Raw genomic sequence first — 57,671 nt, forward strand, 5'->3', positions numbered from 1 at the left:
CGCTTCGCTATGGCTATTTGTATAAACTTCATCCCCAAAAGCCTGAAACAACCAAATATTGTTGAGGCATATCATGGTTAATTTGCACAGTGCGTAAGTCCTATGATTTTTGCTATTTAAGCAAATTGTTAATCAAATCTTTTGTTAAGATTGATACCAGTATAATAAATCTATTCATTATACATTATCTTGTGTCATAGCTTTAACGCCAATTATAAGGTAAAACATTAATTTAATTTAACTTAAAATTAATAGGTTTTTAAATTGGTTGGTAAAATTGATACTTACTAGGCGAACAGATAATCTCAGGTTTAGCGGTCAACTGCAAGAACATTTTAAACATTTAAGCAGACAGTTAAGACTGTTAACTAGAACATCCCAGTAGAATCATAAAATAATTTTAACTTTTGAGAAATAAATAATTAATTATTTTAATTTATTAATCTTAATTAGGAGTTACGCCAGGAACAACTAAATATGAGGTATGGGTTTCGGGAGTTTTAACGTGATTTTTTGATTATTTTTGATTGAGCGATAGCGAAACGCTGCTGCAAGCAGTTCGCTATTGATCGGAAGTTAATCGCCAAAAGCCTGAAACAACGGATTTTCGTTCATGCACTTTGCACATCATGGTGAATTTGTACAGTGCTTAAGTCCTATTAATTTATTTTTTCTACAGGGATTTACAGTTAGTAATTTTATGGACAAATATCCTCAAGCTACTTTTCCCGGTGTTACCCGGAATGGGTAAACTGCAATACCCGCTATCCCTAAGCTAAAAGCCGCAGGGACTACTTTTCTAGTAATATTCAGACTAGCATTAACATCCGCATGAATCAGCTTACCATCTTGAGATTTGTACCAAGCTCGTTGTATTCGCTTGCCACTAAAATTGTATGTTTCTCCTTTTTTGTACACAGGAATGGGGTCTAAGTCCAAAAACGAAGCCGCAGAAGTATAAGATTCTTCATTAATCAACACGGTAATTCCTACCAACTCAGCCTTGTATTTCAATTGCTCTATAAACCGAGCATGAGGGATACTAACGAAGTTCTGATTTGTGGTTTTACCTAAATTGAGTTCTTGCTTCCATTGCTCATTTTTGCCAATAACTAGCGTCCCTATTCCGGCTTTAACTAAATAATTAATAATCCATCTACTAGCATTGTGTAAGTAATTATCTATTTGATTATTCCGTTTACAAGTTAGTGCATTTATCCGGTGAGATGTGTGAGCATTTTCCCCTAGTTGAGATTGAAGTTTAGCTTTAACTTTATTGTAATGACGATTGATTGATTTTAAAGGTTTTCCGTTGATAAGTACAGGTTTAAATCCTGGTAGATTAGCAGTTAAGGCTGCTAAATTATCTAATCCAATATCAATACCTGCCACCTGGTTAGGATTTAATTGCTGTGGTTTAGCCTCCCTTTCATAGACTACTTCAATGACATATTGCCCACATCTGGGGACAATTCTTACTTGTTTAATATTGCTTGCTGATGTGGGAAATTGTATATCTGTTTGCGATAATTTAATGATTCCTTTTCTCAGACCAGGCGTAGAAATTGCACGTAATTCATAAATCAGAATATTCCGTCCTTTATTTTTATCCTTGTATTTTGGTAATTTTGGTCTACCTAAAAACTTGGATGGGTCTTGATTATAAACTGCCGTGGCATTGAGAAAAGATTTCCAATTGCGGTGCAAAACTATCAAAACTTGATTGCTGACTTTACTGGGTAGTGCTTTGTATGATTCATGCTGCTTTACTTGATGGTATATTTTTGTATTATCTAGGTAATTGCCTTCCCAGATAAATGATTGCCTGACTAAGTAGTTAGCGTAATTGTAGAGATTTTTGGAACGCCAACACAACTCATCTATCTGTTGATAGAATTGATGAGTTTTTTTGATGATGTGACGTTCAACTAATTTCATGTATATTCCCTAACCGTGAGTATATTTTACCATTTATGAGTATATTTGGCTAGAAAATCAATGAATATTTACAACACTCTCATTCATAATGTTATACTATCAATTAGAATTGGAGTAATTGCCGAAAATAGCCAAATTTAATCATGTTTTAATATTTAGTTAAGACGTAGTTTGTTTAGTTAGTTATGCCAGAGATTCAAGAGAGTAGCGTCAAGACGTGAGATTTGTATAATACTGTAAATTTATGTAAATAAATAGCCAGATCAGTCCTATCAGTATTTTAATAAAAAAATCATGGCAAGTTATATTCTCTGTACTCCTCCTGTACTATTACTAATTCGAGATAAAAACTCTGCTCAAATGTTAACTATTTACCATTTTTAACCTAAATAACTGGAGATAAAAATTCCATGGAAAACAAAGTAATTGAACAATGGGTTTTAACCTTTGATGGACAACATGATTACATAGATTTTGGCAAAAATGATCCTGATCCAGTTTTGTCTGAGGGTATTTCAGGTTTTACAGTTTCAGGATGGATTAATCCCCATCATCTTACCAAAGAAGCTACTACTTATGGAACAAGAAATGTCTTTTTTGCCCGTTCTTCAGACAGATACAGTGATAATTTTGAAGTTGGTGTTAGTCCTACAGGAAATTTAGATATTTACATTGATGAAAAATTTAGCAAATTCATCAAAACTCTGGGTAATGGAGAATTAACCACTGGAGAATGGCACTTTTTCGCTGTTGTTTTCAATCAAGGTGATATTACCGTATATCTTGATCATAATCAATACATAGAATATTTTACAGGTTCTACTTTAAATAAAGCCACAAGTCCAATCACTCTGGGAGGAACTTTACACAATAATATATATTTTTCAGGACAATTAGCCCATATTAGTGTCTGGAATTATGCATTTAATCAGGAACAAATTCAGAACCTTCGTTCTGGGCTAATAGTTGGGGATGAAGAAGGATTAGTTGCTTATTGGAAATTAGATGAAGGGGAAGGAACAATTGTCAACAATCAAACTGCAAATACTTATCAAGGAAATTTGTATGGTAATCCTAGTTGGAATTTAACACAAATTACATTTCTGGGAGAATTATCTGCGGAGGAAGAAACCACAACCAACCAACCAGAAGTAATTTTGAATATCCAAACAGCACCTACGTTATCTCAAGAACAATTAGCAGAAGATATCAATCAAACAGACCGGAAAAAATATAAAATACTTGCCATTGATGGTGGTGGTATTCGTGGCATGATTCCTGCACTTTTATTAGCAGAAATTGAAAAGCGCACACAAAAACCTATATTTAGTTTGTTTGATTTAATTGCTGGTACTTCCACTGGGGGAATTTTAGCACTGGGATTAACTAAACCCCGATTAAATACAGAAACTGCTGATAAATTAACCCAAGCTGAATATACTGCTGCGGATCTCTCAGAACTATTTATTGAGTATGGAGTGGAAATATTTTATGAGCCATTATTTCAAAAAATACTTGGACCTTTAGAAGATATATTTTTACAGCCCAAATATGCTTCTACCAGCAGAGTAGAAATGCTCAAACAATATTTTGGTGATAGTCTGATAGAAAATAATCTCAAAGAAGTCTTTGTCACCAGTTATGATATTGAGCAACGCATCCCAATTTTGTTTACTAACAAACGGGAAAAACAACAGATAGAATCTCAAAGATCTCGCAATTTATGTGCAGGATTTTCGCTTTTAGATGCAGCATTAGCCACCAGTGCTACTCCTACTTATTTTCCTCCCCATCGCATTACCACTGATCACAATAATAATGGTTTTTATACTTTAGTAGATGGGGGAGTTTTTGCGAATAATCCAGCCCAGTTAGCTATTTCTGAAGCAAAAATTAGTAGTAAACGAGAGGCAAATAGGGTTCTGGATACAAAAGATATCTTAATAGTTTCGTTGGGTACAGGTTCACTAACAAGTGTTTATCCTTATAATGAAGTCAAAAATTGGGGACTTTTGCAATGGGGAAGACCACTTTTAAATATTATGTTTGATGGTAGTAGTGAAGTTGTGGCTGGAGAATTAGAAGGGTTGTTTGCATCTAAGAATCCAGAAACTACAAGTTCTTATTATCGGTTTCAAACATTTTTAGATACAGAACTAGAAGAAATAGATAAGACAACTTTACGCAATATTCGTGAGCTAAAAATAGCCGCCCAGCAGATGATTAATCAAAATAGTAAAACAATAGATGAATTGTGTAGTTTGTTGTTAGAGGATGTCTGAGAAGTATCAGGTTTTATCCAGATTCACCCGAAAAATTAATCAAAGTCCTCCTTTTTAAGGGAATAAAGGGGGATCTACAAGTGTTTTATGCAACACGAAAAAGTTTTCAGACATCCTCTGAGAGTAAACTAACTGCTGGTGCAATGGGTGACTAACAAACAATAGATAGTTGCTTGGTAAAATAAGCCTTATAAAGTTGGCAACGGGGTAATACGCGATCGCCATCAAAGGTAATTAATCCTAAACTTTCCAGTTTATAAGCATGGATAGGATCAATCACCAGACTTTCTTTAGCGGTAACAACTTCAGTATATGTCCTAATTAAACCAGGATTAGCTAACAGCTTTACCCAATGGTTCTGCAAGTGATAGCGATAAATTCCACCATTGGCGATCGCCTCTTTGATCAAATCTGGTAAACTCATAGCCCCAGAGTGAAGATAATACAAAGTAAGTTGTGTCAGTGCTGGATGACCACCAATAAGAGATATCAATTGTGCCGACTCCTTACCAGCAGTCCACCTTAACCCATATCGCCTAGCTAATTCTTCTACGTGTTGCTGAGTAAATTCATGTAAACGGACAGGTAGTCCAATATTAAACAGAGAGTAATTAATATCTAAACAAAAATACTGTTCTGTTGAATAAGTAACTACTAACCTCAAATTTTTCCATAAATTATTTTGTCGTGATTCTTCATACCAACTACGCAACAAAGCAAAAAATTCCTGAGCAACTTGAGGATATTCAAAAAATCTTTCAACTTCACTTAATACTAAAACTAGAGGACTATTGATCTGCTGGAGAATATAATGTTGGAAGTAAAGACTACAGATTAACTTATAACCCACATCTTCATCCCAATGCTCATTAAGATTGGGAGCTATACCCAGTTTGATAGCAATTTGGCTACAAAAAGAACGTAAAAACTTATTTAAGTCAGTTAAACAATCAGCATCTATCTGGGAAAAACTTAAATTTACAGTGTGATATCCTTGTACATCTGCAAAAGCCAAAATACGTAGTATCAAAGAAGTTTTACCCATCTGTCCAGGAGCGAGAACTTTAATTAAACAACCTGGTTGAGTCACCTCTCGATAAATTAATTCTTCTATCGGTGGACGCTCAATATATAGGGGAGAATCTAAGGGTATTGGTCCATCAGGATATGACCATAAAGACGGAATTTCTGTTCGTAAACAGATACTCTCTGATAAACAATCTAATATTTTCGTTTCATTATCTTCCTTGAGGAAGATGTAATCTTCTTCATTAAGTTCTAAATTAAAAGTGTTAAAGCATAATTTTAAAGTTTTTTGATCCACACCTTTATTAGTTGACCATAAGCGACTGAGGGTTTTAGTAGAAAGCTTGGTTTGGTATGATAAATCCTCTAAAGAGAGGCGTTGACCTTGGTTTTCTGTAATTTCCCAAGATGATATAGCATCTTGTAAGCGTTGTATTCCTTGAGGAGATAAAAGGACACCGCGTCTCCTTGTTGCTTTATTTTCTTTTAAAACCATAATCCAAAAAGTTGATTAAGTTGGTTAAATTTTATAAGTTTAAATTTTTGAACAATTTATAGTAGGACTTACGCAAGATAAGACTAAAAACCGGATTCTTCCTTCCGTAGGGGTAATTCATGAATTACCCTTACGTTCATTCTGTTTTGCGTAAGTCCTGTATAGTAAAAAATTACTCCATAGATATTTGTAATATGAAATTACCATATTTCGGAAATGCTCTGGCAATTATTCCCCTGGAAACAGGGAATAGGTAACAGTTCGATCTATCTATCATCCCCAAATTTTCTGATTTCTCAGCCTCTACCCCAAGTAAATATGTTTTAGCGCAAATCATAATCGTCCTATATAAGTTAACGTATTTACTAAAATTAAAGCACATAGCAAAATGTCAGTTATGTAAGTCCTGTCTCAATTAAATCCTAATATTTCTATTTGATGATGAAAAGCGAGAAAATTATGAAAAATGCAAAACTCTCTATTCAGTAAATTCCACATCAATCATAACTAAACTATGGTAAAATACACTAATAGTCACTAGCTTTAATCTCCGTATACCTTAACTTATGTCTAATAGTCTTGATTTAGCAACCATTATCTTACCTGAAGATATCAAATTAAAACTAGAAGCTTTAGATGATGTAAAATTGTTTACATTAAATTCAGATACTTACATAGATTTTGATGATGATGTACAGATAGATTTAAATAAAATTTTTGACATTCATAGTCAAGTCGAATACATAAATGTGATCTTCGAGAGAATTATTGCACAAGTATTTGGTGGACATGAAATTATTATAATTAACCCAAAATGTAAAATATATAAAAAAGATCAAAAAATAGAAATTTACTTACAGGGATTACTAAATAAACAAAAGATTGAATTAGTTTTTAGTAATAAACCCACCTTAAAATATCAATTAAATCATGGATTCAGTTTTAGTAATCTGACAAATGCAGTTCCGATCATCAGTAATTTAAACTTAGACGAAGCAGAGTTAATCATATCTAATAATAATCATAATTACCTTCATAAAGAATTAGGTAATATTAACTTAAACAAAGGATTGAATTTTATTGGAAATATTAATTTACAAACCATTTCCAAAAATCTAAGTAAATTTATATACGAATATTTACAAATTAGGGATTTAGCAGGATTAATTAGCATCAATTCCACAGGAGAAATATGTTTAATAAGTAATATTAAAGGACAAAGAAACTTATTTTATCAACCACCATTGCAAGCAGATTTTAATAACTTACTACTCGAATTAAATATTGATTCTGATTTACAACCAAGATTTGGATTAACTGGAAATTTAACTCTTCAAGGTTATGATCCCAGTCAAGAAAATGAACCTAAACTATTTCTTGCCGGTAATCTCTCCCTCGAACCTGAATCTTTAACAGCGTATTTTTGTCAACAGGGTGAAAAAACCTGGCATAATCCCTATGGATTGAATGGAACAGAACTACGTAATCTCAGATTCCAAGGTGGGGGAACATACTTACCACCTTACTTTGATAATTTCGGATTCATTGGTGACTTAAGATGGGAAGAAATAGACATAGAAGTAGCATTTCTGATAGATACTAATGATCCTCAAAGATTAGCCTTAGTTTTAACTGTCAATCAACCCGTTAGTTTAATAGATTTGTGGCAAGGTCCAGTTACCTCTTTTATTGAAAAACAAGCAGGATTTTCCACAGATTTAGTTAACAAAGCATTGTCATTATTAGAAACCTTAGATAATTTGCAGATTGAATCAGTTGATGCAGATGCAGACGGAGAATGCAACCCATTGATTAAATATGTTCCCTTTCCGACAATCATTGCAGGACAACCCATATCAGAAGGATTAGAAATTAATGGAAAAATTAACGCTTGGGGTCATGAAGCGATTTTACTCCTGCAAGGTAACATAAGTTTAAATAATATTAGTGGTTCGTTAAAAGTTTTTGAAATAGATTTAGGATTTGCCAAAATCACAGGAGCAGATGATGATAGTTTAGATTTAGCCTTAAAAGTCACACCTACAGAACAGTATCTTCAGGGAGATGGTTATGTAGAGTTACTTGGTAACGAAATTGCCAATGTAGAATTTAAAATTACTGCTACAAATGCGATCTTTAAAAACTTTGATTTAAATTTAGCTAATCTGATAAGTCTTGATGTTGATGATTTAATTATAGATATCAAAACTGGCTGTGGTAGTGGTTGCGGAAAAATTTCCCTCTTAGGTAATACCCTAGCAGGTATTACATTTGATATTAATCAAACTAGTATTAATATAAACAATCTGGAAATCAATTTACTTGGTTTTTTAAGTCTCAATATTCCCCTGTTAACAGTAAATTTAAATCAACAAATTGCCACAGGTGAAGCAGATATTACCGCCTTTAATCAAGCGTTAGGTAAGGGTAAATTATTATTTAACGTTCAAGATGTTTTCATCAAAGATGTATTTTTGAATTTAGTGAATATTTTGAAATTGAATGTTCCTAAATTGAAAGTTGACTTAACCAAGAGAAAAGTTTCTGGTTTAGGGAATATAACTATTTTAGGTAAAAAATTCACTGAGTTAGGTATCATCCTGAATGAAAGAGGATTGAAAGCAAAAAATGATTTTGATTTCGGCATTTTAGCCTTCAATGGTGCTACAGTTACCCTTGGTAAAGACAATCAGGGAAATATCAATAATTCAGCTAGTATTGTAGGTAATCTCAATTTTTTGGGTTATAATATTGCCAACATTAACGCCAAAGTAAATAGTGAAAAATTAACTGCATCGGGTAGCTTTAATTTTGGGGATATTCTCATCCTCAAAGGCATGAATAATCAGAAAAAAGCCACATTAATACTTAAAAAATCTAAGAATGGTCGTTATAATTCAGTGAGTATCATGGGCAGATTTTATTTGTTAAACCAAGAACTAACATCAGTGAAAATCAGTCAAAACAATGGTAATATCAAGATTTTAGGAATGTCTGTTAATGTCAAGAATTAATTAAAGGGGTTTGGAGCGTTTATAACCCTGCTATCACGCAAAGGATCAAAAATCAAATGGGAGTTTCATATAAAATTATTTTATATTAATAGCATTAATTTTTGTAATTGATGATAAATAATCTTAACTGTCTTAACTGTCCTTGCATTCTTAGGACAAGTCTGGGAAAAAAGAGAGGTGAAGTGGTGTAAACAATTGTACACATATCTTCTCAAACATGATATTGCCAATGTTGTTATTGGGGATGAGTTAAGCGTTAAAAATTTCAGCAGTGATGAATTCTCATCAACTAAAAAATCAGGAAAAATGAGGTCATTAAGCAATCAGTCTTATCGCATTGTTGCTATTCCAGGTGAAGGAATTGGTCCAGAGGTTGTAGAAGCTTCCTTAAAAGTTTTGCAGCAAGTAGCTCAACTAGAAAAATTTACCGTACAGGTAAATTATGGTTGGCTGGGTAAAACCGCTTTAGAAAAATTTGGTAGTTACTTTCCCCAAACTACGATAGAACTATGTAATGGATCTAATGGAATTGTCTTTGGTGCAGTTAGCCAAGGTGGACTGCTAGAATTACGAAAACATTATGACTTTTTTTGCAATCTACGTCCCATTCGGATTGTTGATAGTTTGGTGCATAAATCTAGCTTACGTCCAGAGAAAATTAAAGGACTGGATATACTCGTAATTCGAGAATTAGTCAGTGGAATTTATTTTGGCTCTGCTGCACGTGGTTCAGATGAAAAAGGAACTTATGGCTACCATACCATGCTCTATTACGATCATGAAATACGACGCATTGCTCGTCAAGCCTTGCAAAAAGCCCAACAACGTCGAGGAAAACTAACAGTAGCTCATAAAGAAAATGCCTTACCTAATTTGCCTTGGACTCGTTTAGTGCAAGAAGAAGCAACCGCATTTCCTGATGTTGTAGTCGAACCAATGTTAGTGGATAATTTAGCCATGCAAATGGTGATGAATCCCCAGAGATTTGATGTAATTTTGGCCAGCAATTTGTTTGGAGATATTCTTAGCGATATTGGCGGAGCATTAGTTGGTTCTCTAGGTTTATTAGGATCAGCCAGTCTCAATGCCGATGGATTTGGACTATACGAAGCAATTCACGGTACTGCACCAGATATAGCAGGGAAAGGAATTGCTAATCCTTTGGGAACTATTGGAGCTTGTGTTTTAATGCTAGAGCAGTGGGGGGAAAAAAGAGCCGCCCAAAGAATTATGGCAGCACAAGATCGAGTTTTAGCTCAAGGATATCGGACGGCTGATTTATCTCCGCAAGGAGAAGAAATATTAGTCAATACCGAACAATTAATACAACTTTTGCTAGAAGAAATTTATAATTTATATAATTTACAAAATTTAGAAATTGAGGTGTTGCATGAGTCCTATCAATAAAGAAGTGAATAACAAAGTTTTATATTTAGGGGATGATATTAATACAGATGATATTATGCCTGCTAATCGAGCTACAACTTATGATGCTGATATTTTAAAACAATATGCTTTAGAACATTTGATAGGAGTAGGAGAGTTATTAAAATATAATGTAATTGTCGCTGGGCAAAATTTTGGCTGTGGTTCTAGTCGAGAAATTGCCCCTGTTGCTTTGAAAGCTGCGGGAATTGAAAAAATACAGGCCAAATCATTTGCAGAAATTTTTTATCGCAATAGTATCAATATTGGCTTAAATTTAGAAATTTTAGAGGAAACACAGGAAAATCCTGTAGTTGATGCGATCGCCCAAGCAGGTGGACTCATACCATTTAATCAAATGCGTCGTCAGGGAAAAATTACCATTCCTCAAAGTGTCACTTCCCAACGACCCATGACGTTAGTAGAAAAACTCCTTGCTAAAGCTTCGGGTAATGCTTATGTCCGTCCTGGAGAAGTGGTTTTTGCTCAAGTTGACTTAGCTTTATCCCATGATGCGGTAGCAGGACCTGTAGCCACAACATTTTATAAAAATTACGGACAAGAAGCAAAACTCTGGGATGCTCAACGGGTAGTATTAGTAGCAGATCATTTTATCCAAGTTAATGACATTCGCAATGATCAAAAAGCCAATGTCATGTATCAGGAAATGCTAGACTTTGCCCAAGAGCAAGGATGTCATTTATTTGATATTGTTTCTCCCGGTGAAGCTGCTGGTATCTGTCACGTTTTACTCCCAGAAAAAGGATTTGTCCGCCCAGGAATGATCATTGCCGGTACAGACTCCCATACCTGTACTTACGGAGCATTAGGAGCTTTTTCTACTGGTGTGGGGACTACAGACATGGCAAATATCTATGCTATGGGGGATATGTGGATTCGCGTCCCCCCCACATTGGTATTCGATTTATCTGGAACTCTACCCCCCCATATCAGTGCTAAGGATATTATCTTGTTTATCCTGGGACAAATCGGCTGTGCTGGTGGTACAAGCAAGGTCATGGAATTTAGAGGGTCAATACTCGAACAAATGCCATTTGATGAACGCCTAACCCTTGCTAATATGGCCATTGAGTGTGGAGCAATATGTGGCTTAATTGTTCCCGATGACACAACCCGCAACTATGTTAGAAGTCGGTCTGATCAAGAATTTGAAGAATTTGTTGGCGATGCTGATGCTGAATATGAAAAAGTGTATAAATTTGACCTCAGTAATTTAGAGCCGCAAGTAGCCCGTCCTCCCAAACCAGATCAAGTAGTACCTATCAGTCAGATAGAAGAAACCCCCATTACCAAAGCTTTTATTGGTTCTTGTACAGGAGGTAAATTATACGACTTAGCCCAAGCAGCCGAAGTTTTACAGAATCACCGAGTCGCGGATGGTGTAGAGTTGTTTATTGTCCCTGCTTCCGTAGAAATTCGGGAAAAAGCAGAATCATTAGGATACATGGACATTTTTACCCAAGCAGGAGCAACGATTCTCAAATCAGGTTGTGGTGCTTGTATCAATTCGGGACTTGGAGTTTTAAACAAAGAAGAAACGGGGGTTTATGCAACCAATCGTAATTTTAAAGGACGCAGTGGTGATCCTACAGGGAAAAATTATTTAGCCTCTCCTAGAACGGTGGCCATTTCTGCGGTAAAAGGCAAAATAAGCCATAATCTCGATTAATTCTTGATTGAAGAAATCATATCAAAATGTTAGGAGATAACAGTGGATAACATTGTGAAAAAACTTGCCGGTTTAGGTCTTCCGGGCATCATTCTCTTAGTTATAGCATTCGCATCAGCAGGTAGTAATACTGTTATCGTTGCCGTGCTGACAGCAGCAGGAGGACCATTTGGTATTCTTGGAGGGATAGGTTTACTTGGTCTAACAAAGGTGGTAGGTGATCTCATCGCAGATTATGGAATTGAAGCTATTCTCAAAGCCGTTTATTCAGAACGTAGCAAAACCGAAACTTTGCGATCGCTAATCTACGAAATTGAAAATCTACCAATTTGCCCGGATCTGAAACTAAAATTGCAAGATTATCTAAAATCAGCAAGTAAAAAATATTTACCATCTCTGAGAACTGTAAATGCATCATCTGTAAAAATAGAAAACAATCATGTTATTAATTAAAATAATGGACTATATCATTAGATACCAAAATCATATTTTAGCTTTCAATTCATCAGCGAATTGTTGGCTGTGATAAAATTCCTGATTTTTAGTGTTTACCGACTAATTATTGAATTGACGATTTGTATAGATTGAGGTTGAATAGGAAAGAGAATGTTAAAAACTATCTGGATTTACTCTCAAGAGACACTTATCTTCCTTAGTCTAGATAATTCAATCTCATACCACCAAGCAAATTTTAACTAACAATTAACCAACAATTAACCAACAAATTAAGGACTGTAGGTGATCAAAATGATGGACGAAATCGTAAAAAAACTAGCTGGTCTAGGTCTTCCTGGTATAATTCTTGTAGTGATGGCAATATCATACTCTGGTAGTAATGCTGCTATTGTAGCGGCGCTCACATCAGTAGGGGGACCATTTGGTATCCTGGGAGGTATAGGTTTACTGGGTTTAGTAGGAGCAGTAGGAGACCTGATAGGAGATTTTGGTTTTGAAGCTATTCTCAAAGCAGTTTATTCAGAACGGACTAAAAACGAATCTATCAGAGCGCTCGTCAAAGAAATCAATGATTTACCCATTTCCGACGAGCTAAAAACCAAATTGATAAGTCACGTAGAATCAGAAGCTAATACAGCGACAGAAGCAGAAGTCGTGGAAGAACCAAGAACAGTAGAAATTGTGGACGAAGATGAAGAAGTAGCAGTAGAAGCATAATTTAATCCTGAAATTTGGTGACATTCTTAAATAAATGCCACTAAATAAAGGTGTGTTTTAAATTTCTACCTTGGTAAAAACAATCTCACCAAAATTAGAGATAATATAAAAATGGCCTCTGAGTTCGATTATACCTTATTAATACCTCAAAGGCCATTTCTCTAAAAATCAAATCTAAGGGAGCATACCAAATGTGTAAGTTTATTTTTTTTGATTGAACCGCAAAGGACGCAAAGTACACAAAGGTAAGAGGGTTTCAGAGGGTTGTTGGTGTAGCTGCGTTTATTTTTCCAAAGTTGGGATGCTCCCAAATCTAACAATCAAAACAGTCATGTTTTTGAGAAAATCTCAACATGATAGCCAATCATTAAGATAATAAAAATCATTAAAGCAGCAAATATTCATCGGTTCTTAACACAGCAAAAATATCAATTTATATACAAAAATCATGGAAGAAATGGTGATTAACTCAACTGATAATCTGGAGAATTTGCCCGGTTTAACCGAGCAAGAAAAACAGCAAATATTGGTGGCATGGAATAATACCACGGTAGATTATCCTCAGCATTTGTGCATACATGAATTATTTGCAGCACAAGTGGAAAAAACCCCAGATAATATTGCTGCTGTTTTTAATGGTCAAAAACTTACTTATCAAGAGTTGAATCACCAAGCTAATAAAGTAGCTCATTATTTACAATCTTTAGGTGTAGGAACAGAAGTTTTAGTAGGGATTTCTGTCGAACGTTCCCTAGAAATGATCGTTGGTTTACTGGGTATTCTCAAAGCAGGTGCAGCTTACCTACCACTAGATCCCACCTATCCCAAAGAGCGGATATCTTTCATGCTCTCAGATTCCCAAGTACAAGTATTATTAACTCAGCAAAAGTATGTGGAAAACTTTGCTGAAAGTGGTGTAAAAACAGTTTGTTTGGATCAAGATTGGGAATTAATTGATAGCCAAAATTCGGAAAATCCTACCAGCAATGTCACAGCAGAAAACCTCGCTTATGTAATTTATACATCTGGTTCTACAGGCACACCAAAAGGAGTTGCTGTACCCCATCGGGCAGTAAATCGCTTAGTATGTAATACCAATTATGTACAGTTTACAACCACTGACCGCACTGCCCAAGCTTCCAATACTTCATTTGATGCAGCCACCTTTGAAATTTGGGGAACTCTATTACATGGAGCTACCTTAGTCGGTATTCCTCAAAACGTTCTCCTTTCACCCCTAGACTTTGCCGACTACATCAGTGAACAAAGAATTAATATCTTATTTTTAACCACTGCCTTATTTAATCAATTAGCTAACATTGTTCCTCAAGCATTTAAAGACCTGCGATACTTATTATTTGGTGGTGAAGCTGTAGATCCGAAAACAGTTAGAGCAGTTTTGAAAAATGGCGCACCCCAGAATTTATTGCACGTTTATGGACCAACTGAAAGTACAACATATTCCTGTTTTTATCCAGTAGAAGATGTACCAGAAGGTGCAACAACATTACCCATTGGTCGCCCCATATCTAATACACAAATATATATACTTAACGAGCAACTACAACCTGTTCCCGTAGGTACTCCAGGGGAAATATACATTGGTGGTGATGGTTTAGCGCGAGGCTATCTCAACCGCCCAGAATTAACAGCAGAAAGATTTATTTCTCATCCGTTTCCTAATCCAAAATCTAAAATCCAAAATCCAAAATTGTATAAAACTGGGGATTTGGCCCGTTATTTACCAGACGGTAATATTGAATTTGTGGGGCGAATTGATAATCAAGTCAAAATTCGCGGTTTTCGGATTGAACTAGGAGAAGTTGAAGCGGCTTTAAGTCAACACCCAGATATACAACAAGCGGTTGTAATTGTTCGGGAAGATGTTCCTGGTGATAAACGGTTAGTTGCTTATGTTGTATCTGATCAAAAATCCCCAGTTACCGCCACAACCTTAAAAAACTTCCTCGAAGACAAGCTACCCGCTTACATGATTCCAGCCGCTTGGATGGTGCTGGACTCCTTACCCTTGACCCCCAATGGTAAAGTTGATCGTCGTAGTTTGCCAGCCCCCACTCGCACACGCCCTGATTTAGAAGAAGCCTTTGTTGCACCCCGTAACTCGATTGAAGAACAGTTAGCGACTCTCTGGACTGAGTTATTAGGACTGGATGTAGTGGGAGTCAATGATAACTTTTTCTGTTTGGGTGGTCACTCCCTGATTGTGACGCAAATGATTTCTAGGGCGCGGGAAATGTTCGGGGTAAATATATCTTTTGCTCAAGTATTTGCTAACCCCACCATAGCTGCTGTAGCTCAACTCATTGCCCAAGGTGGTGAAGAAATTCAATGGGAACGCCCCACCATTCAACACATTGCCCATGAAGGACTTGTACCAGTTTCCTTTTCCCAAGAGCGGATTTACTTTGTCCATAAATTAGCACCAGAAAACAGCGCCTATCAATTCCAGGCCACAATGGACATTAGAGGCAAACTGGATTTTGAAGCTCTAAAACGTTCTCTAGATGAGATTGTCAGACGGCATGAAATCTTCAGGACAACCTATCAAGAGGTGAATGGTAGGCTGTATCAAGTAATTCACCCACATCCAGGAGCCGCTTTTAGAGTCGTTGATCTGCGGGATATTCCTGAACCGGAGCGACAAATAGAGGCACAAAAGTTAGTAGAAGCAGAACTGCTCACACACCTAGACCTAACCCAACTACCCATAGTGCAATGGGCGGTATTTCAGTTAAGCGACCAGGATTATATATTGACCCATGTTGAGCATCACATGGCGCATGATGGCTGGTCATTTAACGTCTTTTTAAGTGAGTTGGTAGCACTGTATGAAGCTTTCTGGGCGGGTAAACCTTCCCCATTACCGGAATTAAGTTATCAGTTTGCTGATTTTGCTACTTGGCAGCGTGAATGGGCGAAAACTCCAGAAGCTCAAGCGCAGTTAGTGTATTGGCAACAACAGTTAGCAGGGATGCCGCCGTTGTTGGAATTACCTTACGATCGCCCACGTCCCAAAGAGCAAACCTATAATGGCGAACACGCGCGGAGAGAATTGCCCGTTGAGTTGTGCGAATCTCTGAGAGCTTTCAGTCATCAGCAAGGTGCAACCTTATTTATGACGATGTTGGAGGCTTTTATCATCCAGTTGCACCGCTACATTGGCCAAGATGATATTTTTATCGGTTCTGCGGTTGCCAATCGCCGGATGCACCAGATCGAAAAGATTATGGGTATGGTTGTTAACAACTTGGTTTTACGCACCGACGTTTCAGGAAATCCCACCGTGAGGGAATTACTTGATCGGGTGCGCCAAATGACAATGGAAGCTTACGCTAACGAAGATGTACCCTTTGATAAAGTGGTAGAAGCGGTGAAACCAGTTCGCAACCTGAGTCATAATCCGCTATTTCAGGTGATGTTTAGTTTCCATAACTCTGCCAAGCCTTATTTAAAATTCCCTGGCTTTGACTTCATCCTGCATGAACCAGCGAGTAACAAATCTGCCAAGTTTGACCTTGATTTCTTAGTGATCCCCCGATTTGAACAAAGTGTCCAGTACGGTGCGAAAACGGGAGCAAAAGGAATTACCCTGGATTTGGAATATAACAGCGACTTGTTTGATGCTGAAAGCATGGAAGCGATGCTAGAGCAGTATGAACAGGTATTAATTGAGATTGTCGCTAACCCAGATCAACGAATTGGACAAATCCCCCTAATTACCGCATCACAACAAAAATTATTAAGGGAATGGAATCAAACAGATAGTGAAACTACACAGAGCCTGTGTATCCATAAGTTATTTGAACTGCAAGTAGAATTAACACCGGATGCCGTAGCTGTAGAACAGGATGGTAAAAAATTAACTTACCGAGAATTGAGCGATCGCGCCAACAAAATCGCCCACTATCTGCAAAGTTTAGGAGTCAAACCAGAAACCTTGGTAGGTATCTGTGTTGATCGTTCCCTAGAAATGATTGCTGGTTTATTGGGTATTCTTAAAGCCGGTGGTGCTTACGTTCCCATTGATCCTGCTTATCCCCAAGAACGCATAGCTGAGATTATTGGAGATACCCAACTCGGTATTTTACTCACACAAAATAGATACCAGGAAAAACTGGTAGGTTATACCGGAAAAACCATTTGTTTAGATACAGATTGGGCGAAAATTGCTACCCAAAGTACAGCTAACCCAGTTAGTGACGTTCAACTCAATAACCTAGCTTATATTATTTATACCTCCGGTTCTACGGGTAAACCCAAGGGGGTAATGATTGAACATCGTTCATTATTGAACTTTGTCACCACTGCCATTGATGAGTATGGTATAAATTCTCAAGATCAGGTTCTGCAATTTGCCTCTATTTGCTTTGATACATCCATAGAAGAAATCTTCCCCTGTCTTGCTGTTGGTGCAACCTTGGTGTTACGCACTGAAGAAATGCTCAACTCCAGCGATGATTTTTGGCGGTGTTGTCAAAAATGGCAGTTAACAGTTTTGGACTTACCCACAGCATACTGGCATCAATTAGTAACAGAACTGAATCCCCAAAACTCACCCATTCCTGGAAGTTTGAGAACTGTGATTATTGGTGGGGAAGAAGTTCACCTAGAGAAAGTGCAACATTGGCATAACTGCACGGCGCATCTTTCCTCATCTCCCCAATTATTTAACAGCTACGGACCCACAGAAGCCACAGTAGTCACCACCTTAGAACGCCTCACCCCAACAAATACTACTGTGAGTATTGGTAAACCCATTAGTAATGCTCAGGTTTACGTTTTAGATCAATATCAGCAACCCGTACCCATAGGAGTTCCTGGGGAATTACACATTGGGGGAGCAGGACTAGCTAGAGGATATTGGCAACGTCCAGAACTCACAGCCGAGAAATTTATTGAGAACACAGAAGGGAATAGATTATACAAAACAGGAGATTTAGTCAAATTACGCAGAGATGGTAGTTTAGAATACCTGGGACGGGTTGACAATCAGGTAAAAATTCGCGGTTTCCGCATTGAGTTGGGAGAAATTGAGACAGTATTAAGACAACATCCACAAGTATCCCAAGCTGTTGTCATTGCCCATCAAGAAACTACTGGACAAAAGCGACTTGTAGCTTATTTCGTACCCCAAAACCCCTCTCCAAACCTCTCCCCTGCAAGGAGAGAGGCTTCAGAAATTCCCCCTTCCCTTGTAGGGAAGGGGGCTAGGGGGTTAGGTCTTTCAGATAGCGTGGACGAACTGCGTCAGTTTCTTAAACAGAAATTACCAAATTACATGATTCCGGCGGCGTTCATGGTGTTAGATAGTATACCCATGACCTCTAATCAAAAGGTAGATTATCGCGCATTACCAACACCTGATTTTTCTCGCAGTGATGAAGATAAATTTGCAGCACCACGCACACTGATAGAAGAGAAATTAGTGGCGATTTGGTCAGAAGTGCTGAGAATAGAAAATGTTGGTATTCACGATAATTATTTTGAATTGGGTGGAGATTCAATTCTGAGTATTCAGCTAGTTTCTAAAGCGAATCAGGCGGGTATTCAAATTGCTGCTAAACAGTTATTTAGGTATCAAACTATTGCTGAGTTAGCGACAGTAGCGGGTATGACTCGCCAAATCAACGCCGAACAAGGTTTAGTAACTGGTAAAGTTGGTTTAACACCGATTCAAAAATGGTTTTTTGAACAGAAATTACCAGAAATCAATTACTTTAACCAGTCAGCATTGTTAGAAGTTCCTGCTGATTTGCAACCTGAATTATTGCAGGAAGTGGTACAAAAACTTTTGGGACAACATGATGCTTTGCGATTGCAATTTGTCCAGGATGAGGAAAACTGGCAACAAATCCACACCGATCTACAAGAAACAGTACCATTAAGCATCTTTGATTTATCGCATCTGTCAGCAGCAGAACAGGAAACAGCGATAAAAACTAAAGATACAGAACTACAAGCGAGTTTGGATTTAGCCAAGGGAGAAATTGCCAAAGTTGCATTATTTCAATTAGGCAAAAATCAACCAAATTGTTTACTATTCATTATTCATCACTTGGCAGTTGATGGTGTGTCTTGGCGGATTTTATTGGAAGATTTAGCCACAGCTTACCAACAAATAAGCCGGGGTCAGGCGATAAAATTACCAGAGAAAACAACATCCTGGAAATATTGGAGCGATCGCCTAACAGAATACGCTCAAAACCAAGCTGTGAAAGAGTTAGATTACTGGGTAAATCAATCTAATATTTCGACCAAACCTTTACCAGTAGACTATCCTGCATCTGAAGAAAATAACACCCTGGACTCCACTGCATCTGTGTCACTGGCGTTAAATGAAGAACAAACCCGCGCCCTGTTACAAGATGTTCCTGCTGCTTACAATACCCAAATTAATGATGTTTTATTAACGGCTTTAGTACAGAGTTTTGCCCAATGGACAGGAGAAAATTATTTACTAATTGATTTAGAAGGACATGGACGGGAAGACTTATTTGAAGATGTAGACCTTTCACGAACTGTAGGTTGGTTTACCACATTATTCCCTGTGGGTTTAGAAATCAAAGAAAACCAACCAGGGGAAGCATTAAAGTCAGTCAAAGAACAACTGCGAAGCATTCCCAACCGGGGAATAGGTTATGGTGTCTTGCGATATTTAAACGCAGACAACAGCATCCGCGAAAAATTAGCTTCCTTTCCATCAGCGCAAGTTAGTTTTAACTACCTAGGACAATTTGATCAAGTTCTGAAAGCATCATCAGTTTTAGGTGAAGCTAAAGAATTTAAATCAGAACAAAGTTTATTAAATCGTCGTAGCCACCTATTAGGAATTAGCGGTTTTATTCGGACTGGAAAACTAGAAATGACTTGGGCATATAGTGATAAAATTCACAAACGAGACACCATAGAAAGATTAGCTTCAGGATTCATGGAAGCATTAACAACCCTCATAGATCACTGTCAATCAAAAGACGATCAAAGCTATACACCATCTGACTTTTCCGCCGCTAAACTCAATCAAAAACAGCTAGATAAATTCCTAGCAAAACTCAACAAGAAGAAGTAAATAGGTCATGGGTAATTGGTAATGGGTAATTGGTTAATCCTCCTTCTGTTACCTGTACCCAATCACCAACTCCCTTCCAGGACTAACATTACCTATCTTCTTCTCTTCTTCTTCCTTCGTGTTCTTCGTGTCCTTCGTGGTTCATTCAAAAGGGAAGAATCACCAATCACCAAACCAGAGGTAATTTCATGCAAAGTATCGAAGACCTTTATGAACTTTCACCCATGCAACAAGGGATGTTGTTTCATACCCTTTATGCACCAGAATCAGAAGTTTATTTTGAGCAGTTACTTTGTATCCTTTCTGGGGAATTGAATTTTTCTGCATTCCAAAAAGCTTGGGAACAAGTTGTAGCTAGACATTCAATATTACGCAGTGCTTTTTTCTGGGAAGAAATAGAAAAACCCTTGCAAATGGTGAGTAAGCAAGTGGATCTTCCCTGGGAAAAATTAGATTGGCGACATTTAACAACTGATGAACAACAAAAAAATTTAGAGGATTTTTTGGTGAGCGATCGCCTAAAGGGATTTGCTCTCAATCAAGCTCCTTTAATGCGTTTTACCATCATTCAATTAACTGACAATACCTATCAATTTATTTGGAGTCATCACCATATATTATTTGATGGTTGGTCAATGCAAATTATCATCAAAGAAGTTTTAGCTTTATATGAAGCAAATCAACGGGGTGAATATTTAAGATTGTCACCAGTTCGACCTTATAAAGAATATATTGAATGGTTACAAGAACAGGATATTGAAAAAGCTAAACAATTTTGGCAACAAACACTACAAGGTTTGCAAACACCTACTATTTTAACTGGTAAGAAAGGACAAGGAATATATCAAGAAAAACGTTTTCAATTATCGGAAACGGTAACTGAAAAATTGCAAAATGCGGCACGACAACATCATTTAACATTAAATAATTTAGTCCAGGGAGCATGGAGTTTATTAATTTCCCGCTACAGTGGCGAAAAAGATGTAGTTTTTGGGGCAACTGTATCCGGTCGTCAACCTGTAATAGAAAATATAGAATCAATGGTGGGATTATTAATTAACACCATTCCCACCCGTGTAAAAATTGATAATCAAAAACAAATATTATCTTGGCTGCAAGAATTACAAACTCAAGCAATAGAACAAGAACAATATAGTTATTTTCCCCTGGCAGAAATTCAACAAGTAAGTGATATTCTTCCCGGAATGCCATTATTTGAAAGTCTGTTAGTCTTTGAAAATTATCCTGTAGATTCCAGTAAACAAGACACACAAAAAACATTAGAAATTAGTCATCTCAGTTGTTTTGAAAGAACAAACTACCCATTAACAATAGTCATTAATCCTGGTTCACAATTAGGAGGTAGATTTGTTTATGATACTAGATACTTTGATGAACAAACATTAGTCCGCATGATTGGTAGTTTCCAAACATTGCTCACAAGATTTTCGGAAAACCTACAACAGAATATTTCACAAATATCTTTACTCAGTGCCGAGGAAGAACAAGAATTAATACTTTTAGAGAATCATCAAAATCAAGAAAATATTAATTATCAATGTCTTCATGTTTTATTTGAAGAACAAGTACAGAAAACACCTGATAAGATTGCAGTTGTTTATAAACAACAAAATTTAACTTATCGAGAATTAAATAACCGTGCCAACCAATTAGGAAATTATTTAAAATCATTAGGAGTTAAAGCAGAAACTAGGGTAGGAATTTGTGTTGAGCGTTCCTTAGAAATGGTAATAGGAATACTCGCCATTCTTAAAGCTGGTGGTGTTTATGTACCATTAGATCCAGCTTATCCTACAGAAAGACTAGCTTTAATGCTGGAAGATGTAACAACACCCATATTACTAACACAAACTCATTTACAAAATAATTTACAAAATAGACTACCACTCAATCAGCAAACAGTGGTGAATGTTGATACAGATGGGGAAATTATCGCCCAATATCCAGCAGACAATTTACCCTGTGAAGTTACTCCAGAAAATTTAGCTTATATCATTTATACATCAGGTTCAACAGGAACACCAAAAGGAACAGAAGTTCCCCATCGTAGCTTTATAGGTTTTATGTTTGGGGTTGATTATATTCAACTTGATGAAAACCAGATTTGGCTACAACATTCATCAATTTCTTGGGATGGACTCACCCTAGAAATGTGGACACCCTTACTTTATGGTGGACGTTGTGTACTTTATCCAGAAAAAATTCCTACAGCAGAAAAATTAACCCAAATTATTCAAGAACAAAAAGTTAATACTCTGTTTCTGACTACTGCATTATTCAACTTCATGATTGATACAATGCCACAAGGTTTATCAGGAATTAAACAACTGTTAACAGGGGGAGAGTCAGTTTCTGTATCTCATGTGCGTCGTGCTTTAGCACTATTACCAGAAACCAAAATCATCAATGGTTATGGACCTTCAGAATGTACAGTATTTACCTGTTGTTATCCCATTCCTCAACAAACTGCTGAAAATATTAATTCCCTTCCCATTGGTAAACCCATTGGAGACAGAACAGTTTATATATTAGATACTCATTTACATAGAGTTCCTATTGGTGTTCCTGGTGAACTATATATAGGTGGTGCGGGTGTTGCTAGAGGTTACTTAAATCAACCAAAATTAACGAGTGAAAGATTTATTTCTAATCCCTTTATGGAGGGAGATACCCTTTACAAAACAGGGGATTTAGTTCGGAGTTTACCTAATGGAAATATAGAATTTATCGGAAGAATTGATACACAAGTGAAACTGCGCGGTTTTAGGATTGAATTAGCAGAAATTGAAGCAGTTTTAAATCAACATCCTGACATTCAACAAGTTGTAGTAATGGCGCGGGAAGATGAACCAGGTAAGAAATTATTAGTAGCTTATTTGGTAGCACAGGATAATGTACCAACTCCCAGCAGTTTGAGAAACTTCCTCAAATCAAAACTGCCAGATTACATGATTCCTGCTGCTTTTGTATTTTTAGAGAATTTACCCCTAACTCCTAATGGTAAAATCAATCGCCGTGCTTTACCAGTTCCCGATCATACACAAAGAAATTTAGAAATTGATTTTGTTCCACCTAGCACCGATACAGAAAAAGAATTAGCAGATATTTGGACAGAAGTTCTGAAATTAAAACAAGTAGGAATTCATGATAACTTCTTTGAATTAGGAGGACATTCCTTACTAGCTACCCAAGCAATTTCTCGTTTAAGAGAAATCTTCTCTCTAGACTTTCCCTTGCGTTATTTATTTGAAAATCCCACCATTGCCGAACTTGCCCAAAAAGTTACAGAACAACAAATTGAGCAAGTGGAAAATGATGAACTAGCGAGGATTTTAGCAGAAGTAGATAAATTATCAGAAGAGGAGGTAACACAACAATTAATGTTGTGATGATTAGTTGTAGCTAATTGTAAAATTTCTTCCTTCTCTGTGTCCTCTGCGCCTCTGCGGTTTGATAAAAAATAAAAAAATAAATTAACACAAAAATGAGCGACTTACTAAAACAACTTGAAAAATTATCACCAGAAAAACGAGCATTAGTTTTACAAAAACTAAAACAGCAACAACAAACCCCACATCTAAAACCAGTATCACGGGAAAAACCCCTTCCCCTATCCTTTGCTCAACAAAGACTGTGGTTTATTGACCAACTAGAAGGAGAAAATGGTGTTTATAATGTGCCATTTTTCTGGCAGATTAGCGGTATTTTAAATATTAATGCCTTAGAAAAAGCTATTTTAGAAATTATCCAACGCCATGAAATTTTACGCACTAGCTTTTCTGTTGTTAATGAATCACCCATACAGGTAATTCACACCCAACCTGAATTAAAAATAGAAGTCTTAGACTGGCGACAATTGCCAGAAAAAGATCAATTCAGCAAAGCTAAACATTTAGCAATAGCAGAATTACAACAACCATTTAATTTATCAAAAGCTCCTTTATTGCGAGTAAAATTAATACAACTGGCTGATGCCTGCGGCGAGCGAAGCTATCAATCTCATTTGCTGTTATTGGTCATTCATCACATAGTTTGTGATGGTTGGTCAATGGATATTTTCCGCCAAGAATTATTCACTCTTTACACCGCTTTTTGTAGTGGGGAATCTTCTTATTTAGCGCCATTATCTTTACAATATGCTGATTTTGCTCACTGGCAAAGATCATATTTACAAGGAGAAACTTTAAATAAACAACTCAATTACTGGCAACAACAATTAGCAGAAATTAACCCATTATTAGAACTACCTACAGATTATCCCCGTCCATCGGTCCAAAGTTTTAAAGGACGTAGTGAATTTATACAAATTGATTTAGATTTAACACAAAAATTAAAGCGATTAAGTCAGGAGTCAGGAACTACTTTGTTTATGACTTTACTGGCAGTATTCGCGCTGTTATTGTCTCGTTATAGTAATCAAAATGATATTGTAGTTGGTTCTGCGATCGCCAATCGTAACCGCAAAGAAATAGAACCATTAATTGGCTTTTTTGTCAATACTTTAGCGTTGCGTACCAACTTACAAGGAAATCCCACTTTTAGAGAATTACTGCAACGGGTAAAACAAGTAACTTTAGATGCTTATGATCATCAAGATTTACCCTTTGAAAAATTAGTTGATGAATTAGGTTTAGAGCGATCGCTTGCTCATCATCCCCTCTTTCAAGTTGCTTTTGGTTTACAAAATGGAACACAAGCAAAAATAGAAATTCCTGGTTTAACTCTCACTCGGTTTGAGTGGGAAAACACCACAACATTCTTTGATTTATCCTTAATTTTCCGGGAAACTCCCCAAGGTTTAACCGGAGAGTGGGAATACGCAACTGATTTGTTTGCAGATACAACTATTCAAAGGATGGTGCGCCATTTTGAGGTTCTGCTCAAGCAAATTATTGATCATCCCCATCAATCAATTAATACTCTATCTTTGCTGACTCCAGATGAAATTCAGCAACTACAAACATGGAATCAAACAGAAACAGAATATCCTCAAGATAAAACTCTTGTTGACTTATTTGAACAGCAAGTTATTAAGAATCCTAATAATTTAGCTGTAGTTTTTGAATCTGAAAGTTTAACTTATGAACAGTTGAACGCAAAAGCAAACCAATTAGCTAATTACTTAATTGAAAATTACCAAATTCAATCAGATAACCCATCACCAATCACCAATCACCAATCACCAACTTTAATTGGTATTTCTGTGGAACGTTCTTTGGAAATGATTGTTGGTATTTTAGGGATTCTGAAAGCTGGTGGTGCTTATGTACCCATTGATCCCAACTATCCCCAAGAACGGATTGAGTTGATGTTAGAAGATTCGGGGATATCGGTTTTATTAACCCAAAGTTTTTTAGTAGATAAATTACCTTTAGATAGTTTAAAAAATCCTGTTGAAGTTGTTTATTTAGATGATAGCTCACGCAAAGACGCAAAGGCGCAAAGGAAAAATCAAGTTAAGTCTGATAATTTAGCTTATGTGATTTATACTTCTGGTTCTACTGGAAAACCTAAAGGTGTGATGATTGAACATCAAGCAATTGTGAATTTAGCTTTAGCTTGGGGTGAAAAATTCCAAGTTAAAAATGAAAGTCGTTTACTACAATTCGGTTCTTTTAGTTTTGATTTATCCATTGGTGAAATTGCTACTGCTTTATCAGCAGGTGCTTGTTTATATTTAGCTCATAAAGATACTTTATTACCTGGTGAAAGTTTAGTTGAATTTTTAATTGAACACAAAATTACTCACGGCTTTTTATCACCTTCGGCTTTATCTGTCTTACCAAAAGTGAGTTTTCCAGATTTACAATGTCTGACTGTTGGTGGAGAAGCTTGTCCGGCTGAATTAGTCAGTCAGTGGGGAAGAGAACAAAGTTTATATAATTGCTACGGTCCAACAGAATCTACAGTAACGGCGGCTATTTATCTGTGTCAACCAAATGGCGAAAAACCACCAATTGGTAAACCGTTATCTAATCTTCGCATTTATATTTTAGATACAAATAATCAACCATTGCCCCCTGGTATTCCTGGGGAATTATGTATTGCAGGAGTAGGTTTAGCTAGAGGTTATCTCAACCGTCCTGAAACTACCGCCGAAAAATTTATTGAAATTAATTTATTTGGGAAAACTGAACGCATTTATAAAACTGGTGATTTGGCGAAATGGGTTAATGATGGCAATTTAGAATATTTGGGGCGCATTGATGAGCAGGTAAAATTACGCGGTTTTAGAATTGAACTGGGTGAAATTGAATCACTATTATTACAGCATCCATTAGTTAAAGAAGCTGTGGTGATTTTATATGAAACTGATAATAATCCCCGGTTAATTGCCTATATTACAGAGTTAGAAAAAACAGCGAGCTTGGCGTTTAAGGGGGCGGTTGAAGTGAGAGAATACCTCAAAAATCGCTTACCAAATTATATGATTCCTAGCCAAATTATGGTTTTGGAAAACTTGCCCCTCACCGCTAATGGCAAAATAGACCGCCGGGCATTACCAGAACCAAACACAGCCACTGCTGCTGATTTGGAAATACCAGTAAATCAAACAGAAGAAATACTCGCTAGTTTATGGCAAGGTTTGTTAAAAGTTCAGTCTATTAGTCGTAGTCATAACTTCTTTGAACTGGGGGGAAATTCTCTATTAGCAACACAATTAATTACCCGAATTCGTGACAGTTTTCAGGTAGAAATACCTGTCCGCAAGATATTTGAACAAAGTATTTTATCTGAGTTGGCGCGGGAAATTGATAAAGCATCTAAGAGTGTGATTTTACCTGCGATCGCACCCCAACCAGACCATGAACCAAAAACCCTATCTTTTGCCCAATCAAGACTTTGGTTTTTAGCCCAGTTGGAAGGTCAAGGAACTTCTTCTACCTATAATATGCCGATCGCATTCCAAATTGACGGTAATCTCAATGTCAAGGCTTTGCGACAAAGTTTAACTTATTTATTAGAAAGACATACAAGTTTACGCTCTTATTTTCCTGCCTTAAAGGGAAAACCTCAAGTATTAATCAGAGATATAAACGATATAGAAGTTCTAGAAATTGCTGACTTGCAAACACTCGACCCCAAGACGCAAGCAGAGGATGTACGCAGGTTAGCCGATAGTTATGCTCAAGCACCCTTTGACTTAAATACTGGTTCCCTGTTCAAAGCTAAACTACTGCAACTGAGCGAGCAGAAAAATATCTTGATGATTAATATGCACCACATTATCAGTGATGGCTGGTCAATAATTGTATTTAAGCGGGAATGGGAGCAGGCTTATGCTGCTTATACTGCTGGTTCTGTACCAAACTTGTCACCGTTGCCGATTCAGTATAGTGATTTTGCAGCTTGGCAGCGCACTTGGTTACAAGGGGAAACTTTAGTTAATCAGGAAAATTACTGGCAACAACAACTAGCTGATGTACCTCGCTTACTAGAATTACCTACAGATTATCCCCGTCCCGCACAACAAAGTTATCAGGGTAAGGGATATAAACATCGTTTGAGCAGCGAACTAACACACAAACTGAAAGCCCTTTGTCAACAACATGGGGTAAGTTTGTTTATGACCATGTTGGCTAGTTTTAATATTTTACTATCCCGTTATAGTCGTGCAGAAGACTTATGTGTGGGTACTGTAATTGCTAACCGCACCCATCGGGATATAGAAGGATTAATTGGCTTTTTTGTCAATACCTTGGTATTGCGGAGCAAAATCCAGTCAGAGCAAGGATTTATTCACCTACTCCAACAAACTCGCCAAACTTGTTTAGAAGCTTATGCCCATCAAGATATTCCCTTTGAATATCTAGTAGAAAAACTGCAACCAGAACGCACCCTCAGCTATAATCCCTTATTCCAAGTGATGATAGTATTGCAAAACTTGGAAGGTGCAGGAAAGAATGTTAATTTAACAGATTTAGAGATTCAAGAATTTAAACAAAGCTATCCCTTTGCTAAATTTGATTTGACACTTGATTTGTGGGAAAGAAATGGTCAATTAGACTGTATGTGGGGATATGCTACCGATTTATTTACAGAAGAAACTATTAAACGCATGGCGGGACATTTTGAAGTTTTGCTGACAGCAATTACTGAAAATCCCCAACAGCCAATTTATCAGCTACCCATCATCACCCCAGCAGAAATTCAACAGCTACAAATTTGGAATCAAACAGACGCAGATTATCCTCAAAATCATACTCTGATGACTCTGTTTGCACAACAGGTAGAAAAAACCCCTGATCAAATTGCAGTGGTGTTTGCAAATCAAAGTTTGAGTTATGAACAACTGAATCAAAAAGCTAATCAACTAGCCCAAAAAATATCTAACTATTTAATTGAAAATTATCAAATTCAACCTAATACTTTAATTGGTATTTGTGTTGAACGGTCTTTAGAAATGCTGATTGGGATCTTTGCTATCCTCAAAGCAGGTGCGGCTTATGTACCCATTGATCCGAGTTACCCCCAAGAACGTATTAATTTAATCATTGAAGATAGTAATGCTGTTATATTACTCACAACTAAATCTTTGCAAAAACAACTTTCTTTAGAACACCTGAAAAATACTACTCAATTAGTATTTTTAGATGGACTGGAGCAGGGAAGTCAGGAGTCGGGAGTCGGGAGTGAGGAAGTTTTTAATCACCAATTACCAATTACCAATCACCATGATTTAGCTTATGTAATTTATACCTCAGGTTCTACAGGAAGACCGAAAGGAGTAGCGATTTGTCACGCCTCACTGACTAATTTCTTATATTCCATGAAAGAAAAGCTGGGAATAAATGCGTCCGATACTCTCCTAGCTGTGACAACTATATCTTTTGATATTGCTGCGCTGGAAATTTATTTACCTCTAATAGTAGGAGCAAAAATAATTCTAGCCAGTAGAGAAATCGCCTCTGATGGGTTCCAGTTAGCAGAACAATTAGTGAACAATGCCGTTACTTTTATGCAGGCTACTCCTGCTACCTGGCGGATGTTGTTAGCCGCAGGATGGCAAGGTTCAACTCAACTCAAAATCTGCTGTGGCGGTGAGGCATTAACTTGGGAACTGGCCGAGCAACTACTAGAAAGAAGTGGTGAACTTTGGAATCTTTATGGTCCAACGGAGACTACTATTTGGTCAGAGATTTATCAAGTAAACAATTTTGACCAAAAAGACTATGATCAAGGATCTGTATTATCTATTGGCAAGGCGATCGCCAACACACGCACCTATATTTTAGATAAACACAATCAACCCCTGCCCCCAGGCATACCAGGGGAACTCTGCATTGCAGGTGCAGGTTTAGCACAAGGTTATTTGCATCGTCCTGAAACTACCGCCGAAAAATTCATCACATTAGAATTATTTGGTAAAACTGAGCGTATTTATAAAACCGGCGATTTAGCCCGTTGGTTAGCTGATGGCAATTTACAATACTTAGGTCGGATTGACCATCAAATTAAACTGCGTGGTTTCCGAATACAATTAAGTGAAATTGAAGCGACATTAGTTAAACATCCCAAAATTCAGGCAGCAGTCGTTACTGTCAGGGAAGAAACTGACCTGGATAAACGCCTGGTAGCTTATATTGTACCAACAGCAACAGAAGAAGAGAGCAATCAAGATCATCCAGCTTTATTCGCACAATTGCGGCGCTTTCTAGCCAAAACTCTCCCTGATTATATGATTCCCAGCCATTTTGTGGTGTTGGAAAAATTACCACTCACACCCAATGGCAAAATAAACCGTAAAGCCTTACCTGCACCAGAGACAACAATTGTATCCACAGATATTGAAGTTCCTGTAACAGAGACAGAAAAATCCCTGGCACAAATATGGGCAAAACTGCTGAAATATGAAGTCATATCCCGACAAGATCACTTTTTTAACTTGGGAGGACATTCATTATTAGCAACCCAACTGTGTTATCGCATCCGCGACACTTTCAAAGTAGAATTACCACTGCATCAAGTATTTGAGACTCCCAACTTGATAGACTTGGCAAATTATCTAGATAGCTGCCTTTGGGTTAATTCCGCAACAGCAGATGTACAGCCTTTAAACTCAGACGAAGAGGAAATTGAACTATGACCATGACACAAAATCAACAAGTAGTTTCATTAATGCTTCGTTTGCAAAGTATGGGCTGCCGAATTTGGGCAGAAGATGATAAATTACGGATTCGTACTAGCAAAAATGCCCTAACTGCGGAACTCAAGCAGGAAATTCAAAACAATAAAGCAGATATTCTCGCTTTTTTGAAAGCTGCTAAAAAACAAGTAGTTGTCACAGACTCCATTCCTAAATTAAGTCCTGACTCTCCTAAGCTGCTTTCCTTTGCTCAACAACGCCTCTGGCTATTGGCACAACTCCAAGGGTCATCAACTGCTTACAATATGCCGATCGCTCTCCAATTAAACGGCAAATTGAATATTGATGCTCTGCGCTCCAGTTTAGCTTATTTATTGAATCGCCATGAGACTCTAAGGATGTATTTTCCCACAGTGGCAGGAGAACCCCAAGTAGCAATCCGCAATTTAGAAGAAATCGAAGTTTTAACAGTACAAGATTGCCGAAATTTGGATGAAAATCCCCAGTCACCAAGCATCCAGGCTTTAATTGACGCTCATGCACAAGAATCCTTTGACTTAAATACTGGCCCTTTGTTTAAAGCTAAACTGCTGCAATTACATGATCAGAAATCTGTGTTGATGATTAATATGCACCACATTATCAGTGATGGCTGGTCAATGGGTGTATTTGTGCGGGAGTTACAGCAAGCTTATACTGCTTATTCTCAAGGTAAAATCCCAAACCTTGCACCTTTACCAATTCAATACAGTGATTATGCAGCTTGGCAACGTCAACGGTTACAAGGGGAGATATTAGAAAAGCAAATTAATTACTGGAAAAATCAACTAGGTGATGTTTCTCCATTACTAGAATTACCAACAGATTATCCCCGTCCAGCACAACAAAGTTACAGAGGCGATCGCTATATTTATTCTTTTACACCAGAATTAACTGCTGCTGTTAATGCTTTTAGTCAACAGCAAGGTGTAAGTTTATATATGACTTTGTTGGCTACTTTGAGTATTTTACTATCTCGTTACAGTCGCCAAAATGATTTGTGTATTGGTTCTCCCATTGCTAACCGTACCCATAGCCAAACTGAAGGATTAATTGGCTTTTTTGTGAATACTTTGGTCATGCGTCAGCAAATTAAACCACACCAAAGTTTTATTGAGTTTTTACAACAAACTCGCCAAACTTGTTTAGATGCTTATGCTCATCAAGACGTTGCCTTTGATGTTCTGGTAGAAAAATTACATCCAGAACGCAGTATGAGTTATAATCCTTTATTTCAGGTAATGTTGGCACTAGAAAATAATCAAAATCCAGACTTTGATTTAGCTGGGTTAGACATGGAATTGTTGGGAGTCAAGAGTGCGATCGCTAAGTTTGATTTAACGCTGTTGATAACCGAGTCTGACAACCAATTAAACTGCTCTTGGGAATATGCTACAGACTTATTTGCACGGGGTACTATCCAACGCATGGCGGAACAGTTTGCAGTTCTGCTCCAGGGAATTATTGCTCATCCTCAACAACCGATTTATACTCTACCTTTGATGACAGCAGAAGAACTGTTACAACTCCAACGCTGGAATCAAACTCAAACCGAATATCCTCAAGATAAAACTTTTGTTGATTTATTTGCAGAACAAGTTATAAAAAATCCTCATAATATTGCTGTAGTTTTTGAATCTGAAAATCTAACTTATCAACAGTTAAATAAAAAAGCCGAGGAATTAGCTAATTATTTACTTGAAAATTTCCAAATTCAAACAGATACCTTAATTGGTATTTCTGTCGAACGTTCTTTAGAAATGATCATTGGTGTCTTGGGTATCATGAAAGCTGGTGGTGCTTATGTACCGATTGATCCTAATTATCCCCAAGAAAGAATCAAATTCATGTTAGAAGATTCGGGGGTAGCGGTTTTATTAACTCAAAGTTTTGTAGTAGATAAATTACCTTTAGATAGTTTAGAAAATCCTGTTGAAGTTGTTTATTTGGATGATAGCTCACGCAAAGACGCAAAGACGCAAAGGAAGGAGCAAAGGGAAGTAAGTAAAAAAATAAGTCAGAATCAAGTTAAGTCTGATAATTTAGCTTATGTTATTTATACTTCTGGTTCAACGGGAAAACCCAAGGGGGTAATGATTGAACATGGTGGACTGGTAAATTTAATTTTGGCAGTTGATGAAATTTTGCAAATTCAACCCCAAAGTCGTGTACTACATTTTGCTAATTTCAGTTTTGATGCTTCCATTTGGGAAATTGCTCCTACCCTTTCCGTCGGTGCTTGTTTATATCTCACAAGAAAAGAAAATCTGTTACCTAGTCAAGAACTGATTGACTTTTTAACTGAACACAAAATTACTCATGTTACCTTACCACCTTCTGTTTTATCTTTGTTACCCCACGCAACCTTACCTGATTTGCAAATTTTAATTACTGCTGGTGAAGTTTGCCCAAAAGAATTAGTTACCCGATGGGCAAAAGAAAGAAGTTTTTTTAATGGTTACGGACCAACAGAATCTACAATTTGTACTAGCATCGCTCTTTGTCAACCCAATGGTAAAAAACCACTCATTGGTAAACCATTATCTAATCTTCGCATCTATATTTTAGATGCACATAATCAACCATTACCTCCTGGTATTCCTGGTGAATTGTGTATTGCTGGCGTTGGTTTAGCGCGGGGTTATCTTCATCGTCCTGAATTAACCGCCGAAAAGTTTATTAAAGTGGAATTATTTGGTAAAGTTGAGCGAATTTATAAAACTGGTGATTTGGCAAGATGGAAAGATGATGGCAATTTGGAATATTTGGGGCGCATTGATGAGCAGGTAAAATTACGGGGTTTTAGGATTGAAATGGGTGAAATTGAATCACTTTTATTACAGCATCCATTAGTTAAAGAAGCTGTGGTGATTTTATATCAAACTGAGAGTAATCAAAGTTTAATTGCTTATGTAACAGGAATTGATCCTGATTTACTTCGACTTACTTCGACTTCGCTCAGTACAAGCCGCTCAGTACAAGTTGGCAGTGATTTGAAAAAATATCTCAAATCCAGTTTACCTGATTACATGATTCCGGCTCAAATTGTTGTTTTGCAGCAGTTACCTTTAACTCCCAATGGCAAAATTGACAAGAAAGCTTTACCTACTCCTAATGTGGGAATTGCAGGTTTACATACAGCACCACGTAACAAAGTTGAAGTACAATTAGCACAATTATGGTCTACTGTTCTTGAACGTCAAGAAATTGGCATTCATGATAACTTTTTTGATTTAGGTGGACATTCTTTATTAGTGATCAAATTGCTCAATCTGATGCAAGAAATGTTTGGGCAAAAATTGACATTGAGCAGTTTATTTCAAAATCCTACTATTGCTCAACTAGCAGAACAGCTTGGTAATAAAGAGGTGCAAAAATCCCATCCCGATGTGCTGTTATTTCAACCCCAAGGAAATGCCAATCCTCTGTTTGTTGTACCAGGAGCAAATGGACATGGGTTCTATTTTCAAGATTTGGCTATTAACTTAGAAAATCATCCAGTTTATAGCCTGGAAACTCCAGGCAGAAATGGCATTGGTAAAGTTCCCGATTCAGTAGAACTGCATGGCAGTCAACTAATTGATTTATTACGTCAAAAACAACCTCAAAGACCATATATACTGGCAGGATATTCATCAGGTTGTGCCGTTGCTTTTGAAATGGCTTGTCAACTGGAAAAACAAGGTGAAAAAGTAGAATTACTGGCTATTTTAGACGCTGGTTTAGTTACTCACCCTGAATATTTAATTAAGAGAAAAGACCTTGATTGGATTTGGCAATTACTCCAACGAATTGAAACTGTAAAGGGAATTTCTTTAGGTTTAGAATACGCTGATTTAGCTGCTCAAAGTGATGACCAAGCTCGTTGGGATTTAGCAGCAGAGTTTTTATATAAAAAAAATGTCCTCCCGGAATACTCCAGCCTTGATTTACTCAAAACCAATATGCAGGTAATGAAACAACTGACAATTAATTATGCAAATTATCGGACTTCTGATCAAATTTCTGCGCCCATTGTTTTGTTCCGCGCCCAAGAAGTTTATGAGATTGTTTTACAAGAAATCCGAGCAATGTCTAATTACGATTTACCCGATTGGGGATGGCAAGCTTACACTAAAAATCCGGTCAAAGTAATATCTGTACCTGGAAATCACGGAGGGATTCTTTATGAACCGAATGTGAAAACTTTAGCGTCACACTTGCGATTGATGATAGGTTGATTCAATGATTTGCAATCATCTATCTAACTTTTTTACAATCTGATTTTCTTAATTTTGAATTTTCAACTGGGATAAAAAAATGTCAAATCTTTCAATCAAAATTTCTGATGAAACCTTGCGGGATGGAGAACAACAAGTAGGTGTATTTTTCTCTTTAGCAACTAAACATAAACTTGCCCATCTCATTGCACAGACAGGAGTCAATGGATTTGCTATTATGCCGAGTGTTTGTGATCAAGAATCAGAGCTTGCACACACATTAATAGCAGATGGATTAACTCATCTAATTACTGCTTCTACGATGATGGGGAAAGAGTACATTGATCAGGCGAAGAATTATGGGGTTAAGCGGATCATTCTCTTCCATGCTGTGAGCGATCGCTTGCTGTTTTTACGCAATCCCCATGTCCGTTTGATGAGCGAATACCAAGGCAAAACCATTGATGACAATATCCCATCTCACATCATCAATAAAATTCGTCAAGATGCTCTTGATGTGATTGTGGAAAATCTGCGCTATGCCACCCAAGTTGCAGGATTAAGGGTAGAATTTGCGGCTGAGGATGCTTCTAGAGCAGATTTCGACTTTTTAGTACAGTGTATCCGTTCATGCAGTCCTTATATTGAACACTTTTTATTGTGTGATACTGTGGGTGTACTCAATCCAGAAAAGAGTTATATCTGGATTCATGATTTACTTCAATGCACTACAGGGGTAGAATTGGGGGTACATTACCACAATGATATGGGGTTAGCTTTAGAAAATACTCTCCAGTCCGTGATGGCGGGAGCAAATATAGTATCAGGAACATTTTGTGGTATAGGAGAGCGAGCCGGAAATGTTGCTCTAGAGCAAGTGTTAAATGGGTTGCGTGTCCGTTTTGGTATTGAAGTTGAGGGTATAAATTATGATGCTATTGAGGTGGTCACCAATTACATTGAGCAAATGGGGATTCGTCCTGCACGCCCCTATTCTCAAACTGCACAAAGTCACCAATCAGGTATTCATGTCAATTCTCTGTTTCGTGATCCCCTGAGCTATGCTATATTTCCCCACAACGATGTAAATATTGTCTTTGGTAAATGGAGCGGAGTCAGTAATTTTCAATATCTCTTTGAAAAACAACTGCAAAATCCTCAAACCAGACAACAGTATGAGAAAATGCGTGCTGTAATTAAATCTTTAGCGATAGAACAAGAACGCTATTTTACAGCTAAGGAAGTTTTAAAACTCTGGAAAGATGGTATCTTTGAATAGTCCATTTTGTAAATTGACCATTAACACTTACCATTAGACACATCCGAAAAAGAATGTAGAGACGTTTCACGGAACGTCTCTAGAAGGGTTTAAAATCACCCATATTTAATTGGACAGGTCTAATAATTAAAGACTCGGGATAATTCCGATTTCATCCTGATCATCAACATAGGAATGTAATGTTATTTGATTTTTGTTAGTCATCAGCCTGGCTTTGACTAACAAATAGATTATACATTTATTAGCCCTTTTGTTCTCTGTTATCTGCTCCATAAGACTCAAATAATTTTTTACAGATGCAAGCTACAACTTTTATTAATAAATCCGCCAACGATAATTCTGCTTCAGGTACTAATCAATTTTGGAAAAATTTCCAAGCGGTTGTCGGTCCATATTGGTATCCTACAGATGCAAATGGTAGAGCATTTTCAGAGGTGATTCGCACTTATGGAATGCTGGCTCTTCTAGTATTATTAATTGTTGTTATGGTAGGTGCAACAGTTTTTAACAGCTTTGTTAACCGCTATTTACTAGATGTTATTACACAAGAAAAGGATTTAGAAAAATTTAGTGAGTTATTATTGCTTTATGGTTTTGCTCTGGTTTTGGTAACAATTTTAGTAGGAATTTCTAAATTTGTTAGAAAAAAAATAGCTCTTGACTGGTATGAATGGCTGAATAGTCAAATTGTCTCAAAATATTTCAATAATCGGGCATATTATAAAATCAATTTTAAATCCGATGTTACTAATCCAGATCAACAAATATCACAAGAAATTGAGCCTTTAACTAAAGATTTTCTCAGCTTTTCAGCTACATTGCTAGAAAAAGTCCTAGAAATGACAGCTTTTTTAATACTGCTCTGGACGCTCTCTAAATTTGTAGCAATTGCTTTAGTTTGCTATACAGTAGTTGGTAATTTAATTGCTATCTACTTGGCACAAGAATTAAACAAAATTAAACAAGAAGAAGTTGAATCAAATGCAGATTATACTTACAGTTTAACTCATGTGCGTAATCATGCCGAATCAATAGCTTTTTTCCAGGGAGAGTCACAGGAATTAAACATTGTTAATCGGAGATTTAATAGGATTGTTCAAAGTGTTAAACGCAAGATTGATTGGGAAAGAAGTCAGGATATTTTTAATCGAGGATATCAGGCGGTTATTCAAATATTTCCATTTATAGTATTTGGACCAATGCAAATTAGAGGAGAAATTGATTTTGGAGAAATTTCCCAATCCGCTTTAGCTTGTAATTTGTTCGCCACAGCGATGGCTGAATTAATCAAAGAATTTGCCACTTCAGGAAAATTTTCTAGTTATATTGATCGTTTATTTGAACTATCGGAGGCGTTAAAAACGGTAACAAAAGAACCAGAAAATGTCAGTACAATTAAGACAAAAGAAGAAAAGCGACTAGCTTTTGAGAATGTTACTTTACAAACTCCCAATTATGAACAGGTAATTGTTGAAGAGTTGACGCTGACTGTTCAACCTGGAGAGGGTTTATTAATTGTTGGTCCGAGTGGTAGGGGTAAAAGTTCTTTGTTGAGGGCGATCGCTGGTTTATGGAATGCAGGAACAGGTCGTCTGGTGCGTCCACCCCTAAAAGATGTATTATTTTTACCTCAACGTCCTTACATTATTTTAGGAACTTTGCGAGAACAGTTACTTTATCCCCATACAACACGGGGAATGAGCGATCGCGAACTGGAAGCAATTTTAAAACAAGTTAATTTGCAAAATTTATTGAGTCGAATAGATGATTTTGATACAGAACTTCCTTGGGAAAATATCCTTTCTTTGGGAGAACAACAACGTTTAGCATTTGCACGTTTATTAGTCACTCGTCCTAGCTTTACTATTTTAGATGAAGCTACAAGTGCTTTAGATTTGAATAATGAAGGTAATTTATATCAACAATTACAAGAAAGCAACACAACCTATATCAGTGTAGGACATCGAGAAAGTCTATTTAGTTATCATAAATGGGTTTTAGAACTTTCACAAGATTCTAGTTGGCGACTGCTATCTGTTGAGGATTATAGACAGCAAAAAGCACAAGAACTTACTACTGATAATTATGCTGAAAATTCTGGTATCACCATAGAAGTTGTACCCAATAATGAACCAGCAAATCAATCAGAAACATTAACAGTTTCTCCTGAAAATAGAGAAATTACCATAGATTTTGTATCTGATAATGAACCTGAAAATCAACCTGAAAATCAAGCAGAAATATTAACAGATGCTTCGGAAAACTCAGAAATTATCATAGATTTTGTATCTGATGATGAACCTGAAAATCAACCTGAAAATCAAGCAGAAATATTAACAGATGCTTCGGAAAATCCAGAAATTATCATAGACTCTGTATCTGATAATGAAACTGAAAATCAACCTGAAACATTAACAGTAGATACAGGTGAAATTGTAGGAATTTCTCATCGAGAAATGCAGGAAATAACTGATTATTCACTGGGTACTGTCAGAAGCAAAGCCAGCAAAGGTCAAACTATTACTGCAAAAGATGGTTTTACCTACTGCTATAATAAGGATTCAAAAGTTTTGAAATGGGTAAGAGTTGAACGCTTGGAGAATTAAGTAAATAATCCTTAACCTTAGCTGACGGCTGAATGCTTACATTAAAAGTAAAAAACGTAATATTCAGAATAATCTTAGGTTAAGGAAATTTAGACCTTTTAGATCCCCCTAAATCCCTTAAAAATGGGGGATTTAGAGGATTATCTACGGCACGCTACGCGAACAAAACCTTTTTCTTTTTACCTCATTTATATTGCTGTATTTACATTGCTTTCTAATCATGAGATTTTCTTAAATATCTTAAATATCTTAAATATCTTAAATGTCCTTGCTTTAAAAAGCATTTACTGATATATCTTTAATGGCTAACATAAAGTTCCTCTCAGGAAAACAGGAATATATTATGACAACAGCAACATTAACAAATATTGAAGCAGTGCCATTTTTCGCTCGCTTTTTGGCAGCAGAAGAAGAACCACCAGAAAACCCACCAACACCACAACCAGAAGAACAGCCATTACCTCCTCCAATATTTACTTTCAAGTGGCCTTCTGATTGCGAAGATTGCTAAATATAGTAAATCTGAAATTGCAGAAATAGCAGCATCAAAAAATTGAAAACTGCTGTTTGTTTCTGAATAAATAGCCAGATATCAAGAATATTTAAGCGATCGCTACTGGTTGAATATCCCCGAATTCTACCCGTTGGACAGCTACTATACAGGTGTCTACAAGAAATCGGGGATTTATAGCAGGTGACAGGTGACAGGTGCTACGCCACGGTGACAGGTGACAGGTGACAGTAGAGATGAGGAGAAATATTTACCTTCTACCTCTTAAATCCTGACTACTAAGCCCTAATGGAAAGAATTTTTTAGCAAACCATAGTTAATCCAATTTAAATTAAAAAGTTTTTATGCACCTGTCTCGTGACATTGTTTTGTTAATTACCCACAGTGGTGATTTTTTCACAATAGATAGAGTGGCTGAAGCATTGTTAAAAAAAGGAGTGCAACCATTTCGCTTAGATACTGATAAGTTTCCCCTGGAAGTACAATTAACAGCACATTTTGATCACAAAAAAATCTATCACACTATAGACTATGGCGGCTATTCTATCAGTACAGAACAGGTGCAAGCGGTCTGGCTGCGGCGAATATGGAAACCAAAACTAAGTGTAGACTTAGCGCCTAAGTTTCGAGAGGCTTGTATAAGAGAATCACAAGCAACCTTGACTGGTTTCTGGGATAGTTTGCGGAAAGCGCATTGGGTAGATAAATTAGACAGTATAAATGCTGCCAATGATAAGTTGCGCCAACTGCGGGTTGCTACTGAGGTAGGTTTTGTCATTCCTCAGACTCTTGTTACTAACAAAGCTGAAGCTGCAAGAGAGTTTTTCCGTCAAGTCAAAGGTAAGATGGTGAGTAAGTTATTAACTCCTTTATCCCAGACTATGGAATCTACTTCTTTCTTTCTTTATACCAGCGTGGTTAAAGAATCAGACTTAGAAAATGCGGAGTCATTGCGTTATTGTCCGATGGTGTTTCAAGAACAAATTCCTAAACAGTGGGAATTGCGGGTGGTGTATGTCAATGGTAAAGTATTTGTTGGTGCGTTAGATGCCAGTGTTTATGAAACATCTAAAGTAGATTGGCGTAAACCTGGTGTTGATGTTGGTGTATGGCAACATTATGAACTTCCTGAACAAGTGCTGCGTCCTTTGCAAATCTTTATGGATAAATTGGGGCTGTTGTTTGGAGCGTTAGATTTTATCGTTACACCATCAGGCGAATATGTATTTTTAGAAATTAACCCCATAGGTGAATGGGGAATGCTAGAAAAAGATTTGGATTTGCCTATTGCTAAGGCGATCGCTGATACTCTACTTTTATAATTACTAACGACAGGTGACAGGTAACAGGTGACAGGTGACAGTGTTAACAGCCTTCTATTGTCTAACTTTTAGTTTTGGTGAATGTCCTCACGCCTTGTCTACGGTTATAATTCCTAATTTAATTAAAAACATATAAAAAACATATTTTTTATTTATGACAATTTTAATAGTCACATATAGCAACGACAATGAAAGTATTCCTTTAGTGATCAAAGCAATTGAAGATCAAGGAGAAAAAGCATTTCGGTTTGACACTGACAGATATCCTACAGAAGTCAAATTAGATATTTATCAAGGTGATACAGAACGGGTAATGATCACTGATGGGGAAAAGCAACTTGATTTGAGTCAAGTTTCTGCGGTTTGGTATCGCAGGATGCGCTATGGGGCAAAAATTCCTAACACAATGGACCAGCAATATAGAGAAGCATCAATTAACGAATCTCGCGCTACTGTTCGAGCTATGATTGCTAGTCTTCCAGGCTTTCATTTTGATTTGATGTTCAATGTAGAACGAACTCATCATAAACAATTACAGCTACAAATAGCACGAAAAATAGGACTGCTTACCCCACGCACTCTGACTACTAATAATCCAGAAGCAGTTAAACAATTTGCCTCTGAATGTCATAAACAAGGTATAGTAACAAAAATGCTTTCTTCCTTTGCTATTTTGGGCGAACAGGGAGAGCAGTATTTTGTGTTTACAAGTCCAGTTAAAGATGAGGATTTGCAGAATCTGGAAGGACTGCGTTTTTGTCCGATGACGTTTCAAGAAAACGTACCCAAGGCGCTAGAGTTGCGAATAACTATTGTAGGACAGCGCGTATTTACAGCAGCAGTAAATTCTCAGAGTTTTCAAGGAGCTACTTATGATTGGCGTAAACAAGGAAGAACATTAAAAGACGCTTGGCAAGCTTATGATTTACCGCCAGATGTTGAGAAAAAACTACTACAATTGATGGCTGAATTTGGTTTAAACTATGGAGCAATTGATATGATTGTCACACCTGATGGAGATTATGTTTTTCTGGAAATTAATCCAGTTGGGGAATTTTTCTGGTTAGAGATATTTGCACCAAATTTTCCAATTTCTCAAGCGATCGCCGAAATTCTCCTCACTGGTAAAAATTAAGTTATGACAGGTGACAGGTGACAGGTGATAGAAAGAAGAAGCAGGGGAGCAGAGGATAACAATTTTAACCCCTTCCTGCACCTTTTCCTACTATTCCGTGTTCCCTATTCCTTAGCCTAACAGATATGATAACTATTCAAACGGACATGATATAAATTATGCAAACTCGTAATGTTACTGATCAAACACCATTTAATCCTGCATTTAATCCTTTTGCTACTGCCATTCAACTTTGGCGGGATTTGAAATTAGTTGCTGGTCCCTATTGGTATCCAACAGAGGCAGGAACAAGAGCATTTTCTGAAGTGATTTATTCATGGGGAATGTTTATTCTGCTGCTCATATTAATTACTTCCGTTGTGGGTATTCATAGTCTCAGTAGCTTCTGGAATCGTTACGTTTTTGATATCGTCATTGAAGAGAAAAACCTAGAAAAGTATCTAGGTACATTATGGATATCTGTTCTATTTATCGTTGTCACTGTACTTTTAGTAGCATTTTCTAAATATATTAGAAAGAAAATAGCTATGGATTGGTACAAGTGGCTAAATAATCATATTTTAACTAAATATTTGAGCAATCAAGCCTATTATAAAATCAATTTTAAGTCTAAAATTACTAATCCAGATCAACGCATAGCCCAAGAAATTGAACCTATTACCATCAATGCGTTGAGATTTTCCACTACTTTTATAGAAAAATTCATGGATATGATTGCTGCTGTCATCATTCTTTGGACTATTTCTTCACAAGTGGCAATTTATCTCATCGTTTATACAATTGTCGGTAATATATTGGCGATTTTTTTAAGTCAAGAATTAGCGAAAATTAATCGAGAAGAACTAGCATTTAAAGCCGATTTTAATTATTGTCTAACTCATGTGAGAAATCATGCGGAATCAATTGCTTTTTTCCAAGGAGAAACCGAAGAATTAAATATTATTAAACGTAGATTTGAGAATGTGCTGAAAAATTCAGAACGGAGGCTAAATTGGGAAAGAGGGCAAGATATTTTTAACAGTGCTTATCAGTCAGCAATTAGTTTATTTTCTATGTTTACGCTGACACCTTTATTTATTCAAGATCAAATTAATTATGGAGAAATTAGCCAAGCTACATTTTGTAGTTTTATGTTTTCCAATGCTTTAGGTGTATTAATAGCTGAATTTGGTAACTCCGGCAGATTTTCGAGTTATGTCCAAAGGTTAGCGGAATTTTCAGATGCGTTAGCATCGGTAAGCAAAAAACCTGAGAATATGGGTACTTTTGGTACTATTAAAGTCCTAGAAGAACGCCGTTTAGGGTTTGAGGATTTTACTTTAAAAACACCCAATTATGAACAAGTGATAGTTGAAGATTTATCATTATCTGTTCCCCCAGGAGAAGGGTTATTAATAGTTGGTGCTAGTGGTAGGGGTAAAAGTTCTTTGTTAAGAGCGATCGCAGGTTTGTGGAATGCAGGAAGTGGTAGGTTGGTTAGACCTGCATTAAAGGAAATGTTATTTCTTCCCCAACGTCCTTATATAATTTTAGGAACTCTGCGTCAACAACTACTTTATCCGCATCCAGATCGGGAAATGAGCGATCGCCAACTAGAAGAAATTCTCCATCAAGTGAATTTACAAAATCTGCTCACCCGCGTCAAGAGTTTTGATACAGAAGTTGCTTGGGAGAATATTTTATCATTAGGAGAACAGCAACGTTTAGCTTTTGCTAGATTATTAATTTCTTTGCCTAGCTTTACTATTTTAGATGAAGCGACCAGTGCTTTAGATTTAAAAAACGAAGAAAATTTATATTCTCAATTACAAGCTACAAACACAACTTTTATTAGTGTGGGACATCGAGAAAGTCTGTTTGCTTATCATCAATGGGTACTAGAACTTACAGAAGATAATCATTGGCAACTCTTACCAATTGCAGATTATAAGCACAAAAAATCAATTTCTCTCACTACTTCATCAAGATAATATAGTTGATTTAATTCCAATGAAACACAAACTGGAATAATCAAACTCTTGTGGTGCGGGCATCTTGCCCGCTAAATGTCTAATTTATCTCTTTGGAAACTGCTGTAAATTTGGAAAATAACTGAAAATCAAACTTATGCTCACCCAAAAGCCAAAACAATTTATTAATTATAAAAGCATCAAAATTTATGAAAGAACCTATCAATTACCAGTTCTAAAAAATCCTGCTGTAAAAACACTACAAAAGAAAATTCGTGAACGTCAAAAATTAATTAAAGAAGGTGTTCGTTATCATTATATTGCTGGAATAATTAAACGTAAAACAGCAATTACTCAAGGGGAAATTTTAACAGAAATTCAATTATTTATCATAGACTATAATCAGATTATTGATTTTCTGGAAAATTATCAGGAAAGTTATCAGGTTTTTTTGTTAACTTTAATGGATAATTTAAAGAAATTATTTCAAGCAAAATATTTAGAAATCAGAAATCTCGAAGATGCCAGAAGTAAATTAGAATTAAAAAACCAACAAAATCCGCGAATCCTAAATGAACTCAGATGGGAGAAAAAAGAAAATTTTAAAGCTGTTATCATTTTGAGTAATGCTTATTTATTAACTTTAGAGAAAATTAAATTAATTAGTGAAGGTATTAGTAAACTGGCGGAAGACACTAAGAATCAAAGACAAATTGTACAACAAATAGTTAAAGATTTAGCAGTATATCAAGAAATTTACGAGTATCAACAAAAAGCTTATAAAATTCGTCAAGAAATAGCTAAACTTGCCCATAATGCCATTAATTTTGAAGATTCTATTCAAGATTACTTTAGTCCCTTTCAATCTTTAATAGATGAAGTGATGAAAGTAGATGAATATTTTTATGCAACTGTGGGAGATATTAAAAGTCTAGGGGAAAATATTTTAAATTATCAATCCAATTTATTTACAACCGAAGAAAATGAAACCTTTTCTCAAACTTTTCTTGATTTTATGGTAAAAAGTTATGAGAAAAATTCTCGATTAAAAGATGTTTTAATTCAATCTCAATTATTAAATTGGCAAAGCCCAAATTTTGATACCAGTGAAAATGGCTTATTCTTGGGTCAAGGTATTGATTTAATCTCAAATTATATATCTCAACAAATATCTCAACAAATCCAAACTCTAGACAAAGCAGAAGTAAATCTTGTCTCTAAATCATCTCTAGTTACGACTCAAAAGACAGAATTAATGGAAGTAGCGGAAGTAGCGAATAATCAGATTAGTTCTCAACCAGAATTTTTGATAAATCAAAATATTGAATATACAAAATTGCGGGATCTGCTGGCAGAAAATAAATGGCAAGAAGCAGATATTGAAACTGCTAAATTAATGCTTCAAGTTATGCAAAAAAATTATTGGAATGAAGTTTATCAAGAAGATATTGAGAACTTTCCTTGTCAAGACCTGCATATTATTGATCGACTGTGGGAACAATACAGTTATGGTTATTTTGGTTTTAAAATTCAACAAACAATCTGGAGTGAAATGGGTGGTCAAATAGACTATGAAACAGAAAAGAAATTAGGTGATCGCCTGGGTTGGCGCAAAGATGGAAAATGGTTAGATTATGAAGATTTAACTTTTCAATTATCTCCAATGACACCGATGGGACACCTACCAGCTAAATGGTTACACTATGAACCAAACAACCTCAAATTATCCTCATCATCATCTACAGAAAACCAGTCAATGGCAGCTTGGCGGGTAAAATCTTGGTTAATTTGGCAGATGCACTTATTCTTTTCTCGTGTCAAAATTTGTTAAATAAAAACAAGGTTCGATTATTCCTAAATCAATAATTCCTCATCAACTAGACTGGTAACTGTTAATATTATTTACCAATATATTATCAATCTTGTGGGGTGGGTATCCTGCCCGCCCATAGTGTACTTCACTCACATAAAATAAACTAGAATTTATATAAGATAAATAGGATTTTTGCAGGATTTTTTATGACTACATCTTCAACATTAAAACAATTAAAAGCAGAATTGATCACACCAGAAAACTTCCAACCCTATGGACAGGTAATATTTGCAAGTAAAGATGGTAAAAGTTTCGATTCCGAAGACGCACAATTAAACTTACAAAACGGTATTCCGCGTTTTTATATTATGCGTTTGCATAATAAAGGAACAAAGTTTCATAAAATTACCCGTCATGCCCAATGTACTCAATGTTTAGGTTCTTTAGAAGGAAAAGACTGGTTTATGGCAGTTTGTCCACCCAAAAACGACATTAATGAACCTATATTAGAAAAACTCGCCGCTTTTCGGATTCCGGGAAATTGTTTTATTAAATTAGAAGTAGGAACTTGGCACGCTGGACCATATTTTGATCATGATTTTGTAGACTTTTATAATTTAGAATTAAGTGATACGAATGTAGTAGATCATTTCACCCATGATTTTCTCAAAAGTCATCAGTTAGAATTTGAAATGGTTTCAACAATTGACAATTAACAATGGATAATTGACAATTTCCTCAGTAGAAAAAATTTTCTCTTTTCTTCTTAAATTGTCAATTATCAATTATCAATTATCAATTATCAATTACCGTCTAAGTTCCCAACATTTGTAAATTATGCAAAGTTGAATAAAGTCCACCTTGGGCTATTAATTGTTCATGACTTCCCTGTTCAATTAATTCTCCCCGCTTCAATACAAAAATTCGGTCTACATTCCTAATAGTTGACAAACGGTGAGCAATAATAATTGCCGTGCGTTTGATTAAAAGTTGATTTAATGCTTGTTGAATTAACGCTTCTGTTCCCACATCTAAATTAGCTGTAGCTTCATCTAATACCAAAATTTGCGGGTTACGAATAGCAGCACGGGCAAAGGCTAAAAGCTGTTTTTCTCCACTAGAAATATTTGTTCCTCTTTCTCTTAATTGGGTATCATATCCTTGAGGTAATTGCTGAATAAAATCAGCAACATTCGTTTTTTGTGCTGCTTGTTCAATTTCTTCAAAGGTGTAACTATCCCCTAAAGTAATATTACTTTTCACATCACCAGCAAACAAAAAAGCCTCTTGCAAAATTACCGCCATATAACGCCGCAGTTCTGCTTGTGGTATCTCCCGAATATCAATACCATCAATCAAAATACGTCCTTTTGTGGGTTCATAAAGCCGACATAACAGCCGGATAATTGAACTTTTACCCGCCCCAGTGGGTCCGACTAAAGCTATTTTTTCCCCTGGATAAATGATAAAGTCTAGATTTTTAATTACATAATCATCCTCTTTGTAAGCAAACCAGACATTTTCAAATTTAATTTCTCCTAATTCTGGTGCAGTGTTAAAATTCTGTGCTTCTAAATCCCTAATTATTTCATCTATATAACCAAATTGATTATCTAAAATTGATAACCGAGGGTTACTTTTATCTTTGATTTCTATTGGCTCATCTAAAATATTAATAACTCTTTCAATAGCAGTAAAACCAGATTGAATAGTTGTAAATTTCTCAGCAAAGTTTTGCAGAGGAAAAAATAATTTTTGCCCATATAAAACAAATGCAGATAAAATACCAAAGCTGAGATTATCACTTAAAATTAGTAAACTACCTACCCACAATACACCAGCAATAGCAATTAAACTAACCCATTCTAAAGTAGCGGAAACAGAAGAATCATACCAAATGCTAGTATCAACTTCTGCAACATATTTTTTATTCGTCTCTCTAAATAATTCTGCGTTAAATTTTTCTCGGCGAAATAACTGTACTACATTTACACCAACAATATTTTCTTGTAGTTGTGAATTGAGTTTTGATAGTTCTTCTCTAGTTTTATAGTTGGCTTGACGATATTGTTTTTGAAAGTAAATAATTAAGCAGGAAATTGGTAGCAATATAAGTAGTAATAGAATCGCTAGTTGCCATTGGATAGAAAACATAAAACCAATAATTAGCAACATAGAAAATAAATCAGCAAAAATTCCGACAGCACCAGTAGCAAAGACATCTCCTAAACTTTCAACATCGCTGGTTAGTCTAGTAATTAGTTTACCTACAGGTGTGCGATCAAAATATTTAACTGCTAATGATGTCACATGATGAAATAAGTCTTTACGAATTTCTGCTGTTATTTTCTGTCCTAATTTCTGTACTAAATAACCCTGATATCCTGTAAGCAATAACTTGATAATAATTGTAATCAAGAATAATCCTTGAATGATAGTTAAACCTTCATATAAAGAACGATTTTTGATAAATTCGTAAACACTGGGTTCTTGACGAATTAAAGATATTGCTTGTCCAATTAATAACGGTTGAACAGAGTTAGCAATACCAAGAGGTATGAGCAAAAACATTGATACTGCTAATAAACCTACGCTACGGCGACTATAAGGTAATAAACGCAAAAATAACCGCCAGTCATTTTGATTTTGGCGGGATTTTTCTGGAGATTTCTTTTTATTTGGATAGATGCTCATGTTATCAATTATCAGCTATCAGCTATTAATTATTAATTATCAGTTATCAGTGATAACTGACAACTGACATTATCTCATGGTAACAAACTCTTCCGCTGAACTCGGATGAATACCGACGGTAGCATCAAAGTTAGCTTTGGTTGCACCCATTTTAATGGCGATCGCCACTCCTTGAATAATTTCTGCCGCATTTGTTCCCACCATGTGCGCCCCTAATACCTTATCAGTATTTTGATCAACCACTAATTTCATCATGGTTTTTTCTTCTTTACCCGCTAAAGTATAGTACATGGGACGGAAACGAGAGCGATAAATTTTTACTGCATCACCATATTTTTCTCGCGCTTCGGCTTCAGTTAAACCCACTGTAGCCGCTTCTGGTGTGGTAAAAATAGCAGTAGGCACATTTTCATAACTCATGGTGCGAGACTTACCACCAAACACCGTATCAGCAAAAGCTCTACCTTCATTAATTGCCACAGGTGTTAAATTAATATTATCCGTACAATCTCCCACTGCATAAATATTTTCTTCATCTGTGCGGCTATATTTATCAACTACAATTGCCCCATTTTTCAGTTGAATTTTAGTATTTTCTAAACCCAAGTTTTGAGTATTTGGTTTTCTTCCTAACGCTGCTAAACTCACCGCATCCACAACAACAGTATCCTCAGACTCGCCATCTTTGCGAACTTTGACTTTGATTCCTTCTGCGTCTTTTTCAAAGCCAATTATTTGAGTATGATTGAGAATTTTTACCCCGTGGTTGATCATTCCTTGTTGAATTTCACTTCGCAAATCATCATCAAACCCACGCAAAATCATATCCGCACGAGTGATCTGAGTAACTTCTGTTCCCAGTCCATTCATGATACAAGCAAATTCTGAACCAATATAACCACCACCTAAAATTACCATTCTTTTTGGTTGTGTTTTCAGGTGAAAAATCTCATCAGATGTAATAGCATTTTCAATTCCAGGAATATCCGGTTTTGTTGGCTTTCCACCCACAGCAATTAATATTTTATCGGCTGTAACTGTTCTTTCACCTACTACAATTGTATGATTATCAACTAATTTTCCATATCCTTGTAAAATCTCAACTTGGGAATTATCCAGCATTCTTTGATAAATTCCATTCAGACGATCTACCTCATTATTAACTGCGGTAATCATCTTTTCCCAATCTAGAGAACTTTTAACAGCACTCCAACCATAGCCTACAGCATCAGTAAATAGTTCGGGAAAATGAGAAGCATAAACCATGAGTTTTTTAGGCACACAACCACGGTTTACACAAGTTCCACCCAGTCTATCAAACTCGGCAATTCCTACTTTCGCACCATATTCCGCTGCTCTTCTTGCAGTCGCAATACCACCAGAACCAGCACCAATTACAAATAAGTCAAATTCGTAGGTCATATCAATTTTAGATTTTAGATTTTGGATTTTAGTTATTAGTCATTAGTTATTAGTGATTAGTCATTAGTTATTAGTTATTTTTACCAATCACCAATCACCAATCACCAATATCCTATTTCACACTTTTGAGGTAATTTAACATGGTGTCTGCATCTGACACTTCAAAAGGATCGGTGGGACAATTATCGCTGTAACCAGGCTCAACAAACATTTTTTCAATTTTACGGTCATTTACTACCATTGAGTAGCGCCAAGACCGCATTCCAAAACCTAAGTTAGCTTTATCTACTAACATTCCCATTTTACGAGTAAATTCGCCATTGCCATCGGGTAACAAGAAAACATTGTTCGCACCTTGTTGTTTACCCCATTGGAACATCACAAAGGCATCATTTACAGATATACAAATTATTTCATCAACTCCCAAAGCTTTAAATTCGTTATAGAGTGCTTCGTAGCGGGGTAGGTGGGAGGTGGAACAAGTGGGAGTAAACGCACCAGGTAATGAGAATACTACTACACGCTTACCAGCAAACAGTTCTTCAGTGGTGCGATCTTGCCAACGGAAGGGGTTGGGTCCACCAATGGACTCATCACGAACACGGGTTTTAAAAACAACGCTAGGAACAGTTTCGATTACAGCCATGTTGACCTCTTGATGTTTTGATGTGTGAAATTGTGTTTGCTTTTTGTCTCTATCTCAGAATAATTCTGATTTAATAAAAATTCAATAGTTATAAATACTTAATTTTTATAAAAAGTAACATATACTATTAATTCATTAATGTGCTAAACTATAATTAGGGTTAAATCTCTATAAATACGGCAATAGTTATGCAGGAAGAAGCAAACGCAATTATTCAAACCTTAAAATCCAAGGGTTTGCGGGTGACACCTCAGCGGTTTGCGGTCTATGCAAATTTGTTATCTCGCACAGATCACCCCACAGTTGAGCAGTTATTAACTGATTTAAATAAAGATTTTCCAGTTTCATCCCAGGCCACTATCTATAGTTCTCTGCAAGCACTCAGAGAAGTGGGACTTGTCAGGGAAGTATTATTACAAGAGGGGGTATCTCGTTATGATGCTAATGTTCAACCCCATCATCACTTTTGCTGTCAGTCGTGCGGTGCTATTGAAGATATAGCTTGGGATACATTTCAATGTATCGAGCTAAAAAATCTCCGTCCTGGTTTGCAGGGAAAAACCTACGAGGTTATAGTTCAGGGAGTATGCGATCGCTGTCATGATGAGGTGACAGGTGACAGGTGACAGGTGACAGGTGACAGGTGACAGGTGACAGGTGACAGAAGGCAAGATAAGACCTTTGTTATTCTTAGATTTTCAGGACTAATCATGTCCTCATCTCAATGGCTACAACCATCATAACTATTGACTAATGACCAATGACTAATGACTAAAACTGTGATTTCCATCACAAGATTACTGCCACTGCTATCACGACCGCATATTGATGATTCTCACAAGCAACAGATTAAGTCAATCACTCCTAAGATATACATTTCAGGGGATATTAAGTTTATGAAGTTCAGGGATCACTACGTTCCCTGTTCCCCGTTAAGAGTTCCCTCGAACCAGTTGTTAAATTAGCATAACAAGTACGGTAGAGCTATAAATTTAAATAAATTTCGACATCATCAAATACTGCTCTAAATTCAATCATTGAACAGTTAGCATCAGAGCAATTGATAATTACCTCTCCCTGAAAGGAAGAGGACTGAAAAAGTGGGATTTTTGGTTTTTACCCCTAGAAATGGGGAGATTTTTAACCTTGAATCAAACAATTGTCAATTGTCAATTGTCAATTGTCAATTATCAATTATTAACTCTTAGCTGTTCCACCACTTTGTGTAAATCACCCATATTCAAACGATAGCTCAAAGGATGGACAATTAACCTCGCTGTACTTTCATACAAAGTCGCAATTTCCACTAAACCATTTTCCCGCAAAGTTCGTCCTGTAGAAACTATATCAACAATAGCTTCAGACATACCCGTAATTGGTCCTAGTTCCACCGAACCATACAAAGGAACTATTTCTACCGGCAAATCTAGACTTTGAAAATACTCCCGCGCACAATTGACATATTTAGAAGCAACTCGACCATGAGCAGGTAAATCTAAAGGAGATTTGTAAGAACTAGAAGCTTTTACCGCCACAGACATCCGACAATAACCAAATTGCAAATCAACTAATTGTCCAACCTGCGGTTTTTTCTCTCGTAGCACATCATAACCCACAATACCCAATTGCGCCTGACCATATTCCACATAAACAGGTACATCTTGCGCTCGTACTAACAGCCCTTTAGCTTGTCCACTAGCATCAGGAATTTGTAGTTGGCGGTTTCCAGCATCTAAAAAACCACTAAAGTCCAATCCCGCAGATTGCAGCAAGCGGATGCTATTTTTAAGTAATTCCCCTTTTGGTAGTGCGACAGTCAGCATTATTTTTTTTGATATCTTTGTCTTTGCGGTTCATTATATGACTACTACTAGCAGCATGAGAATTTTATTAGTTGATGATGAAGTCGAACTCACAGATCCCTTGAGTCGCATCTTAACTCGTGAAGGTTATACAGTGGATGCTACTTATGATGGCACAAGTGGCAGACAACTGGCACAAACTAAAACCTATGACTTATTAATTTTAGATTGGATGTTGCCAGGAAAAACAGGCTTAGAAATTTGTCAAGAATTACGCACTCAAGGTAAAATTACCCCCGTACTATTTCTCACCGCCAAAGATACCTTAGATGATCGGGTGCAAGGTTTAGATGCAGGTGCAGATGATTATTTAGTTAAACCCTTTGAACTGCGGGAGTTACTAGCAAGAGTCCGTGCTTTGTTACGTCGTTCTGGTTTTGATGCTTACAGTACCACAGTCGGACGCTTAGTAGTAGCTGATTTAGAACTGGATGTAGAAAATCAGATAGCCTATCGTCAAGGGAGAATAATTGATCTATCGCAAAAAGAAAGCCATCTACTCAAATATTTTATGGAAAATGCAGGACAGTTACTTACACACAGCCAAATTATGCAACATTTGTGGACTGATGACGAACAACCAGAAAGTAATGTTATTGCTGCCTTAATTCGCCTGTTACGTCGTAAGATTGAGATAGGTGGAGAATCTGCACTAATTCACACCGTTTATGGTAAAGGGTATCGTTTCGGATCTACGGCGATCGAATAATACAAAACTTAACCATAATTTTTCTTGTAAGAATTACTAATTTGGTATATTTTTCTATATCAAAATAAATAGTTTGGATAAATTAAACTTATATGAAGTATCTGTGTATTGCCAAACACATTGCAGTTATTTAAAGTCCAAGTGGTTACTTAATCATTAATGAATAGGTTTGGCTGCAACCAACTCAACTATAAAATACTCAAGAAAGCAGATCAAAATTACAGCAGTTTCGACGTAAATGAGGTACAAATTTACACAACAAAGTCTGACACCAACAGGATTTATAAGCTGATAGCTGAAAGCTACTATACATCTGAAAAATCCTGAATTTAAAATCTTAACAACAGATTTAACTAATATGCGGATATTCAAAAAAATATTAAAATTCCCAGGAATATCACTCAAGCGAAAACAAAGTTTGCTGCTGTCATTGTTAATTATTGCTGGTTATCTGGGTAACTATTTTAAAGTCACACTCTTTTTTGGGGTGGACTTTCTTTTTGGTAGTATAGCTGTTTTACTCATCGTAGCTCTTTATGGAAATTTCTGGGGTACTATTGCCGCTATCATCAGTAGCAGTTATACCTACATACTATGGACTCATCCCTATGCAATGGTAATTTTTACTTGTGAAGCACTATTTGTAGGATTATTTTTACGTAGAAAAAACCAAAATATACTTTTACTAGATGGCCTTTACTGGATTGTTTTAGGTATGCCTCTAGTGTTTCTATTTTATGGTGGGGCATTAAAAGTTAGTTTTATAGGTACATTGTTAATTTTGGTGAAACAAGCTGTTAATGGTTTTTTTAATGCTTTGATTTGCAGTTTACTAATCAACTATTTACCACTGCAAAAATGGTTAGAAAAGAAAGATTATAAACATACAATTTCTTGGCAACAATACCTGTTTACTTTATTAGTTGCATTTGTATTCTTTCCAGTTTTATTCATTAATGTCAATAGTGCTATCCGTTCTGCTAAAAACATTGAATTAGAAGTTGCAAAAGATTTAAATTCTTTATCATTTGTTATAAGAAATAATATATATTTATGGGAAGAAAACCATTTAGAAATTTTAAAAAATATTAGTAACAATATTAGTCAAATTCCATCTCGAAACTTGGAAAATAATAATAGTAATATTTCGCAGATTATAGAAAATACTCAAACAATATTTCCTCAGCTCAGTAAAATTTATGTAGTTAATAACTTAGGTAATGTGATTACAGAATACCCCACAAATTCAGAGAGATCCCCAAATATATCCCACAGAGATGATTTTCAAAGAATGAAAATAAATTCAGCTTTAGTGACTAATGATATATCAGATTTTGCTACAGATTTTAAAAAACATGATTATCTGACATTAGGTATACCAATTATTAAATATACTAAATTTATTGGTGCAGTTTTTGGTGAGATCCAACTGGAACAACTAAGTCAATTAATAAAAAAGATCAATCTCAGTCAAGAATTTACTGTGACGCTGATAGATGAGAAAAATCGGATAATTGCCAATAGTTCAGGAGCAGAAAATATCCTCAAAAATTTTGATATTTACCAAAATAAAAAAATCACAAAGCTCAGTGATAATGTTGTTCATTTACTATCAAACTCATCTGATATTCCAGCGATTAAGAGGTGGGATACATCTGTTTATGTCCATAGAATTAATTTAGATAAAAACTTACCCCTGAAATTAGTTATTGAAACACAAACAAAACCCAAAATTAATTATATTCGTGAGATTTACATCAAAAATCTATCAATCATGTTAGTCACGGCGATAATGGCTTTGATAGCTGCTATTATCTTGAGCAGGAAATTAGTACAACCTTTATTAAGATTAACTCAAGTTACCACAGATTTACCCGAAAAAATTCTAGCACAAGAAGATGTTATCTTTCATAATAGTGCAATTGCAGAAATAGACTCCCTGAGTGGGAATTTTCAATCTATGGTTTTGGCACTGAAGCAGATGTTTGAAGAAATTAGAAGTTCCAATAATCAGCTTGAAGAACGGGTAGAAATACGCACTCAAGAACTATCGCAAATTAATAATGAACTAGCATCAGAAGTTGTGCGACGAAAAAAGGTTGAAAAAACCTTACGTGAGCGTGAAGAACGTTATGAGTTAGCAATTTCCGGCACAAACGATGGTATTTGGGATTGGAACTTAATCACCAACGAAGTTTATTTTTCACCTGCATGGATGAGAATTTTAGGATATGAGAAAGAACAATTACCTCATACTTATTCTACCTGGGCTGACAATGTGCATCCAGATGAACTACATAAAGTAATTGGTGATATTGATGATCATCTAGAAGGAAAAACCGAACTTTATCAAAATACCCATCGCATTCAACATCACAATGGTAATTATATTTGGATAGCTGCCAAAGGAAAATGTCTTCGTGATGAAATGGGTAATCCTTATCGGTTAGTAGGAACAATTACAGATATTACCGAGAAAAAAATAGCAGAAGAACAACTCAAATTAGCTAAAGAAGAAGCGGAAATTGCCAACCGCACAAAAAGCGAATTTCTCGCCACCATGAGTCACGAAATTCGCACCCCAATGAATGCAGTAATTGGCATGACAGGATTATTATTAGACACACAACTAACACCACAACAGCAAGAATTTGTAGAAATTATCCGTAATAGTGGTGATTCGATGCTAACTATAATTAACGATATTCTTGATTTTTCCAAAATAGAATCTGGGAACTTAGAAATTGAAGAGCAAGTTTTTAACCTAAGAAATTGTATTGAAGAATCACTAGATTTAGTAGCACCTAAAGCCACTGAAAAAGGCTTAGAAATTGCTTACCTGATGGATACACAAACATCTGAATTTATTACCGGAGATGTTACCCGTTTAAGGCAAGTATTAGTCAACTTACTGAGTAACGCAATTAAGTTTACTAATTCTGGTGAAGTTAGTCTTTCTGTTACTAGTCAGGTGAAAAATCCCTCAGATGCAGAAATTAATTTGCAACCAAACCGTCAGTTACAGGAAATTTTACATGAAATTAAATTTAGCATCAAAGACACAGGAATAGGTATTCCTAAAGATAAAATGTATAAACTTTTTAAACCATTTAGTCAGGTTGATGCTTCCACAACTCGTCATTATGGTGGTACAGGTTTAGGATTAGTAATTAGTAAGCGACTAACTGAACTCATGGGCGGAGAAATGTGGGTTGAAAGTACAGTTGGTAAAGGCTCTAATTTTACGTTTACTATTGTCACTACATTTGTAAATGATGCAGATTATAGAGACAATTATCAAAACCAAGAATTAATTGCTAATAAACGAGTGCTAATAGTTGACGATAATATCATCAATCGCCAAGCATTGATGTTACAATGTCAGTCTGTAGGTATGATATATGTGCTAGCAGAATCTGGTAAAGAAGCACTCAAATATCTTCAGCAACAAAAAGTTGATATTGCTATTTTAGATATGCAAATGCCAGAAATGGATGGTTGTACTCTGGCACATGAAATTCGCCAACTTCCTAATTGCCAGCAATTACCTCTAGTGATGTTAACATCAATTAGTAAGTCCCAAATTCAGGAAAATTTGCAAAAATTCAATTTAGAGTTGGATGCATCTCTGACTAAACCCATTAAAAAATCCCATCTTGTGAATATTCTCATTAATATCTTTAGTTATCAGGTTGTGAACAATAAAGAAAATGTTCAACATCTGAAACCATCGAAGTTTGATTCTCAGATGGCTGAAAAGAGACCATTAAAAATTCTGGTAGCTGAAGATAATGTAGTTAATCAGAAAGTTGCTGTAAATATTTTACAACGTTTGGGATATCGTGCTGATGTGGTAGCCAATGGTTTAGAAGTGTTAACGGCTTTGCGAAGACAGCCCTATGATGTGGTATTAATGGATTTACAAATGCCAGAAATGGATGGATTGACGGCAACTCGGCAAATTTGTCAGGAATGGCCAATATCTTCTCGTCCTTGGATCATTGCCATGACTGCTAATGCTATGCCAGGAGATCGGGAAAAATGCCTGGCAGCGGGGATGAATGACTACACTACAAAACCAATTAGAATTGATGATTTAACAAACGCTTTACGTAATTGTCAAAAACAAGGTGTGAGTAATATTGAAATTGTTGAAAATATGCCTAATAATATACTTGATGCTTCGGCTTTAAAAGAACTGAAAGACATTATTTGCAATAATGACTCAGAACAATTTATAGAAATAATACAATGTTATTTGGAGGATACGCCTCAGCGTTTGCAGTCGATTCAGGATGCTATTACTCAAGGAGATGCAAAAACACTACAATTAGAAGCTCATGCTCTCAAATCTAGTAGTGCTATTGTCGGTGCTAAGACTTTATCTGAATTTTGTAAAGATTTAGAAGATTCTGGTCGTAATAAAAACTTAGTAGAAGCCCCATCAAAATTATCCAAAGCAATGACAGAATATCAAAGAGTTGAAGCAGCTTTACAGCTAGAATGTAAGTAATAGGCAAGAGGCAAGAGGCAAGAGGCAAGAGGTAAAAAGCAGGATCGAAGACGTTTTGAAGGTACTTGACTTTTCTGTATGTACTTTGTTTCTAGTCATTCTACTTAATTTAATTGATTGAATTTATTGAATTATTCTTATGCTTTCACTGTCCCCCACTCTTCAAGCTCGACTTTCCCAATCTTTAAAAATCGGCTCATTTGAAGTTAAAAGCCGGGTGTTACAATCACCGTTATCTGGGGTGACAGATTTGGTATTTCGGCGTTTAGTGCGGCGTTATGCACCAGATTCAATGATGTATACGGAAATGGTCAACGCTACGGGGTTACATTATGTGAAACAACTACCAAAAATTATGGAGGTAGACCCCAACGAACGCCCTATTAGTATTCAGTTATTTGATTGTCGTCCCGATTTTTTAGCAGAAGCAGCAATAAAAGCAGTGGAAGAAGGTGCGGATACTGTTGATATTAATATGGGTTGTCCAGTTAATAAAATTACTAAAAATGGTGGTGGTTCTTCTTTGTTGCGACAACCAGAAGTAGCTGAAGCTATTGTGAGGGAAGTTGTCAAAGCGGTTGATGTTCCCGTAACTGTGAAAACCCGCATCGGTTGGAATGATAAAGAAATTACCATTCTTGATTTTGCTAAAAGAATGGAAGATGCAGGGGCAAAAATGATTACAGTACATGGTAGAACCCGCGCCCAAGGTTACAATGGTAACGCCCGTTGG

At 36.3% G+C, this 57,671-nt stretch carries 28 protein-coding genes and 1 pseudogene (1 of these 29 running past the window's edge); 23 read left to right on the forward strand and 6 right to left on the reverse strand.

What is annotated here, in order from left to right:
- Positions 1-714: 714 nt before the first annotated feature.
- Positions 715-1,938, reverse strand: coding sequence for an RNA-guided endonuclease TnpB family protein (locus tag IQ237_RS13715; protein ID WP_194056020.1), 1,224 nt, complete (start codon positions 1,936-1,938; stop codon positions 715-717).
- Between the two features lie 410 nt (positions 1,939-2,348).
- On the opposite strand from IQ237_RS13715, the gene IQ237_RS13720 reads away from it, so the two are divergent.
- A complete protein-coding gene (locus IQ237_RS13720; protein WP_194056022.1) occupies positions 2,349-4,220 on the forward strand; it encodes a patatin-like phospholipase family protein in 1,872 nt (623 codons plus the stop codon).
- A 151-nt stretch (positions 4,221-4,371) separates the two neighbouring features.
- Here IQ237_RS13720 and IQ237_RS13725 read toward each other — a convergent pair whose 3' ends face one another.
- Positions 4,372-5,742 carry an AAA-like domain-containing protein gene (locus IQ237_RS13725; protein ID WP_194056024.1) on the reverse strand — a complete coding sequence of 457 codons (1,371 nt, stop codon included), beginning with the start codon at positions 5,740-5,742 and terminating at the stop codon, positions 4,372-4,374.
- 566 nt (positions 5,743-6,308) lie between these two features.
- On the opposite strand from IQ237_RS13725, the gene IQ237_RS13730 reads away from it, so the two are divergent.
- From IQ237_RS13730 to IQ237_RS13810, 18 genes and pseudogenes are all read left to right on the forward strand, one after another.
- Positions 6,309-8,756 (forward strand): hypothetical protein, encoded by a 2,448-nt coding sequence (locus tag IQ237_RS13730; RefSeq protein ID WP_194056026.1) that lies wholly within the window; start codon positions 6,309-6,311, stop codon positions 8,754-8,756.
- A 306-nt stretch (positions 8,757-9,062) separates the two neighbouring features.
- Positions 9,063-10,163 carry an isocitrate/isopropylmalate dehydrogenase family protein gene (locus tag IQ237_RS13735; RefSeq protein ID WP_194056028.1) on the forward strand — a complete coding sequence of 367 codons (1,101 nt, stop codon included), beginning with the start codon at positions 9,063-9,065 and terminating at the stop codon, positions 10,161-10,163.
- A gap of 148 nt (positions 10,164-10,311) precedes the next feature.
- Positions 10,312-10,461 (forward strand): annotated as a pseudogene (locus IQ237_RS26700) (3-isopropylmalate dehydratase); the annotation flags it as partial.
- 132 nt (positions 10,462-10,593) lie between these two features.
- Entirely contained in the window at positions 10,594-11,871 is a 1,278-nt protein-coding gene (locus IQ237_RS13740; RefSeq protein WP_255512667.1) for an aconitase/3-isopropylmalate dehydratase large subunit family protein, read from the forward strand.
- A gap of 42 nt (positions 11,872-11,913) precedes the next feature.
- A complete protein-coding gene (locus IQ237_RS13745) occupies positions 11,914-12,324 on the forward strand; it encodes a hypothetical protein (protein WP_194056032.1) in 411 nt (136 codons plus the stop codon).
- Between the two features lie 297 nt (positions 12,325-12,621).
- Positions 12,622-13,044 carry a hypothetical protein gene (locus IQ237_RS13750; RefSeq protein WP_194056034.1) on the forward strand — a complete coding sequence of 141 codons (423 nt, stop codon included), beginning with the start codon at positions 12,622-12,624 and terminating at the stop codon, positions 13,042-13,044.
- Positions 13,045-13,492: 448 nt separating this feature from the next.
- On the forward strand, positions 13,493-20,131 hold the full coding sequence (locus IQ237_RS13755) for a non-ribosomal peptide synthetase (RefSeq protein ID WP_194056036.1): 6,639 nt from the start codon (positions 13,493-13,495) through the stop codon (positions 20,129-20,131).
- A gap of 188 nt (positions 20,132-20,319) precedes the next feature.
- Positions 20,320-23,541, forward strand: a complete 3,222-nt coding sequence (locus IQ237_RS13760) for a non-ribosomal peptide synthetase (protein WP_194056038.1) — start codon at positions 20,320-20,322, stop codon at positions 23,539-23,541.
- Between the two features lie 95 nt (positions 23,542-23,636).
- Positions 23,637-30,239, forward strand: a complete 6,603-nt coding sequence (locus tag IQ237_RS13765) for a non-ribosomal peptide synthetase (RefSeq protein WP_194056040.1) — start codon at positions 23,637-23,639, stop codon at positions 30,237-30,239.
- Complete coding sequence (locus IQ237_RS13770) at positions 30,236-34,498, forward strand: non-ribosomal peptide synthetase (protein WP_194056042.1); 4,263 nt, start codon at positions 30,236-30,238, stop codon at positions 34,496-34,498. Before IQ237_RS13765 ends, IQ237_RS13770 begins: the two co-directional genes overlap by 4 nt.
- 79 nt (positions 34,499-34,577) lie before the next feature.
- Positions 34,578-35,756, forward strand: a complete 1,179-nt coding sequence (locus IQ237_RS13775) for a 2-isopropylmalate synthase (protein ID WP_194056044.1) — start codon at positions 34,578-34,580, stop codon at positions 35,754-35,756.
- A gap of 296 nt (positions 35,757-36,052) precedes the next feature.
- Complete coding sequence (locus IQ237_RS13780) at positions 36,053-38,362, forward strand: ABC transporter ATP-binding protein/permease (RefSeq protein ID WP_194056046.1); 2,310 nt, start codon at positions 36,053-36,055, stop codon at positions 38,360-38,362.
- Between the two features lie 343 nt (positions 38,363-38,705).
- Positions 38,706-38,873 (forward strand): microviridin/marinostatin family tricyclic proteinase inhibitor, encoded by a 168-nt coding sequence (locus IQ237_RS13785; RefSeq protein WP_096669569.1) that lies wholly within the window; start codon positions 38,706-38,708, stop codon positions 38,871-38,873.
- Positions 38,874-39,217: 344 nt separating this feature from the next.
- On the forward strand, positions 39,218-40,195 hold the full coding sequence (locus IQ237_RS13790; protein WP_194056048.1) for an MvdC family ATP-grasp ribosomal peptide maturase: 978 nt from the start codon (positions 39,218-39,220) through the stop codon (positions 40,193-40,195).
- 154 nt (positions 40,196-40,349) lie between these two features.
- The gene (locus IQ237_RS13795) at positions 40,350-41,330 is read left to right on the forward strand and encodes an MvdD family ATP-grasp ribosomal peptide maturase (RefSeq protein WP_194056050.1); all 981 of its coding nucleotides are present in this window, start codon (positions 40,350-40,352) and stop codon (positions 41,328-41,330) included.
- A 158-nt stretch (positions 41,331-41,488) separates the two neighbouring features.
- Positions 41,489-43,300, forward strand: a complete 1,812-nt coding sequence (locus IQ237_RS13800) for an ABC transporter ATP-binding protein/permease (protein ID WP_194056052.1) — start codon at positions 41,489-41,491, stop codon at positions 43,298-43,300.
- A gap of 136 nt (positions 43,301-43,436) precedes the next feature.
- Positions 43,437-45,110 (forward strand): GUN4 domain-containing protein, encoded by a 1,674-nt coding sequence (locus tag IQ237_RS13805; RefSeq protein WP_194056054.1) that lies wholly within the window; start codon positions 43,437-43,439, stop codon positions 45,108-45,110.
- Between the two features lie 188 nt (positions 45,111-45,298).
- Complete coding sequence (locus tag IQ237_RS13810; RefSeq protein WP_194056056.1) at positions 45,299-45,808, forward strand: ureidoglycolate lyase; 510 nt, start codon at positions 45,299-45,301, stop codon at positions 45,806-45,808.
- A 97-nt stretch (positions 45,809-45,905) separates the two neighbouring features.
- Here the strand turns inward: IQ237_RS13810 and IQ237_RS13815 are convergent, their stop codons facing one another.
- From IQ237_RS13815 to IQ237_RS13825, 3 genes are all read right to left on the reverse strand, one after another.
- Positions 45,906-47,786 (reverse strand): ABC transporter ATP-binding protein, encoded by a 1,881-nt coding sequence (locus tag IQ237_RS13815; RefSeq protein ID WP_194056058.1) that lies wholly within the window; start codon positions 47,784-47,786, stop codon positions 45,906-45,908.
- 69 nt (positions 47,787-47,855) lie between these two features.
- On the reverse strand, positions 47,856-49,208 hold the full coding sequence (gor, locus tag IQ237_RS13820; protein WP_194056060.1) for a glutathione-disulfide reductase: 1,353 nt from the start codon (positions 49,206-49,208) through the stop codon (positions 47,856-47,858).
- A gap of 112 nt (positions 49,209-49,320) precedes the next feature.
- Positions 49,321-49,854 carry a peroxiredoxin gene (locus IQ237_RS13825; protein WP_194056061.1) on the reverse strand — a complete coding sequence of 178 codons (534 nt, stop codon included), beginning with the start codon at positions 49,852-49,854 and terminating at the stop codon, positions 49,321-49,323.
- A gap of 188 nt (positions 49,855-50,042) precedes the next feature.
- Between IQ237_RS13825 and IQ237_RS13830 the strand changes: the two genes are divergently transcribed.
- Positions 50,043-50,480 (forward strand): Fur family transcriptional regulator, encoded by a 438-nt coding sequence (locus IQ237_RS13830; RefSeq protein ID WP_194056063.1) that lies wholly within the window; start codon positions 50,043-50,045, stop codon positions 50,478-50,480.
- 564 nt (positions 50,481-51,044) lie between these two features.
- Here the strand turns inward: IQ237_RS13830 and hisG are convergent.
- Complete coding sequence (gene hisG, locus IQ237_RS13835; RefSeq protein ID WP_194056065.1) at positions 51,045-51,677, reverse strand: ATP phosphoribosyltransferase; 633 nt, start codon at positions 51,675-51,677, stop codon at positions 51,045-51,047.
- A gap of 37 nt (positions 51,678-51,714) precedes the next feature.
- Here hisG and rppA point away from each other — a divergent pair, with 37 nt between their 5' ends.
- From rppA to dusB, 3 genes are all read left to right on the forward strand, one after another.
- On the forward strand, positions 51,715-52,425 hold the full coding sequence (gene rppA, locus IQ237_RS13840) for a two-component system response regulator RppA (protein ID WP_228020255.1): 711 nt from the start codon (positions 51,715-51,717) through the stop codon (positions 52,423-52,425).
- A 358-nt stretch (positions 52,426-52,783) separates the two neighbouring features.
- Entirely contained in the window at positions 52,784-56,938 is a 4,155-nt protein-coding gene (locus IQ237_RS13845) for a response regulator (RefSeq protein WP_194056067.1), read from the forward strand.
- A gap of 139 nt (positions 56,939-57,077) precedes the next feature.
- On the forward strand, positions 57,078-57,671 hold the 5' portion of the coding sequence (gene dusB / locus IQ237_RS13850) for a tRNA dihydrouridine synthase DusB (RefSeq protein WP_194056069.1). 459 nt of this gene lie beyond the right edge of the window; the window shows 594 of its 1,053 coding nt (coding positions 1-594); it begins with the start codon at positions 57,078-57,080; the stop codon falls past the right edge of the window.

It is taken from the genome of Sphaerospermopsis sp. LEGE 08334, from assembly GCF_015207205.1.
Classification (GTDB): domain Bacteria; phylum Cyanobacteriota; class Cyanobacteriia; order Cyanobacteriales; family Nostocaceae; genus Sphaerospermopsis.

Excerpts from the sequence above, each read along its gene's own strand:
- IQ237_RS13760 (WP_194056038.1), top strand. The coding sequence starts at position 20,320 with ATGCAAAGTATCGAAGACCTTTATGAACTTTCACCCATGCAACAAGGG.
- IQ237_RS13785 (WP_096669569.1), top strand. The coding sequence starts at position 38,706 with ATGACAACAGCAACATTAACAAATATTGAAGCAGTGCCATTTTTCGCT.
- IQ237_RS13750 (WP_194056034.1), top strand. The coding sequence starts at position 12,622 with ATGGACGAAATCGTAAAAAAACTAGCTGGTCTAGGTCTTCCTGGTATA.
- IQ237_RS13740 (WP_255512667.1), top strand. The coding sequence starts at position 10,594 with ATGACGTTAGTAGAAAAACTCCTTGCTAAAGCTTCGGGTAATGCTTAT.
- IQ237_RS13795 (WP_194056050.1), top strand. The coding sequence starts at position 40,350 with ATGACAATTTTAATAGTCACATATAGCAACGACAATGAAAGTATTCCT.
- IQ237_RS13775 (WP_194056044.1), top strand. The coding sequence starts at position 34,578 with ATGTCAAATCTTTCAATCAAAATTTCTGATGAAACCTTGCGGGATGGA.
- IQ237_RS13790 (WP_194056048.1), top strand. The coding sequence starts at position 39,218 with ATGCACCTGTCTCGTGACATTGTTTTGTTAATTACCCACAGTGGTGAT.
- IQ237_RS13720 (WP_194056022.1), top strand. The coding sequence starts at position 2,349 with ATGGAAAACAAAGTAATTGAACAATGGGTTTTAACCTTTGATGGACAA.
- IQ237_RS13725 (WP_194056024.1), bottom strand. The coding sequence starts at position 5,742 with ATGGTTTTAAAAGAAAATAAAGCAACAAGGAGACGCGGTGTCCTTTTA.
- IQ237_RS13715 (WP_194056020.1), bottom strand. The coding sequence starts at position 1,938 with ATGAAATTAGTTGAACGTCACATCATCAAAAAAACTCATCAATTCTAT.
- rppA (WP_228020255.1), top strand. The coding sequence starts at position 51,715 with ATGACTACTACTAGCAGCATGAGAATTTTATTAGTTGATGATGAAGTC.
- IQ237_RS13765 (WP_194056040.1), top strand. The coding sequence starts at position 23,637 with ATGAGCGACTTACTAAAACAACTTGAAAAATTATCACCAGAAAAACGA.
- IQ237_RS13815 (WP_194056058.1), bottom strand. The coding sequence starts at position 47,786 with ATGAGCATCTATCCAAATAAAAAGAAATCTCCAGAAAAATCCCGCCAA.
- IQ237_RS13845 (WP_194056067.1), top strand. The coding sequence starts at position 52,784 with ATGCGGATATTCAAAAAAATATTAAAATTCCCAGGAATATCACTCAAG.
- IQ237_RS13755 (WP_194056036.1), top strand. The coding sequence starts at position 13,493 with ATGGAAGAAATGGTGATTAACTCAACTGATAATCTGGAGAATTTGCCC.
- IQ237_RS13805 (WP_194056054.1), top strand. The coding sequence starts at position 43,437 with ATGCTCACCCAAAAGCCAAAACAATTTATTAATTATAAAAGCATCAAA.
- IQ237_RS13770 (WP_194056042.1), top strand. The coding sequence starts at position 30,236 with ATGACCATGACACAAAATCAACAAGTAGTTTCATTAATGCTTCGTTTG.
- hisG (WP_194056065.1), bottom strand. The coding sequence starts at position 51,677 with ATGCTGACTGTCGCACTACCAAAAGGGGAATTACTTAAAAATAGCATC.
- IQ237_RS13730 (WP_194056026.1), top strand. The coding sequence starts at position 6,309 with ATGTCTAATAGTCTTGATTTAGCAACCATTATCTTACCTGAAGATATC.
- IQ237_RS13800 (WP_194056052.1), top strand. The coding sequence starts at position 41,489 with ATGCAAACTCGTAATGTTACTGATCAAACACCATTTAATCCTGCATTT.
- IQ237_RS13780 (WP_194056046.1), top strand. The coding sequence starts at position 36,053 with ATGCAAGCTACAACTTTTATTAATAAATCCGCCAACGATAATTCTGCT.
- IQ237_RS13825 (WP_194056061.1), bottom strand. The coding sequence starts at position 49,854 with ATGGCTGTAATCGAAACTGTTCCTAGCGTTGTTTTTAAAACCCGTGTT.
- gor (WP_194056060.1), bottom strand. The coding sequence starts at position 49,208 with ATGACCTACGAATTTGACTTATTTGTAATTGGTGCTGGTTCTGGTGGT.
- IQ237_RS13810 (WP_194056056.1), top strand. The coding sequence starts at position 45,299 with ATGACTACATCTTCAACATTAAAACAATTAAAAGCAGAATTGATCACA.
- IQ237_RS13830 (WP_194056063.1), top strand. The coding sequence starts at position 50,043 with ATGCAGGAAGAAGCAAACGCAATTATTCAAACCTTAAAATCCAAGGGT.
- IQ237_RS13735 (WP_194056028.1), top strand. The coding sequence starts at position 9,063 with ATGAGGTCATTAAGCAATCAGTCTTATCGCATTGTTGCTATTCCAGGT.